Source organism: Candidatus Sodalis endolongispinus, assembly GCF_018777395.1.
In the GTDB taxonomy this organism is placed as follows: Bacteria; Pseudomonadota; Gammaproteobacteria; order Enterobacterales; family Enterobacteriaceae; genus Sodalis_B; species Sodalis_B endolongispinus.
In genome coordinates this window covers 2,650,798-2,691,569 of sequence record NZ_JAFJYC010000001.1, presented here as the reverse complement: position 1 = coordinate 2,691,569, position 40,772 = coordinate 2,650,798, and the positions used below count along the sequence as shown (strand labels likewise).

Here is a 40,772-nt window from a genome sequence, read left to right as displayed (position 1 = left end):
ACCCGCGCCATCACGCTGCAGCCCAGCGCCAAATAGGCCTCCCGGGCCATCTTCCGGAGGGCATCGGCGACGGACGCCGGCAGCGCCGCCGGGATAACCAGTCCCGCCTTGGCGCCTTTGAGATATTTGGTGTCATAGGCGTAAAATTCGTCGTTGGCGAGGATCTCACCGCAAACGCTGACCTCAGGTGAATCATTGCCCAAGACGGCGGTTTCGATTTCCCGCCCGCTTATCCCCTGTTCCACCAACACTTTGGCATCATAACGGAAAGCCAGCGTCAGCGCGGCCTCAAAGCCGGCGCGGTCGGTCACCTTGCTCACGCCGACGGAAGATCCTTGGCTGGCGGGTTTAATGAACAGCGGCAGCCCCAGCCGGCCGATAATAGCGTCGACATCCGGCACGGCACTGCCCGAACGCAGCAGCGTTACCGACGGCGTCACCGGCACCCCCGCGTCGCGCAAGACGCGCTTGGTCATGTCCTTGTCCATACACACCGCCGAGCCCAGCACGTCCGGCCCGGCGTAAGGAATATTCAGCACCCGCAGCAGACCCTGCACCGACCCGTCCTCACCGCCGGCGCCGTGCAACACCGAGAAAGCGACATCTATCGACGGCAACGGCTGGCCATTGGCGGCATCAATCAGTTGCGCACCCGACTGACCGGGCACCACCGCCAGGTAACACCGCGCCGGCGCCAGGCGGATGGCGGCGGGATCGTCAGCATTAAGCAGATAGTCCTGCTCGTCGCATAGAGTCCAGCGTCCGTGTTTATCCACCCCGATGAGCGTCAAATCGTATTTTTGCCGGTCGATGGCGCGAATGACGTTCATCGATGAGCGCAACGACACTTCATGCTCGGTGGACTGGCCGCCGAACAGCACCGCGACCCGTTGTTTGCCGCTTTCCCGTGGTTCCATTACATCCTCATTAATGACTAAAACACTTATTAAACGCCCACAGAGTATGCGTCAAGGGCGGGTGTGTAAAGCCCCGGCATGGGCTGATACCCGAAGACGGTGATTATAGCGGCGAAACGGACGAAAAAATGAGGAGCGGATACGAACGCCGCGTGAGAAACGCGCACGGTGTGACGGGGGACACGGGTCAGCGCGGCCGGTGAAAACGGCCGCTTGCTCCTGACAGACCTTGCCCTTCAGCGGCGCACGTTGACCGGCGCGGAGGGACACGCACGCCGGACGTCAACTTATTGGCGAGAAGCCGGCCTCACATCATCTCTCGGCTGACGGCGCTGTTTTGGCTGACCAAACTTGGAGATGATATTAAACAGCTCTCCCAGAAGGTAAATAAGACCCAGGATAATCGCCATGACGACAGGCACCATTAAAATGACAATGGCCAGGCTTTCTATTAGTTCAAGCATTATTACCTCATAGCGTAGAGTTGGCGCATAATGGCTATCTTCCTTGCCTTTATTCCAGTTTCTGGCTGCAGCGATTAGGCCTTTTATGTTATCGCGACCGGCATTATTTGCCGCTTCCCGTTGGATAAGCGAAAATTTTCCTTTTAACGCCACGAGGTTTCCTCATGCAGGCAGAGATTCTGTTAACATTGAAACTCCGGCAGCACTTGTTTGCCGACCCGCGCCGCATTGAACTGCTTAAGCAGATCCGCGCCACCGGCTCCATCATGCAGGGGGCAAAACTGGCGGGCGTCAGCTACAAAAGCGCCTGGGATGCGATCAATGCCATGAACACGCTTGCGGAACAGACGCTGGTGGAGCGAGCGACCGGCGGCAAAGGCGGCGGCACCACCACCCTGACCCGTTATGCTGAAAGGCTGTTGCAGCTTTATGACCTGCTGGGCCAGATCCAGCAAAAAGCCTTCGATGTCTTGCAAGACGATACGCTGCCGTTAGACAGCCTGCTGGCGGCAATCTCGCGTTTCTCGCTACAAACCAGCGCCCGCAATCAGTTTTTTGGCACCATCGTCAGCCGCAATCGCCGGCCGGTGCAGCAGCAGGTAACGGTCGAACTGGCCGACGGCCACAGTCAATTGAACGTCGCGCTAACCGAAAATAGCTCCGAACGCCTGCAGCTTGAGATAGGCAAAGAAGTGCTGGTATTAATCAAGGCGCCCTGGATCTCCCTTGCCGCGACCGGCACGCCCGCGCCGCAGGCGGATAATGTGCTGCACGGTACCCTCACTCATCTGGAGCGCGGCGACGAAAACGACGAAGCGCTCATCGCCCTGCCCGGCGGCCAACAACTGTGCGCCACGGTACCAACGGCGGTAACCGATAAGCAAAAGTTATCGCCGCCCCAGCCCATAGCAGCCTATTTTAATTCTGACCAAGTGATCATCGCCACGCTGTGCTAAAGGCGGACGCCCACCATTGACATCCCCGCGCAAATTTTCCATGCTGAACTCACCGTTGCACTTAAAGGAACAATCAATGACTTCATTGCAAATTTCGCAAGGTTCATTTCGCCTCAATGATACCCGTGCGCTTACGCTTGATGACGTCCATATCCACACCGGAGAGAGCTTGTCCTTTGTTGGCGCCAACGGTAGCGGCAAATCCGCTCTGGCGCGCGCTGGCCGGCGAACTGACTTTATTGACCGGCGGGCGACACACGGATTATCGGCGCATAGCCCGCCTGTCGCTGGAACAGGTGCAGCGCTTGGTAGAAGAAGAGTGGCAGCGGGCCAATACCGACTTGCTCAGTCCCGGCGAGGACGACACCGGCAGCACTGCGGCAGAAATTATCCAGCAGCAGGACGCTGACGATGAACGGTGTCAACAGTTGGCGAGTCAGTTCGGCATCCGCCCTTTGCTGACGCGACGCTTCAAATACCTCTCCACCGGTGAATCCCGCAAGGTGCTGCTGTGTCAGGCGTTGATGGCGCGCCAGGATTTACTGATCCTGGACGAGCAGTTCGATGGCCTGGACGTCACCTCGCGTCAACAGTTAAGCGAACGATTAGCCGGGCTGGCGGGCAGCGCCTGCACGCTGGTGTTGATCCTCAACCGGTTTGAAGATATTCCGAATTATATCGATCGGGTGGGTATTTTGGTGGATTGTGCCCTGACCCGCACCGGCTCCCGCCAGAGCCTGCTGGCGGAGGCGCTGGTGGCACAATTGGCCCATTTGGAATCCCTGCAGGATCTGACGCTGCCGGAAGCCGACCCGCCGCAGCAGGCCTCGCTGCCGGCGGGCGAGCCGCTTATTACCTTGCGCGACGGCGTGGTGTCTTACCAGGACCAACCTATTTTGCATCATCTGAATTGGCAGGTCGTACCGGGCCAGCACTGGCAGATCGTCGGCCCGAACGGCGCCGGCAAATCCACCCTGCTCAGTTTGGTCACCGGCGATCATCCGCAGGGTTACAGCAATGATCTTACCCTTTTCGGACGTCGGCGCGGCAGCGGCGAAACCATTTGGGATATCAAACGGCATATCGGCTATGTCAGCAGCAGCCTGCATTTGGACTACCGCGTCAGCGCCAGCCCGCGCAGCGTTATTTTGTCGGGTTTTTTTGATTCTATCGGCGTGTATCAGGCGGCCTCGGAGCGCCAGCAGCAGTTGACCCGCCAGTGGCTGCGGTTACTCGGGCTCGACAGTCAGGCCGACGACGCGTTTCACGGCCTCTCCTGGGGGCAGCAACGTCCGACGTTAATTGCCCGCGCGCTGGTCAAACATCCGGCGTTGCTTATCCTTGATGAGCCGCTGCAGGGATTGGATCCGCTCAACCGCCAATTGGTGCGGCGCTGGATTGATGTCTTGATTGGACAGGGCAGCACGCAATTGCTGTTCGTCTCCCATCATGCCGAAGATGCGCCGGAATGTATTACCCACCGGCTGACCTTCGTCCCCGACGCCGATCGCTACCGGTATCAAGTGGAAACGCTCAACGCCTGAGGCGGCGGCTCCCCGGCGGGCAGGTTCACCGCCCTCGCCGGTTGTCGCTCGCGTCATGGCGCCATCGCACGGCGCCCCCCGCTCAGCTCCGGCGCAAAGGCTCTAACGATTCTGGTCAACGTCTTAACCTGATGTAAGCCTTACCTAGTCCGCGATGTAATCGCTACCACGCTTAATCCCTATCCCCGCAGCCCGCAGCGGCAGGCCTGCGCCGAGGGACGCAGAGGCACTGGCGCACGCGCCTATTCCTGCGCTACTATGAATGTAATCTATTTCATAAATCGCGGTATGATCACTCTTTCTGTGACGTGCTCATGCTACGGTAATGCAGTAAAAACGGAGGGAGTTGAACTATGTCAATCCTGGTTACAGGTGGTAGCGGTTACATCGGCAGTCACACCTGTTTACAGCTCATCGCTGCAGGCATAACACCGGTCATTATCGACAATTTATCGAATAGCAAGCGATCCGTCATGTCGGCTATTGCTCAGCTGAGCGGCCACACGCCGGCGTTTTATCAGGGCGACATACGCGATCAACGGTTGCTGGCGCAAATCTTCGCCGAGCACGATATTGATGCCGTGATCCATTTCGCCGGTCTGAAGGCGGTAGGGGAATCGGTCAGCCAGCCGATAGACTATTATGACAATAACGTTTACGGCACCCTCGCGCTGGTGGAAGCCATGCGGGAAGCCGGTATCTTTAATCTGATTTTCAGTTCCTCGGCCACCGTCTACGGTGATCAGCCGGTGGTCCCTTACGACGAAAGTCTGCCCACCGGCCGCCCTGCCAGCCCCTACGGCCGCAGCAAATTGATGGTGGAAGAGATTTTGCAGGATCTGCAACATGCCGATCCCCGCTGGAGCGTCAGTCTGCTGCGCTATTTTAATCCGGTCGGCGCCCATCACTCGGGCGAGATGGGTGAAGATCCCCAAGGCCCGCCAAATAACCTGATGCCATTTATTGCCCAGGTCGCGGTGGGACGTCGCCCGTCGCTGGCCATTTTTGGCAATGATTTTCCAACGCCGGACGGCACCGGCGGGCGCGACTATATTCATGTGTTGGATCTGGCCGACGGCCATCTTGCGGCGCTGACCACCTTACGCGACCGACCCGGCGTGCATATTTATAATCTGGGCACAGGCAAAGGCCATAGCGTGCTCGACGTGGTAGCGGCGTTCAGCCAGGCTTGCGGCAAGCCTTTAGCGTACCATTTCGCCCCCAGCCGCGATGGCGATCTGGCCGCCTATTGGGCTGCGCCGGAAAAGGCCGCGCGGGAATTGCACTGGCGGGTCAGCCGGACGCTGGACGACATGGTCAGCGACACCTGGCACTGGCAATCCCGGCACCCAAACGGCTATCCGGATTAAGGAGACAGCATGCAGCCATTTAACCCCGCCGATCACCCGCACCGGCGTTACAACCCCTTAACCGGCCAATGGATCTTGGTTTCGCCTCACCGGGCAAAGCGCCCCTGGCAAGGGCAGCAGGAAGAAACGCCCTCGGTGCAAACGCTACCGGCCCATGATCCGGACTGTTATCTTTGTCCGAGTAATACCCGTATCACCGGTGATCGCAACCCAGATTACCTTACCACGCACGTGTTTACCAATGATTTCGCCGCGCTAATGCCGGATACGCCTGACGCACCGGCCAGCGACGATCCGCTGTTTCGTCGCCAAAGCGCCCGCGGCACCAGCCGGGTTATCTGTTTCTCGCCGGATCACAGTAAAACCCTGCCCGAACTGTCGCTGCCGGCGCTGGAAGCGGTGGTCAATACCTGGCGCGAGCAAAGCGCGGAGCTGGGCAAAACCTATCCCTGGGTGCAAGTATTCGAGAACAAAGGCGCCGCCATGGGCTGTTCCAACCCCCATCCCCATGGCCAGATCTGGGCCAACAGTTTCCTGCCGAATGAAGCCGAACGCGAAGACCGTTTGCAGCGGGAATACTACCGGCAGCAGGGTTCATCGATGTTGGTGGACTATGCCGCCCGCGAGGCTGGCGGACGGCGCGCGTACCGTGGTTGATACGCGCCACTGGCTGGCGGTGGTCCCCTACTGGTCCGCCTGGCCGTTTGAAACGCTGCTGCTGCCCAAACGTCCCATCCAGCGCTTGCCCGAACTCGACGTTGAAACCAGCGCCGATCTGGCGCTAGCGCTGAAAAATCTCACCAGCCGCTACGACAACTTGTTTCAATGCTCTTTCCCTTACTCTATGGGTTGGCACGGCGCCCCGTTTACCCATGACGACCCCGCCCATTGGCAATTGCACGCGCATTTTTATCCGCTGCTGCTGCGCTCCGCCACGGTGCGCAAATTTATGGTGGGCTATGAAATGCTGGCGGAAACCCAGCGCGACCTGACCGCGGAACAAGCCGCCGAACGCCTGCGGGCGGTCAGCGAGGATCATTTTCGGCAATCTGGAGCCCCATTATGAGCTTACAAATCACCACTGAAACCGTTTTTCGCGACGCCTTTGGCTATGACGCCACCCTGACGGTTAAAGCACCCGGCCTGGTCAATCTGATTGGCGAACATACCGATTACAACGACGGGTTTGTGCTGCCCTGCGCCATTGATTACGAGACGGTGATAAGTTGCGCCCGCCGCGACGATGGCAAAATTCGGGTTATTGCCGTGGACTATGGACCGCCAGCACGATATTTTTTATCTGGATGAGTCAATTTTATCCCATGCCGATCAGCAATGGTCCAATTATGTGCGTGGAGTGGTGAAACATTTACAGCGCCGGGACGCAAGTTTTGGCGGCGCCGACCTGGTTATCAGCGGCAACGTTCCCCAAGGGGCGGGCCTGAGTTCGTCTGCCGCGCTGGAAGTGGCGGTGGGCAAAGCGTTGCAATCACTCTATCACCTGTCGGTGGATAATGTGGCGCTGGCGCTTAATGGTCAGGAAGCGGAGAATCAGTTCGTCGGCTGTAATTGCGGCATTATGGATCAGCTGATTTCGGCGCTGGGCAAAGACAACCACGCCCTGTTAATCGACTGTCGCACGCTGGGCACCCGCGCGGTACCGATGCCGGACAATATCGCGGTAGTTATCGTCAACTCCAACGTCAAACGCGGCCTGGTGGACAGCGAATACAACGCCCGCCGCGAACAATGTGAAACCGGCGCGCGCTTCTTCGCGGTGGAAAAACTGCGCGACGTGGCGCTGGAACAATTTGAGGCGGTGGCCCGGGAGCTTGACAGTACGGTTGCCAAGCGGGTGCGCCATGTATTAAGCGAAAACGCGCGCACGCTGGCGGCAGCCGATGCGCTAGCGGCCGGGGATCCTGGCGCTAATGGGCCGTTTGATGGCACAATCTCACGCCTCGATGCGCGATGATTTTGAAATAACCGTGCCGGCTATCGATACCCTGGTCACGATTATTAAGGAGGAAATCGGCGAGACGGGCGGCGTGCGGATGACCGGCGGTGGATTCGGCGGCTGCGTCGTGGCGCTGGTCCCTTCCGACCGCGTGGAAGACGTTAGAGCGGCAGTGGCAAAACACTACGAGCAACAAACCGGATTGAAAGCAACAGTTTATGTCTGTCACGCCAGCGAAGGAGCAGGGGTATGCTGAAAGAGTATGAATCAGGCCAGGCGCCCGATGGTCAGCCGTTCCGGCTGGTCACACTCGGCAATGATCAGGGGTTTCAGGTCACTCTGATGGACTGGGGCGCCACCTGGCTCTCCTGTCAGGTCCCGCTGCAGGCGGGAGGAACGCGGGAGGTTCTGCTGGGCTGCCCGACGCCAATGGATTATCTGCGCCAAAACGCCTATCTCGGCGCCACCGTTGGCCGCTACGCCAACCGCATTCGACTGGCGACGCTGAACCACGACGGCCAGCGCTTTGCGCTTGCCGCCAATCAGGGCGAGCATCAGCTGCACGGCGGTCCGGAGGGTTTTCACAACCGGCGCTGGCAGCAGGTAGAGCACGACCAGAACTCGGTGCTATACCGACTGCATTCCGCCGATGGCGATCAGGGCTATCCCGGCAATCTGGTGGCGGACGTGCGTTATACCGTCACCGACGATAATGCGTTGCAAATCGATTATCACGCCACGGTGGATAAACCCTGCCCGGTTAACATCACCAATCACGGCTATTTTCATCTCGACGGCGCCAACAGCGCCTGCAGATCATGGCCAATGACTATCTGCCGGTGGACAGTGAGGGGATCCCCTGCGCCGATCCGACCGATGTCGGCAATACCGGTATGGATTTCCGCCAGCCGAAAACTATCGCCGCCGACTTCCTGCGCGATCGCGACCAGCAACGCATGAAGGGTTACGATCACGGCTATCTGCTGTATCCGAGCCTCTCCAGCGCGGAAGATCCCGCAGCACGCCTCTGGTCCGCCGACGGCAAGGTGCAAATGGAGATGTATACCACCGCGCCGGCGATACAATTTTACACCGGCAACTTTCTCGCCGGCACGTCAGGGCGGGGAGTATCTCAACTACAGTGGACTGGCGCTGGAAAGTGAGTTCCTGCCGGACAGCCCGAACCATCCGGAATGGCCTCAGCCCGCCTGCTGGCTCCAGCCGTCAGGATCCTACGATTCGCAAACCCGTTACCGGTTCCAGGCATTGTAAACGGTTAACCGATGAGATTTATTGCCGCTGTTGGCATACTGGCGGTTGCCGCCTGATATAAGCAGGCCATATAATGCGGGGAGTTATCATGAAATCTTAGGACTTTGAGGAGTCGCGTAATGGCTGTAACTAAACTGGTTCTGATACGTCACGGCGAAAGCCAGTGGAACAATGAAAACCGTTTCACCGGCTGGACCGATGTTGACCTGTCTGACAAGGGCCGCACCGAAGCGAAGCAAGCGGGCCAGGTACTGAAGGCGGAAGGCTATATCTTTGATTTCGCCTACACCTCGGTACTGAAGCGCGCTATTCATACCCTATGGGGCGTCCTGGACGAACTGGACCAGGCCTGGCTGCCGGTGGAAAAATCCTGGCGTTTGAATGAGCGTTATTACGGTGCGCTGCAAGGGCTTAATAAAGCCGAGACGGCGGAAAAATACGGTGACGATCAGGTGAAACAATGGCGTCGCGGTTTCGCGATTACGCCGCCGGAACTGACCCGTGATGACGAGCGTTTCCCGGGCCATGATGCCCGCTATGCTAACCTCACCGCCGCCGAACTGCCGACGACCGAGAGCTTGGCGTTAACCATTGATCGCGTGATCCCTTACTGGAACGAAACAATCCTGCCGCGCATGAAGAGCGGTGAACGGATCATTATCGCCGCCCACGGTAACTCTATTCGTGCCATGGTGAAATTCCTCGATAATCTGAGCGAAGAAGAGATCCTGGAACTGAATATTCCGACCGGCGTACCGCTGGTGTATGAATTTGATGACAATATGAAGCCGATTAAGCACTACTACCTCGGCAATGCTGACGAGATCGCCGCCAAAGCCGCCGCGGTTGCCAATCAGGGTAAAGCGAAATAACCGACGCGCCCCTCAGGGCGCTGAAACGCCGCCGCGCCGACGCTATCCTGCACCCAGGGGCGCCGGTGCGTTTTTTATTTTTGCCGACGCGCGCGCACCGCTTGCGCCAGTTGAGTCAGCAAGCGTTCGGTATCATCCCAACCGATGCAGGCGTCCGTCACGCTCTGGCCATACACCAGCGCGCCAGACTCGGCGGCCTGATTTCCCTCCACCAGATGGCTTTCCACCATGACACCGATAATACTGGTTTCACCCGCCGCCAGCTGCTGGCAGACATCCTCCGCCACCGTCATTTGCTTTTTGAACTGCTTACTGCTGTTAGCATGGCTGCAATCGATCATCACCTGCGCCGGCAGCCCGTCCTTGGTCAGCCCTTCTTTCACGGCCTGCACGTGATGAGCGCTGTAGTTGGGCACGCGGCCGCCGCGCAAAATGATATGGCAATCGGCGTTGCCGCTGGTGTTGACGATAGCGGAATGGCCCCACTTGGTCACCGATAAGAAGCAGTGCGGCGCACCGGCGGCGTTGATGGCGTCAATAGCAACTTTGATGGTACCGTCGGTGCCGTTTTTGAATCCCACCGGGCAGGAAAGACCGGAAGCCAGCTCGCGGTGAACCTGAGATTCAGTCGTGCGGGCGCCGATAGCCACCCAACTCATCAAATCAGCCAGATATTGCGGGGTGATCATATCGAGGAACTCGCCCGCCGCGGGCAGACCGCTGTCGTTAATCGTCAGCAATAAACGACGCGCGATACGCAGCCCATCGTTAATGTGGAAACTGCCGTCCATTTGGGGATCATTGATAAGCCCCTTCCAGCCGACGGTGGTGCGCGGCTTTTCAAAATAGACTCTCATCACCACTTCCAGCTCGCCGCTCAGGCTGTCGCGCAGTTTGCACAGGCGCCCGGCATACTCCAGCGCGGCCTCGGGGTCGTGAATCGAGCACGGACCCACCACCACCAGCAGACGATCATCATTACCTTTGAGGATCTTGTGTATCGCCGAGAGTGCGGCGGAAACGGTGCTGGCTGCGCGGTCCGTCGCCGGATATTTTTCCAATAATGCTACCGGCGGCAGCAATTCGTTAATCTCGGTAATGCGTAAATCATCATTTAGGTAATTCATGTGAAATCTGCTTAGCTCCCGGCACGACATGTTTAAAAAAAGGCGATCCAATCTATCCCTTGTGGCCCAGACTGTAAATCCATAAAGCGTTATTAAAAGCTATTAAATTTGATATTGGCTAATTCTTTACTATGCTTAATTTATGATAAGCCAAAGATAACCGGCACTTAACTCCGGTCAGCGCCGGATTTCATTTTTTCGTAATGGGATGCTTTTGGTCTCGATATTCTCTCTCCAGCGGGCTTTCCGCCTGCGGAGCTTTACCAAAAACGGGTTAAGAGGAAAAACTATGCAGACGAACATCAGTAAAAAATGGCAATGCTTTTTCTTACCACGGCAATGACGCTGGGTAGTGGTGCAGCCTTAGCAGCACCCGGCACGGGTTCTAACGCGGGCGGTACCGATAACGGTGTGACCGAACTGCAAAAAAATGCCCCCAACAGCGTAGATAATAAGGATATCAATAACAGCAGCACGAACACCAATACCACTGGCACCACGACCGGTACCGATGCCGGGGGTCTGAATAAAGCCGAGCAACATAAAAATACCATGTGTAAAGACGGTCGCTGCCCGGACGTCAATAAGAAAGTTGAAACCGGTACCACCGGCACCGGAGCGCCGGAAGGCACCAAAACCGATGGCACCACGCAGTAAAGCTCATCCGGTAACTCACACAGGTCCATGGCCCGGCCTTTCTCTGGCAAGCACAAATCAGGCTTAGGCCTGATTTTTTTGTCCCATCCTGCCGGCCCCTGCGCTATCAGGCAGCCCGGATGCCGCTGGCGGCAGGCGGCATGCGCGCAACCGTCAAACAACGAAGCCACGGCCGAGAGTTAAAGGGCAATAGCATAGGTAAACTGATAGAGCAGCACGGCCAATAACCGATATACTCTATTGGCTACCCGGGCCGCGCCAGACCCAGACAACGCGGCCAGCGGCCATTTCGCGACAGACAGGAATCCGTATGTCGGCAGATCCTATGCATTCACACGCCTCGGCAACGCGGGCGCACCACGGGCATGATCACCCCTCGTCGCCTGAGGCGGATACGGGCGCCCATCAACGCCTGCTGGCGGTGTTTATCGTCACCGCGCTGTTCATAATCGGCGGCTAGCTATCCGGGTCGCTGGCGTTACTGGCGGATGCCGGGCATATGCTTACCGATACCGCCGCACTGCTGATGGCCTTGCTGGCGGTGCGGTTCGCCGCGCGACGGCCGAACAGCCGCCACACTTTCGGCTATTTGCGCCTGACCACGCTGGCGGCGTTTCTCAACGCTCTGGCGCTGCTGTTTATCACGGTGATGATTGTTTGGGAAGCCGCGCATCGTTTTCTTGCCCCGCAGCCCATCGCCGGTTGGACCATGATGTCTATTGCCGTGGCCGGGCTGGTGGCGAATATCGTCTCGTTCTGGCTGCTGCACGGCGGCGGCGGCGAAAAAAATATCAACCTGCGCGCTGCGGCGCTGCATGTGCTGGGAGATTTACTCGGCTCGGTGGGCGCCATTATCGCCGCGCTGGTGATCCTCTACACGGGCTGGCTACCGATTGACCCGTTGCTGTCGATTTTGGTTTCCTGCCTGGTACTGCGCAGCGGCTGGCGGCGGCTGCGCGAAAGCCTGAATGAGTTACTCGAAGGCACCCCATTGCAGTTTGATATTGAGAAACTCAAGCGCGAGATGACGCGCAATATTCCTGAAGTGCGCAATATCCATCATGTTCATCTTTAGCAGGTCGGCGAGCGGCCACTGATGACACTGCACGTGCAGGTGATCCCGCCGCATTACCACGATGGTCTGCTGCATCGCATTCAAGACTATTTGCTAGAGCATTACCAGATCGGGCACGCTACCATCCAAATGGAATACCAGCACTGTGAGGAAGATCATTGCGCCATTCACCAGGGCGCGGTGAACCTGCACGCCCATCACCATCATTAACACTGCCGCCCCTCAAACGTTGACACCCCGGGCGGCTGCGCACAGTCCGAGTGCCATAAACCCGCCGCTCGTTCGCGCAGCCGGCGCGTCCGGTGGCCCAACGCCTTCAGCGGCCCGGCGCGTTTAGCGACCCGGCGCCTTCGATGGCCCGGCGCCTTCGGTGACCCGGCGCCTTCGATGACCCGACGCGTTCGGCGGCCCGACGCCTTCGGTGACCCGGCGCCTTCGGCGGCCTTAAACGGAGACAAAGTGGCTCGACAGGGCGCCGTTGACGAAACGATGAATCATCAGAGCCGGAGGATCGGCCGCGGGGGGAGTACGGTCGCCTGTCCCAACCACAACGGGTTGGCGGGGCAAATGGAACCGCAGAGAAAGGCGGGAATACCTGCCAGCGTGCCTGCCGCCGGCCGGTGCGCATGGCCCATCGCCAGCGCGAGCGGACGTCGTGGATGCTGGCGCAACAGCGCGGCCAGCGCCGTTGCACCATCGCACATCGTTTGATCCAACGGCGCAATGCCTATTGGGAAGACAGGGTGATGCAAAAACACTATCGACGCCGCGGGGCCGGCAGCGGACAACGCGCTTTGTAGCCACGGCAGATGCACCTCCACCTGACCAGCAGCGCGCCACGGTACGGTAGTGTCAAGACCGATAACACGCAATTCGTTGATATCCACCCTAAAATGCAGCGCTCCACGCCCCCCATCGGTCCAGTAAGGCGCGTCAAACGCGGTGCGCATGGCCGCCGTGTTATCGGCATTACCCGGCAGAATAAAGGCAGGGTAAGGCCGACTTGCCAGCCGGGCCGCTATCGCCGGATAGCCCTCAATTTCGTCGTTATCAATCAAATCACCGGAGAGGACGAGCGCGTCTGGCGCCAGGCTATCCAGCCATGCCAAGGCACGGTCCAACCGTGACAGATTATCATTAGCGGCCGCCGCATGAATGTCCGAGATTTGAGCGATAATCACGTCTTGCTCCCATTGTCGTCACCTGCCGCGGCGTTGACGCCACGCCTTGGCCTTAACGGCGCTTGAGGTCGGCCGCGAATGACAGCATGCGATCTAACGGCACCAGCGCCCGCTGACGCACCGCTTCATCAACCTGTATCTCATGCTCCACCCCGCCCCGTTCCAGCCCGGCAGCGATAGCCTTAAGGCCGTTCATCGCCATCCACGGGCAATGGGCGCAGCTGCGGCAAGTGGCGCCCTCCCCGGCGGTCGGTGCTTCCAACAGGGTTTTTTCCGGGCACGCCTGCTGCATTTTGTAAAAAATACCGCGATCGGTGGCGACAATCATCTGCTGCTGCTCGAGCGATTTGGCCGCCTGGATCAGCTGGCTGGTGGAACCGACCGCATCGGCCAGAGAGACTACCGCATGCGGCGATTCGGGATGCACCAACACCGCGGCGTCAGGATAGAGTCTTTTCATGCGGCGCAGGGCCTGGGTCTTAAATTCATCATGCACAATACAGGCACTCTGCCAGCACAGCATATCCGCGCCGGTCTGTTTTTGCACATAGCGGCCAAGGTGACGATCCGGCGCCCAGATGATTTTCTCTCCCAGACTGTCGAGATGATCGATAAGTTCCACCGCGATACTTGAGGTCACCACCCAATCGGCGCGCGCTTTGACCGCCGCGGAGGTATTAGCATAGACCACCACCGTCCGATCGGGGTGAGCGTCGCAAAACGCGCTGAACTCCGCCTCCGGGCAGCCTAAATCAAGCGAGCATTCCGCGTGCAGCGTCGGCATCAGCACGGTTTTTTCCGGGCTAAGAATTTTGGCGGTTTCGCCCATGAAACGCACGCCTGCCACCAGCAGCGTGGTGGCAAGATGACTGCTGCCGAAACGCGCCATCTCCAGCGAATCCGCCACACAGCCGCCGGTGGCTTCCGCCAGCGCCTGTATCTCAGGATCGGTATAATAATGGGCTACAATGACCGCGTTGCGCGCCTTAATCAGACGCGCAATGTTGGCGCGCAGATCGGCCTTCTCCCCCTCTGTCAGCGCCGCAGGTTTGGGCGGGAAGGGGTAAATGGCGGCAAAATCGTCTACAAGTTCACTCATCACTGCTCTCGGGCAATGCGCTATCGCCGCACCCGACTGTGAAGGCACAGTCGCCGGCCAGCGAAGGCTAGGTTTGGTATGCTAAACAAAATACGGAATTTTTCGCGCATTGTCGCGCCTAATTTGTGCGTTTTGACGAAAAAATGTTTAGTGGGTAACACAGAATACGAATAAATCTTTTATTTGAGGCGCCTGACGCGAGCAATCGCCATTAATGGACATGATAGCCCACCCGTGAGGAAAATTTTGCCGGTCAAAATCACTACACCCTAGGTGCGAAAGAGGAGTGAAACGTCAATGTTTGACGATGTCATAAAGAAGATTCGCTTGGAGCCGTTGGCTTCAGGCAGTAATGAGCAGATTGCCGATATATGGGGGATAGCCGTTAGCCGATAGCCGATAGCCGATAGCCGATAGCCGATAGCCGATAGCCGATAGGAGTAAAAGCGGGAACGGGCAAAGAAGTCAAGCGGCGGAAGATGGTGGGTCGTGCAGGGCTCGAACCTGCGACCAATTGATTAAAAGATAGTTGGTATGTTTTTAAGTTATTGAAAATACTGGCATAATCTGCATTCACAAATGGCAAAAGTGGCAAGTTGTGACACTCTAATGACACTATTGTGGCACTCCAGTGACGTCACTAATCTGGCACTATGAGAAATCAGCAAGCAGCTAGCTTGCTGATTTCTCATAGGCTAATTTTTAAATAAAATAGTAGCTTATTAATTTTTATAGCATCATCCCTTATCCGTTTCAACATCCAATAAATTTCAGCAAGAACTCCCAGAAACTATCTTGATTAGCTAACCAATTATCAAACTCACCTTGTATATTTATCCAGTTTTCTGGGCGTAGTGGGATGATCTTACATCCGAGTCCTCGCCCGTTTTTCTTGTCTGCTTTTGTGCTTCCTCTCCATCGGCTCCACAGTGTGTGAGAACCGGAGCTATTTGACCGGCTGATGGTGAGATTTCATCTGTCATTAACCACATGGTGTATTTAGAAAATACTGGATGTTTTGTGTACTTCAGTAAAGCGTTTCCACCAGGTTCAAATAATCCGCTTTCATACTTAGAAAGAGTACTTCTAGGCAATCCAATAAGTTCGCATAACTGATTTTGACTCAACCCCTCAGCTATACGCATCGCTTTAATTTTATCACTTAACTTCATTTGACTTGCTCCTAATTAGGTACTATTATATGATCCTATATAGGATATTTTGTGTGATGCCGCCAAACACGACCAAAACCTGGTAAATCGCGGCAAATGCATCCAGTGTTAAGCATACCAGAAATTGGGTTTTTAAGCGGTTAGAAGCGGCATGAAGCGGTTGGAAAGGATTAATTAGGGGGCGAAGTGAGCAACGACGACTACGAGATCAGATATCCGATAAACGCAGTGAACATAAAAAAATTTGCTGAATTGCTCGGTAAAACGCCTAGTGCAGTCAATGACATGGTTGAAAACCAAAAGTTACCCGTCATTAACTTGCGCGATCCAAACAAACCCAACGCTAGAGTTGGCGAAAGGTGGATATACCTGCCTGAATTCAACCGCATGGTACGAGAAGCCTACTTTAACCGTCCCGCAGAAGAACGTGATGCTTGGCTTAAATGGATTGGGTTGTGAACCAAGCAAAAATTTGAATAAAAGTCCATAGCCAGCGTTTCCCGCGGAACTGCTCTTTAACAATACGGTATCAGCAAAAAAGTCTGTGAAACGGATGGCAGGGAAGTTGCGCATGTAATTTGCTGATAGCTGAGCATGAAGTTTATGTGAAGCGAAGTTTAGCCTACTTTCGTAGGGACTTTCCGAACGGGGTATGCCGATACAGGTGTACACAAACACTGAATAACCAATAGGTGGATTTGTAGTAAGTACGTTTCGTGCTTAGCATAAATCTTTTTATGGATGAGATATTCATCAATGAATGCTCGCCAACGTTGCCGTGAACGGCGTCAAATGCATTATCGCGACCAATCTCGAATACGCACAATAAGATTAAGTTTACTAAGAAAACGCTCAACCGAAGAAATCATTAATAACATATGGCGTGAACCCGCCGAACATCACACACAAGAACACGATGTCGTAAATCTCCTTGCGTCATTTAAAAATCAAGTAGACAGATACCCTACTGACAGCATCAATAATCGATTCCTACCCAAAGCTTATCTCTATACGGTCAAGAACCGCTATCGCCGAAGAAGGAAGCCACATGAACATTCAAACTGAAAATGAAATTCTTCGAGCGCTAAAAAATTAACGATTGAAGAAGCGGAATTCTGTCATCCGGGCGGGGAATATTTATACGAAAGTTTAAACAACGCTTATCTTGCTCAAAAACTCTCCGATGCAGATAAGGGCGATGAATACGACGCATGGTTACTGGCACTCGAAACTACCGACGGATTCGATGAAGTCTTGTACGATGTAACCCAAAAAGTCGAACAAATTTTGTATTTGATGCGATGCCGTGATACTTACTACGAGGTGTCCGCTTAATGACTGAAAAAACGCATTATAGAAAGGCGTTCGATTCCCCTTATTTGAGCAGCGCTGATATTGTTGAGCCGATAGTATTAACTATCTCTCATGTTGTGCTTGAATCAGATAAAACCAAGAAAACTCAAGACAGGTTCAATACAGCTTATTTCAAAGATAAACAGATTAGACCAAACGAAAAACTTAAGCCAATGATTCTTAATGCAACCAATAGCAAGGTCATTAAAAAAATATCAGGCTCGTCATTTATCGAAGACTGGCAGAATTTAACCGTGATAATTGAGGTTGAGCATGTCGAGTTTGGACGTGAATATGTCGAAAGATTAAGAGTCTATCCTGCCATTACTCAGAAAAAAACACTAACACCCACTCAGGTTGAAATGTGGGAAAAGGCCAAACAGAGCTACGTCAATAATGGGTCGCTCGATAAAGTATTAGCGCATGTTGAGATGTCGCAGGAAGACCAAGAACGCCTTAAGAAGGAGTGCGTTAATGCGATGGCATGACGTGCAGCAAAATACAGAAGCGTGGGATGAGCTTCGTTTAGGAAAGGTGACAGCATAGCAATTTAACTGTTTTATGGCCAACCAGTGAAAAGCTTTCGGCGAACCAGCCAAGCGATATGCGTTACAGATTGCCCTGGAAATTATTACAGGGAAAAATCAGAATTTAGTTTTACTAATGACCACATGTTACGCGGACACGAGCAGGAGCCAATAGCCAGAAGGCTATATGAAGAAACAAACTTTGTTGATGTAACCAATGGCGGATTTTTTGATTGCTGTAATTATGGCGATAGTCCAGACGGATTAGTTGGAAATGATGGTGTTATTGAAATTAAATCCGTTACCGCTGCTGTGCATTTTGAAACATTGAAACGTAGAACGTTTTACCCGGTGTATAAATGGCAACTCATAGGCCATCTTGATTGCACGGGAAGGTATTGGGTCGATTTTGTCAGCTATTGCAGCGACTTTCCTGAGCATCGGCTATTAATCTCTCATAGATTGTATCGCAAAGATTACAAAGAAGAGATTAATCAACTTAGAGCAAGAAGAAAAGCGTTTCTTCATCTGGTTGTCACTACCTGTGATGTTATAGAAAAAAGTTGATTGAAATCATCAATCATAAGCGAGACAACATAATGACAATAAACACTGTGATATTTTCCGGCAATCTTGGCGGTGACTGTACGACACGCAGCACTACAAACGGCAAGCTGATTGCCACATTCTCCTTACCTGTCAAGCAAGGATACGGCGAGCATGAGAAAACCTCTTGGGTGCAGTGTCGAATGTTTGGTGCCAAAGCTGAAAAGTTACCCATTTATCTGACACGAGGAACCAAGGTTACTGTTATCGGGCGATTTTTACTCGAAAGTTGGACGGGCAAAGATGGTACAGAAAAAACAAGCGCTGTTGTTCTAGTTAAAGAGATTGATTTTTCCAGCAAGACTGACAACAAACCTCAGCAGAATAAACCGTTAGCAAGTCAATCTGGAAATGTAACGTTAGACCCATTTTATGACACCGATATCCCCTTTTGATGGAAATAGTTTAGAAAAATTTCATGATTGCCGTAGCGATGCCGATGATAGCAGCCATCATACCCGCCATTTTTATGAGTAACCAAGTTGATATACTTTCAACATCTTTACGAAGTAAAGCAATTTGAGCGGCTGTATCTTTACGGGAATCGACGATTTGCGCTTCAACTTTTTCAAAGCGATGTTCAATATCCTTACGAACATTGGCAATCTCAGCGGATAAATCTTTGCGGACATCGTCAATTTTGATGTTGGTTTTCTCGAACTGAGCCGCTGTATCTTTCCGAACATCAGCAATGTTGCGGTTCACTTCGGCGATATCCGCCTTGGTTGCTACATCTGCCACTTCGTGTGACTTGCGAACAGCGATAGAAATTGCTCTGGCCTGATTTTTCGGCAACCCTGCGTTTTCTAGTGTTTCGACGAATTCTTGAGTATCAAATGCAACTTGACCCATTAGGGAATCTCCTGTTTTTTCTTTAGTTTAAACCCTTTTAGGGTCAACAAGCAAAATTTTACCCCGTCAACACTTTTCAAAAAAATTCATTTAACAATGAAGAAATTATTATGACTAAATTAATTGTAATTGAAAATACCGTCGTCCGTCAGGACGCATTCGGGCGTTACAGTTTGAATGATTTACATCGTGCGGCAGTGGTGCAAGGTAAAGCGACAGATTCTCAGCGTCCTTCAAAATTTATGCGTTCTGATGGTATTGCCGCATTTGTACAATCTTTGAGCGAAGCCCAAAAAAGGGCTTCGGTTAACGTCATTAAAGGTGGCCTAGAATCTGGTACTTGGGCAGACGAACTTGTTGCTATTCGCTATGCTGCATGGATTGAAACTACCTTTGAAGTTCAAGTATATGAACAATTTCGTAATTCAGTAAAAGACAGCAACGGCGTACTGGTTGAAAAAGTTCAAGCTGGATTGGCAATGCTCGCTTTTTACAAGCAGGAGCTACGTATGATCTTGCCCCGCCATCTCCGTACAGCTTTTGTATCTTAAGTTAACGAAGCCCGCTGCCGCCGGTATTCTCTCGGAGAGTGATATCCCAGCGCGCTGTGCGGATGGTTTTCATTGTAATGCGTGAACGCTGCTGCAAGGTTTCGCAGGGCTGTTCTCGCATCCGGTTTTGGCATGAACGCGATATAGTCTTCCTTCATCGTCTTCACGAACCGTTCGGCCATGCCATTTCTCTGCGGGCTGCTCACCGCTGTTGTGCAGGGCTCCAGATCCAGTTCTCTGGCGAACCTCTGCGTTTCATGCACGGTATACGCTGAACCGTTGTCCGTCAACCACTGCACCGCTGTATCGGGTAACCTGTCGCCGAAGCGCTTTTCTACCGACATCAGCATCACATCCTGCACGGTCGAACTGTCGTAGCCTCCAGTGCTCGCAGCCCAGTCTATGGCCTCTCTGTCGCAGCAGTCCAGTGCGAACGTGACCCGCAGTTTTTCACCGTTGTCGCAGCCGAACTCGAAGCCATCTGAACACCAGCGAATATCGCTTTCTGCCACCGCGATCCTGCACTTATGCTCACGCCTCGGCCGCTCTGGTTTTCAATGTAATAACAGCAGGTTATGCTCACACATGATCCTGTAAAGTCGTTTCGCATTTACCGGCGGCAGTCCCTCTGCGCGACGTTGTTTACACAGGATGCCCCACACCCGCCGATAGCCGTAGCTGGGCATATCGCTGGTGATGTCGAGGATGTCCGACAGTATTTCAGCGTCTGCTTCGTCATTACGCCGGTTACAGCGCCTGTCCTGCCAGTCGGCAGAACGCTTAATCCGCAGTGACAGCGGCGCACGCGACACGCTCATGGCGCGGCTGACCTGTGCTATTCCCCGGCCTTTGGCAACAAGGGCGCGTGCGCTATCCATTTTCGTGACTGGCCGTACTCCACGGCTTCTTTTAGGATCTCAACCTCCATCGTCTTCTTACCCAGAAGGCGCTGGAGCTCCCGGACCTGCTTCAATGCAGCTGCAAGCTCAGAGGCAGGAACAACGTCCTCCCCGGCGGTGAGGCTTCCTTCCTGATATTGCTTTTTCCACTTAAACAGCAGGCTGGGCTGGATACCGTGCAGTCGTGCGAGATGGGAGACATTCATGCCGGGCTCCATCCTCTGCTGAATAATGGCCATTTTTTCCTGAGGAGTTTTACGTTTACGGACTTCTTGACCTAACAGGATCCCGGTCATATCAAGATTGGCGTTAGTGTTAGACATATATTCAAGCCTATCTCTTATCTGGAGATACAGCTACTGTCTGGTGTTTCAGGGGGATAAATCAAGCAGGAGCTACGTATAGCATCTTCTGCCATGTTGGGAGCAATGAAAAAACCCCAATCGTCGCTCGGCATGCCAGATATTCTACCAGCCTATGCTATAGACGCGCCAGCAAGCAGTGTAACCGGCTCAAGTGAAGTCACACATTCGCTTACTGAGCTTTTGATGCTGCACGGCAAACCCTATACAGCCCAATCTGGCTATCGGCGGCTACAATTGCTCGGACTCGCTGAACGTAAATCGCGCCCTAGCAGCAAGCATCCTGATAAAGAAAAACTATTCTGGTCGCTAACGGAGAAAGGTTTGCAGTTCGGTAAGAATCTGACCGATCCGAATAACCCGCGCCAGACGCAGCCACACTTCTACGATAGCCTGTTTCCTAGGCTCTTAAGCGTCATGATGAACGGAATTGCGGCATAAACTCATGTACGCATTGACGAAAGAGCAAAACGTGAGCTATATTGTACCCAGCACCTTAACAAAACGGGTGCCGGGTTTAGCATCCCGAGTGCTAGAGCGGGCATACGCCGCTATAAGCAGTTTTTTTGTGTCCGTTAAACCAACGTTGCGCCCCTAAATTATGGTGGGACGTAGCGGGGGAGCCGAAAGGCTCGCCGGGTTCTCTAGTGCCGGTGTGCTAACCCTGTTACGTCTCGCCACCCCCGTTTAGCATCGGGATGCGAGGTTTGAAAGAACCTACTAGAGAGGCCTCCACTATGGTTGCTACCACCCAAACTCGCCCTGAGTTCATTGATACTTACTGGATTATCCCAGAATACTCCACTACCCCCCTTACGGCAAAGTATCGTTTACACGCCAAGATCGCCGTACCTTCAACTCCATGTTCAAAGATAGCAGCCTCATCTGGGCTGGTCGTCAACCTGTACGTACTGGTATGGGGGTAAATTAACATGAGAATTGTTGATATCTCCAGTGCTCAGCAGGAAAAAATAAAACTATAAATCACTCTCGAAAGTCATAACCGACTTATCAGAGCAAGAGAAGTCGCCGCTAACATCTATAAGTATCTTGAAGCTGGAGAAGCTGAATTTAAGCCTATTCCGTGGCTCCCTGAAATTCTGGATTATCTGTGCAAAGACATTGATGTCATTTTGCATGAAATCGATAAATGGGAATTAAAAAATAGCTTATCAAACGCCTATTTATTTAAAGAAAATAATTTACAGGAGCCACGTCATGACTAACGTTACCTATGCTGACTTTGAAGCTCAGAAAGAAGAAAATAAAATTAATGTTATTGAGCTAGAAGAAGGATACACCAGAATCGCCAATGGACTTCTTGAGGTGATTCTGACCGCGGGTTTAACACAACACCAACTTTTGGTTGTTATGGCAATTATCAGAAAAACCTATGGCTATAACAAAAAAATAGACTGGGTAAATAATTGGCAGATATCGTAATTAACAGGACTCTTTCCGCATAAATGCTCAGCCGCTAAAAGTGCATTACTTAAAAGAAAAATCCTTGTCTCATCAGGACGGTTTGTAGGAATAAATCAATGCCTGAGTGAATGGAAAGATAAGACTTGTTTGAATGAAATGTTACATGGATCAGGTAATCAACCGAACGATTACCCAAATGAGGTACAGTTATCCAAATTAAGTCATGACAAATTACCTAAATCAGGTAATAACATAAAACCTTACCCGAATCAGGTAAGTTTACCTCAATCGGGTAACAACAACATACCCAAATCAGGTAAAGCAAGTTTACCCGAATTAGGTAAGAAAACGACATACCCAAATCAAGTAAAATTACCCGAATCGGGAAAAAGAGTTTACCCGAATCAGGTAAACACAAAAGACAAACTACAAAAGACAATATATTAAAACAAAATAAACCCCCTATAGTCCCTCTTGCGGCAAAATCAAAATCGTTTGACCTAAGCTCGGTAGAACTTCCTGATTGGCTACCAAAACCAACCTGGGATTCTTGGGTGCAGTACCGCAAGGAAATCAATAAACCGATTAAATCGCAGCAGACGGTGATTCAGGCTATAAATCTGCTAGGCAAGTGCCGAGACAACGGACATCAGCCGGAAGAAATTATCAACGCCAGTATTGCCAACGGTTGGCAAGGACTCTTCGCGCCTAATCAACCCGGAAGAACTCAGCAGACGAAACCCCGCTCTGTCGCAGATAGCTTTGCTGACAAGGACTATGGGGAACCGCAGCTACCTGATTGGGCGAGGGAGTGTCTATCGAGGGAGGGTCTATGAACTACAGCGCAGAAATTACTACCGTGCGTCAAAAACTGGCAGACCTGAATGCGCCACCCAAGCCACTAGAGCACACGGTTTACGAGGATAAGGAGGCCATCTGTGACAGGCACGGCTTATTCAAACAACGTTGCCGCAGGATGGCACTTCACGGCAAAGGAATTGAAACAAGAAGCGAATGCCCTGTTTGCCTAACCGAAAAATTAACCCAGTTGGAGCACGCCGAAGCAGAGCAGGAAAAACACCGCAAGCGCAGCAAAATTAAAATGCTCATGGATAACCTGAACCTGCCGGAACGCTTTGCCGATGTTACCTTGGATAATTACGAACGAGTGAACACCGATGCGGCACGTTGTTTAAAACTTTGTAACGACTATGCCACCCATTGGCCTGAACGTCTTAAGCGGGGTGGCGGCTTGGTGATGTGTGGCAAGCCCGGGACAGGCAAGAATCATCTGGCACTGTCAATTGCGAAAAACGTTATCAACGAACATCAAAGTTCAGCGCTATTCACGACAGTTTTGCGAATTGCCAGCGAATTTAAATCAACCTGGAGCAAAAGCGCAGAATGTTCAGAAGCTGACGTTATCAAGCGCTATACGCAACCTGACTTGCTCATCATCGACGAGGTAGGCGTTCAGTTTGGTAGTGAGGCGGAAAAAATGATTTTATTCGAGGTTATCAACACGCGCTACGAGAGCATGAAGCCGACGATAATCATCAGCAATCTGGCATTGAACGAACTGGCGGGATTTATCGGAGAGCGCGTTATCGACCGGATGAACGACGGTGGCGGTTGCACACTGACGTTCACGTGGAACAGTTACCGTTCACGCATGGCTGCATAAACTCAGACATCAGCCAGAAATCAATTTTAACCACGCTAAAACGCCCGTAGAGGCGTTTTCATTCTCTACAATGCCCAGCCCCCCTACCACCTCATCGATAAAAGCGCTCATAGTGGCGTAAGTGTGGGATTTGTTAAATTTTCAAGAGTAGTAAAATAATATGCTCAAAAAAAGCTGGTTTCGACATGAAGCCATTAGCACACAACAAGCCAATAGGCTGGTTCAGCAATACACGGAGAAGGGCTATCATGTTGAGAAAACACTTAACACTGATCCCCTGCTTTGGGATGTGGCGGTCAAACTGGAAGAAAGCCGAAATAAACAACCTACACCACGCTTTATGATTAACAAAGTCTGGGACTCTCCATTATACAAAAATCCTACAGTGGTTTAAATATGCTAATCAGAAATACACCAAAGTCGTTCAAAGACAGGTGGCGAACGCCTATTGACATTTTTAAAACACTGGATGCCGAATTTGGTTTTAAGCTAGATGCTGCCGCCGATGAAAGCAACGCGCTATGCAAAACGTTTTTAACTGAACAACAAGACGCACTGACATGTGATTGGAATAGTGAAGGGGCCATTTTCTGCAATCCACCATACAGCAAGATTATGCCTTGGGTTAATAAAGCCTCTGAACAATACAGAAAGCAGAATCAAACGATAGTGATGTTACTCCCTTCCGATACGTCTACAGCATGGTTTTATGAGGCATTAAAAACATCTGATAAAGTGCGTTTTATCACTGAGGGTCGCCTGTTATTTATCTCCGCTGAAACAGGCAAAAGAGGAAAGGCAGGCAACAGCAAAGGAAGCGTGTTATTCATCTGGCGACCGTGGAGAAGACTTGGGTGCAGGATGACGTATGTACAAAGAAAAGAATTATTAAAAAGAGCGTGAATCGTGATAATCGAACTCCCATTCCCGCCCAGCGTTAATATTTATTGGCGACGTAACTCAAAACGAACTTACCTCAGTGATAAAGCAAAAGAATTCAAAGCAACAACCGCAAAAATTGTCAACGAAATGCGCCAGAAATCCGGTCTTCAAAAATTTGAAGGTGAGGTCTCTGTATCGATGCGGCTATATCTACCCAACAAGATAAAGCGTGATGTGGACAATTATTCCAAAGGTGTACTTGATTCTTTAACTGGGGCGGATATTTGGCACGATGATAGACAAGTTCGCGTGATGACCGTTGAGAAGATGGATAACAACGGTGGTGTAAAAGGCGTCAAGTGTATCGTCATTATTGATGAATATTGTTAACCATTGACATCCTACCAAACTAAATAAAACTATCTATAAATAACATTGAAAAATACACAACGGGCACTGCCTATGGTGCCAGTGCAACGACATTTCTGTGTGGAGTCCTATCGCTTAGTGATTGGGCGTTGATTACCGGTATTATCTGTTCAGTGCTGACCGTTGGGCTCAACTGGTACTACCGGCACAAGGAATACTGTTTTAAGACGAAACATGAAAAATAATAACAATAAAGAGGACGTGATGATGAGTAAGAAATTAATACTTAACTTACATCCTCCAAACGAAAACCCCGGCAAGTCATCAAAGGCTGAGCAGTATCTTATTACCAATAATGCAGCCTATTACAATGTCGTGGTCAGTGTTGTTGCGGAAAGTGGGGATTTTCTCTACTTTCAGGGTTGGGATAACGGTCAGTATGAAACGTTCACACCCGATAGGTACCAATACTGGGCTGAACTACCGATCGGATTACTATAATGTCTCCCGAACTTCGTAAACGATTGATAACAGTGACGGCAGGCGGCGCATTAGCACTTGCTGCCGTCTTGGTGCAGTGGCACGAAGGTAAACGCTATAAGCCATATCGTGATGGCGGCGGCGTGCTCACTGTCTGTCACGGTCATACCGGCAAGGACGTTACGCTAGGGGAAATTTATAGCGAAGAAGAATGTAACGCTTTGATGAAGCAGGATTTGCATGTAGCACGTACTACAGTTGAACGTTATGTCACTGTTCCGCTTACCGATTTGCAGAAAGCCGCCTTGACTTCATTTGTTTACAATATCGGCAGTGGGGCATTTGCCAATTCAACGCTACTCAAAAAATTGAACGCCGGAGATATTCAGGGCGCTTGTGACCAGATGCGCCGTTGGAAATACGATGAAGGAAAGCTATCAAACGGGCTGATTAACCGCAGGGAGGTAGAGCGGGAAATTTGTTTAAATCCAAATGCACTAATCAATCCAACTCACCATGAGCAGTATTGAAATGGTTGATTACATTAACGCTGACCGTGCATCAAAAGCAAAAAATGAAGGATTGGCGTTCCCTTGCAAGAAGTATCGTAAGTTACGTCACGACAGCTTTATGCTTAAAGTGCCAAAGGTCTTAGGATAGACCACATCTCCAAAAAATTTTGGAGATGATATTTTCACCGCTGGAAACGGCGCTCAAGCCACACGCAAGATTTACCGCTTCCCCAAGCGTGAAGCTTGCCTAATGGCAATGAGCTACAGTTACGAACTACAGGCAACCGTGTTCGACAGGATGACTGAGTTAGAAGGTAGTCAAGATATTAACCTTCTCGACTTGTCCGGTTTAACAGAACTCATCATTAAGCAGATGCAAGATCGGGTGGCACTGGCTGAAAAGTATTCTTTCATAGAGCACGGTCAAAAAGGTAGTAGCCTAATGGCGTTACGCAGAAGAGAAAAAAACAATTAAAATAGTTGAAGAACAGGTGAAAAAACTCTCTCAACTTCTTCTATGCGATCTTGGCGATTTTCCCGATACCAGGAATTTAAAGCAAGATGAACAACCTAGAATTCATTGAAAAACATGTAATAACTGAATTGATGAAGCAAGGATATGACCAATCTGTGGCACGGATCAGTGCAGACATAGCGAAAGATCATTATCGCCGTAATGCAGCCAGCACAAAGGGTAAGATCTTTGCGAATTGCCTACATGTTGCCAAAGTCTGGGCTGGAAAGTACCAGCCTCAAATCAAAAGATAATTAGCCGTTTTTTTACGCATTATGCCTGATGCATATTCAACCATGAGCTTTTTGGGATAGAGCCTTGAGGGTAGTCGGTGGCAAACATCGCGCCTACTCATGGGCTGACTATTCCTAGGCACGAGGCTCTATCACCAAAAGGAAATAGTGATGCAATTAGTGGAAATAAAGAAATTTGATCTTGTAGCGAATACTATGGCGATTGCTGAGGGTGTTGAGAAAGATCATGACACCATTATCAAGCTTGTTGACCGTAACAAAGCTGATCTGGAAGAGTTTGGGCCACTCGGATTTGAAATCCGTATGGTTGAGAGAAGCCAAGGCGGTGGCAAGCCTCTTCGTGTTGCATTTCTCAACGAGCAGCAAACTACACTCTTAATTACCTACATGCGCAACAATGATGCTGTTCGTGTATTCAAGAAGAAGCTGGTTTCCGAGTTCTTCCGTATGCGCAAGGCATTGGCGGGCAAGAAGATGGATCGCAGTACCGCCAGGATTGAGTACCGTCCAATGACCGATGCCATCAAACACGAACGCGAAGCACAGGGAAAAACCATCGCGCCACACCATTTCAGTAACGAGGCTGATTTAATAAACCGCATTGCACTTGGTATGACATCTGCAAAATTTCGTGTCCACCATGAAATAGGCAAGAAAGAATCTATCCGAGACTATCTGACGCCGGAGCAGATCCATTGCATTACCGAATTGCAACGCGCCAATAAAATATTCATTGGCATGGACTGGGACTTCGAGCAACGCAAGGCTACGCTGATGGGGATATTCAATAAAAACCATCGCGAGCCATTGATTGAAGAACAGCACCGACTGGCAGAATGATGCGCTGGAAACTCCTCACGCTTGCCGCTCTGCTGCTGGCATCGATGACCGGGGCGGCGCTTTACTATCGCGCCTTGTATCAGGAAGCGGAACAATCCCGGCAGCGCGTTGAGACACAGGCCGAATCCCGGCAGGCGGAGATTGAGCAGTTAAGTCGTCAGATACAAACTATCGCTGCTCTGGATTTGCAACACACGCGAGAGCTTGAGAATGATAAAAAACGGATTGCGCAGCTTGAGCGCGATCTGGCTGACGGTCGTCGTCGGTTGCAAATCAACGCTATCTGTCCAGCAGTGCCAACCGGTAGCACCGCCGCCCGCATGGATGATGCAACCCGCGCCAGACTTACAGACACCGCTCAACGAAATTATTTCACCCTCCGACATAGAATTGAAATCACCGAGCAGCAAATAAATGGCTTACAGGATTATATCCGGCAGGTTGTTTTTGCAGGGGGGTCGCCATATCAGCAAAGTAAGGAAACAAAAAAGTGAAAAGCAATTTTTCAGGATTCACTAAATCTCAAGTTGTTATATTTTTAGTTGCTTGATTATATTTATTTTCATGTTGGGATTAGGTTTTACATGGCTACTATTGTTCGCCTGGAACCTGTTAGCTTCTTCAGCAGGTTTTTCGGTGATTCCTGTTACTTGGTTAACGGTGATTGCCACTATGATTTTAATCGGCTTTGTGCGGATCATATGTATGTGGATAAAATATTAAAATGAAGAAAACCACACTCTACGATTCTCGATGGGATAAAGCGCGCCGGGCATTTCTTGCCAGAAATCCCTTATGCGTGATGTGCCTCGAAAGTGATTTAATTAATCCTGCTACTGTCGTTGACCATATTTTACCGCACCGTCTTCACTTTGCCCAGACACCAGAAGAATTGAAGATAGCCCAAAAACGTTTCTGGGATGAAAAAACTGGCAGCCACTCTGTGTTCAGCATCACAACACAACAAAGCAACTGATGGAAAAAGGGAATAAAGGCTATGGTTGTGACGAAAACGGCATACCGAATAATCAAAATAGTCATTGGAATACCACAATATAATGGGGAGGGCGGGTTAAAAGTTCCCGTAAAAATGGCTTCCTGACCCATGTGCCCCCTCTGTACGCACAGTCGCGAAATGAAATACCATTTCACAAAATATCACATATTATTGAAATATAAATACTTTTATAAAAAATAACAAAATGGATACATTTATGGCAGGAAGACGCCCAAAACCCACAGCCTTAAAATTAGTGACCGGCAATCCAGGAAGAAGACCACTCAATAGCGCAGAGCCTACCACACCACCCTATTTATCCCCTGTCCCAAAACACTTATCCAATACGGCAAAAGAAACCTGGGAGCGGCTAACGCTGCTGTTAAATAGCATGGGCGTATTAACGATTGCCGATGCTTTTGCGCTGGAAAGGCTGTGTGATATTTACGCTGAGATCCTGCGGTACCGCGCCTTGATAGCGAGAAACGGTGAAACGTTTGAGGTACATTCTCAAAACGGCGTATTAATCAAGTCGAATCCCGCTGTTTCGATGCTGTCTGATGCGGATAAGCGCTTTAAGAGCTATCTGGTGAAATTTGGCTTAACACCCGCAGCAAGAACCAAGGTGAGGACGCATGACAAAGAAAAAAACCGGACTAACTCGACGAGTTCTTCGCTCACTGATTTTGCCACCCACTATGCCACTCAAGTTGTTTCAGGCGTGGAGCTTGCCGGGCCTGATATTCGTCATGCCTGTCAACGTCACTTGCGGGATTTATCGACGGGTAATACGCGGGGTCTGTTGTGGGATCTCGGATCCGCACAGCGTGCCATCCGTTTTTCTTACAATGTATTGAAATTAAACGGCGGTATCTATGAAGGCAAGCCGTTTAATTTACTCCCTTGGCAGTGTTTTATCGTTGGCTCCCTTTTTGGATGGCGAAACAACGAAGGACAGCGCCGTTTTCGCATGGCCTACGCTGAAGCTGGAAAAGGTCGCCACTGGCGGCGGGGATAGGGCTATATTGCCTGGTTGCCGATAATGAAGCGCGAGCCGAAGTCTACGCCGCTGCCACCAAAAAAGACCAGGCGATGATCCTGTTTCGTGACGCCGTCGCGATGGTAGACCAATCGCCAAAGCTGGCCGAACGTATCCAGAAATCCGGTGGGGCGGGTAAGGAGTGGAATCTGGCATTTTTACAAGCCCGTGCTTTTTTCGGCCTATCAGTGCCGATGATGGGCAATCCGGTCCGCGTCCTCGCTGTGCCTTGATTGACGAAATTCACGAACACAAAAGTAATCAGGTCGTTGAAATGATGCGTGCGGGCACAAAAGGCCGCCAACAGGCATTGATTTTCATGATCACCAATAGCGGCCATAACAAAACCAGTGTGTGTTACGACTATCACGAATACGGACGTAAAGTGGCAGAGGGCAGCATTGAAGATGATAGCTTTTTCGCATTTATCTGTTCGCTGAACGAAGGCGATGATCCCTTTAAAGATAGCGGTTGTTGGAAAAAAGCGAATCCCTCATTAGGGCATACCTTCAGCGACCGCTATCTACAGGAGCAAGTCACGCAAGCCCGCGGGATGCCTGCCAAAGAGAGCATGGTTCGTCGTCTTAATTTCTGTCAGTGGGTCGATGCCGAGAATCCCTGGATTAATAGTGATAGCTGGATGGCGTGTGAGAAAACCTCACTGGATTTAGCGGCGCTGGCAAACTCACCCTGCTACGGTGGCCTGGATTTATCCGGCAAGCAGGATTTAACGGCGCTGGCGCTTTATTGGCCGGAAGAAAAAGCGGCTTATGTCGAGTTCTGGACACCGAAAGACACCTTACTGGAGCGTGCCAGGGTCGACAGAGTGCCTTACGATGCCTGGTTGCGAGCGGGTTATCTTAACGCCCCGCCAGGGAATGCGATTAATCTGGGCTTTGTTGCCAAACGGATAGCGGAATTATCCGCACGATATACCATCAACCGTATTGCCTACGATGCGTATCATATTGATTATTTACGGCCAGAACTGGAAAACGAAGGGGTGAATACGGTATTAACACCGCACGGACAAGGCTTTGGCAAATCGAAACAATCCGGACTTTGGATGCCAAGATCCATTGAATTGTTTGAGCAGCGTCTTCTCGGTGGCGAATTACCGCATTGATTTTAATCCCTGCCTACGCTTGAACGCCGCAAATACGGTTATTGAAGAAGATAAAAACGGCAATCGTGTTTTTAGCAAACGCCGCAGTAACGGGCGCATTGACGGTGTGGTCGCACTGGCGATGGCAATCGGGGCCGCCGAAGTGCTTGAGGAAGAAACCGGCGATCTGGATGGCTTTTTAACCAATCCGATTATGGTAGGGGTATAGTGAAAAAACATAAATCTCCCAGCAAAATTAAAAGCGCGGTGCTCAACTGGTTAGGGGTACCACAGAATTTAACCGATACGCAGTCATCGTTTCATGACTATAGCCAGAGTAAGAGCGGACAGGTGGTGACAACGGATAAAGCCCTGCAACTTTCTGCGGTCTGGGCGTGCGTCTGTTGAGTGAATCAATATCCACGTTACCGCTCAAACTGTATCACCGTGAGTCGGATGGTTCACGCCGCCTCGCACAGCAACACCCTGCTTATCCTGTCTTATGTCGTCGTCCTAACCTAGAAATGACCCCTTCGCGTTTTATCCAAATGATTGTTGCCAGCTTGTGTTTACGCGGTAATGCCTTTGTTGAAAAAAGAAGGTCGGTCAGCGTCTGGTCTCCCTCGTCCCACTATTACCGCAAAACATCACCGTTAAACGACGTGATAACGGGCGACTGGAATACCACTATACCAACGACACCGAACCGGGTTATTCCTCATTAAAACAGAGAGTTATTGCAGATAATGACATGATGCACATACGGGGGTTCGGATTAGACGGCATTTGCGGCATGATGCCGTTGAAAACGGGTCGTGAGGTGTTTGGTTCCGCGATGTCGCTCGAAACAACGGCAGCGCGGTATTTCCAGAAAGGCATGTCGGCATCCGGTTTTATCTCGTTCGATAAGTTGTTGTCAGAAGAACAACGTGAAAGATTTAATAAGCATCTTGAAAACTTTGCTGGCTCAGAAAATACCGGAAAAGTGATGTTGCTAGAAGCCGGAATGAAATTTAATGGTATCACCCTCGATCCGCAAACCTCACAAATGCTGGAAAGCCGCGATCATAGCGTCGAAGAAATCTGCCGTTGGTATCGCGTTCCGCCGTTTATGGTCGGTCATATTACGAAACAAAGCAGTTGGGCTTCTAGCGTGGAAGGGATGAACCTGATTTTCTTGACCAATACCTTACGGCCCTTACTGGTCAATATTGAACAGGAAATCGCTCGCTGTCTGCTGGATAATGACGAGGATTATTTTGCGGAATTTTCTGTTGAAGGACTGCTCAGAACCGATAGCACGGGTCGAGCAGCCTATTACACGACTGCGCTACAAAATGGCTGGATGAGTCGCAATGATGTGAGGAGACTGGAAAATCTGCCGCCGATTGATGGCGGAGACCTGTATACCGTTCAGTTGAACCTGACGCCCCTCGATCAACTGGGGCAGGAGAATGACGGCGAAAAAGCACGAGCTGCGCTAAATGCCTGGTTATTTCCTGAAAAATCCTCATCTCATCACCCGACTGGCACCCAGCAAGAAACAGAATAACTGGAGTTTTTCCCGATGAAAAAAAATGCACTTCCGGTATTACCGGCGGTTTTTCCCTGTCCGAAAATGACCAGTGAAATTTCACCGTCAGCATTAGCAAAATGGAACAGCAGCATCAGGGCATCAAGCCAGGATGATAATACGCTATCGATATTTGAGACGATTAGACAGGATTGGGCAGGCGAAGGGATCAGCGCTAAACGAATTGGCGCAATCTTGCGTTCACTGGAAGGTAAAGATATTACCGTCAATATCAATTCGCCAGGGGGCGATCTGTTTGAAGGTCTGACTATCTACAATCAACTCCGTGAATATGCGGGTAAAGTGACCGTGAAAATATTATGGTTAGCGGCCTCAGCCGCTTCAATCATTGCCATGTCTGGTGATGAGATACAAATCGGGCGCAGTGCTTTCCTGATGATCCACAACACCTGGGGTATGGCCGTCGGTAATCGCCATGACTTTGCCGAGATTGCTGAAAAAATGATGCCTTTTGATTTTGCCATGCGCGATGTTTACGTTGCCAGAACCGGCATGGATGAAAAGATGATCACCGCAATGATGGATAATGAAACCTGGATTAATGGCGGTGAAGCGGTAGAAAAAAGGTTTGCTGATGCCTTCCTTCCCGCTGATAGCACACAACAGGATAACGATTCGCCTACCGCCGCACTGCGAAAACTGGATGCTCTGTTGGCGAAAACCAATACACCTCGCGCTGAACGCAGACGATTATTTAAAGCTTTACTGGGTGATATGCCGAGCGCTATCACGCCCTCTCACGGTACGCTGCGCGCTACCCCTGATATTTCCTCAGAGATTGTGACACAACTGGATAATGCTTTGCGTCGTCTGGTGTCGATACCCCATTAAACTGGAGACAATATGTCTGATATTAATGAAATGTTCAAGAAAGTAACCGCTTCTATTGAAGAAGCCAGCAGCAAATATAGCGCCCAGGCAGAAAAAGCCCTGAAGGAAGCGCAAAAATCCGGTGAGCTTTCCGCAAAAACCAAAGTGGCCGTTGATAAAATGGCGGTTGAACTGAACGCCTTACGCGAAGCAGAAAAAACCCTGAAAGCCCAGGTCGGCGAAGTGGAACAACATATTGCCCAAATGCCCGTCGCCAATGCGTTGAACGTGGTGAGTTCTATCGGTCAACAGGTGGTTGGCATGGAGGTAGTACAGGCTTTAGGCTCGGGCATGGAATCCAGTAAACGGGTAATAGCCACAATTAACGCCGCACTTATTTCATCGGATGTCACCGGAACGATTGTCGCCCCCGACCGTCAATCAGACATCTTGACCAAGCCGAAGCAACGGTTGTTTATTCGTGATTTGATTGCCAGTGGAAAGACGCAAAGTAACACGATTTATTACGTGAAGCAGAAAGGATTTACCAATAATGCCAAGACTGTCGCGGAAAATACCGCCAAGCCATATAGCACGATTTAATTTGAAGAGGCCACAGTCCCTGTTCGCACGATTGCTCATATGTTTAAGGCCTCCAAGCAAATTCTGGATGATTTCTCGCAACTGGCCTCGATTATCGATATGGAACTGCGTTATGGCCTGAAATACGTTGAAGAGCAACAAATTCTCTTCGGTGACGTTACCGGTTCAAACCTGAACGGGATCTTTACTCAAGCCACTGCATTCAAAGCAGAATTAAAACCAGCACATCGAACTGCGATCGATGATCTGCGGCTTGCCATGCTACAAGCGCAACTCGCACGGATCCCCGCGACAGGCCATGTGTTGCACTTTACCAACTGGGCACAGATTGAACTTATCAAGGATACGCTGGGGCGTTATCTCCTTTCCAATCCGGCAGCCCTGACTACGCCAATGTTGTGGGGCTTACCCGTTGTCGTCACCGAAGCCACTGAGTTTAAATATAAATTCCTGGTGGGGCTTTCAATTTAGGTGCGCAACTGTTTGACCGTGAAGAAGCAAACGTGGTGATCAGTACCGAGAATACCGATGATTTTGAAAATAATATGATTTCGATTCGTTGCGAAGAGCGTCTGGCGCTCGCGGTTTACCGCCCTGAAGCGTTTATCAAAGGTGACTTAACCAAGATAGAGGTTTCAGGTAGCGCGGGAAAGGCGGGAATAACGGAGAGTAATCAACGTTAAACACAATGGCCTATCAATGTAGGCCATTGTTTACTGGAAATAAACAACCATGTTTATTAACAAAGAACAGGTCAAACGACAATGCAGGATTGAATTAGACGATAACAGTGAAGATGTACTGCTTGATAGTTATATCGCCGCCGTAGAGCAAAAAACCATCGCACACCTTAACCGTAATCTCTACAAAGCCTCCGTGCCTAAAACTGACCCTCGCGGCCTGGTTATCAATGCGGCGATTATTCAGGGTATGTTGCTATTGGTGACGGGGTTATATGAGCATCGTGGGGGGGATATCCGATATGGAACAGTTGTCTATTTTTCCGTTTTTTAAGTTTTTAGTTGATGACTACAGGCTTAGCGGACTATGAAACCGCATTATAGCAGACCGTATTCCCGTTTCCCCGATCCCGGGGGGTTAAATAAGCGCGTTTTGTTTTATACGCGACAGGATGAACCGATAGGCGGCAGCGGGATACAGGCAGCAAATCAAGACGAACATACCGTCTGGGGAAAATTGATCCCCGTGAGTGACACACTTCGCCTCCACTCTTTTCAAATCAACAAAACCATCACGCATAAAATCATTGTGAGATACAGACAATCGCTTTACTCCAGTGATCAAGCACGGATTAACGGTGTCGTCTACCTCATACGAGGCGTTACTGATATCCACAGTGCGGGTCGTTTTCTGTCTTTTTCCTGTGAAGAAATGAGCAGTCAACCAGAAAGAGGAAATGATTTTGGATAATCTCCATATTGATTTTCATCAACCCAAAGAATTTGTCTTTAATCGCGCAAGGATCCGTCGTGCTTTTGTGAAAGTCGGTCAAATGCATCTGAAAGCAGCACGTCGTCAACTGATGAAGCGGGGTGGCCGTTCACGACCCGGTGAAACCCCACTGTGGCAAACCGGACGATTAGCCCGATCTATCGGTTATTACGTCCCTCGCGCTTCCTCACGGCGACCTGGGTTAATGGTTAAGATCGCCCCCAATCAGAAACGCGGTGTCGGCAGTAAACCGATTGAAGGCGATTTTTATCCTGTTTTTCTGTATTATGGGGTACGTAGCGCTTCTCGCGGTATGTCTAAACAGCACAAACGACAAAAACGTCACCACCAACGCGGGGGTTGGCGTATTGAGAAACGTCAAAATTACATGGTTGCCACGTTAACGCGGCTGAAAAGTTGGGCGAGCTACACGCTAAAGATAGCACTGCGTCAATCACTGCGGGCAGAGAGAAGAAAAGGAAAGGATCATGAAACTTAGTCCGATTATTGCGGCATTACGAACCTTGTGCCCTCGTTTTGAAAACAGAGTAGGCAGTGTCTCTCAATATGAGGATTTACCGGATTGCGGCAAACTTGCTTTACCCTCTGCTTACGTTATTCCGGGAGAAGATGTTGTCGGTGAACAACGGTCACAAAAGGATTATTGGCAATCATTAACAGAAAGTTTTTATGTTGTGGTAATTTTAAATAATGCACGCAATCAAAAGTGACACTATCCCTCTGTCGACGCATTAAATGAAGTCAGGTCTGAAATCTGGCGGGCATTACTGGGTTGGCAGCCAGAGCCGGGTTGTGGTGCAATTAATTATGCCGGCGCGGAGGAAGCCGATTCAAACCGCGCTGAATACCATTACCTGTTTAAATTTAATACTGAAACAGACATTAACGCCGAAGATACCCGCCACGATGCTGACCTGAACAATTTACCCGATTTGCATACCGTTGCTATTGATCTAAACGAACAAGCAAGCAGTGTAAACTCGCATTTGGAGATGAAGATAAAATGATAGGTACACAACCTGAAATTGTTTTTATTAAGCCTAAGCACTGGCGAAAAGTGCCCATCCATCAATATATGCACGACACCAAAGAGTATTTTGGTGACTATCTGCCAGAGGAAGGATTGCAGGTTCAAAAAACGCTTTTTTGGATCAGAAGAAAACAGGACGATGATATCGAAGACGTAAGTGAATCCGATAATTCCCCAATTGTGCAAGAGTCGACTGATACTACAAGAACAAAATTAAAAAAAGCTAAAGAGGAGACGCCGGAATGACCATTAGCTTTAATACCGTGAACGCTAATTTTCGGGTGCCTGGTTTCTATCCCGAAATGGATAACAGTGCCGCCAATACGATGCAAGCCAGCGGCCCCGCACTGCTCATTGGTCATGCACTCCCTGATGCAAAAATGACCTTGAATTCCCCGATGATGCCCTCAGCAGAAATGATGCAACAATTAGCCGGTAGTGGCAGTCAGTTACACCGCATGGTGCAAGCGTATCGCCGGATTGATGCTATCGGTGAACTGTTTGTCATTGCTGTACCTGAAACGACGGGCACTGAAGCAAAAGGAGAGATTGCGATAAGTGGCACTGCAACCGATGCCGGTGTCGTCACACTCTATATCAGCAATCAACGTATTTTAGCTGCCGTCAAGAAATCGGATACCGCGAATACGGTTGCCGCCGCGCTTGGCAAGGCGATTAACGATAACGAGGACTTACCCGTCACCGCGACGATTAGTGCTGAAAAAATCAGCTTGACGGCAAAACATAAATGGTTAACCGGCAACGATATTCCGTTGATGCTGAACTATTATTCACCGACAGGCGGTGAGAATACCCCTCACGGTCTTAATGTTACCATTACTGCCATGAGTGGCGGTGCTGGTTCGCCAGATATGGACAGCGTTATCAGTGCGATGGGTGACTTGTTATTTGATTTTATTGGCTTGCCTTTCGGCGATTCTTCCTCATTACAAACGATGAGTGCGGAGATGAACGACACGAACGGACGCTGGAGTCCTTATCAACAGTTATACGGCCATGTTTATACGGCGAAAAAAGGGACAATCGGCGAACTGGTCGCTTTTGGCGACACTTTCAATGATCCGCATCTCAGCATCGCCGGATACGAACCCGCCATCCAAACCGCGATTGATGAACTGGTCGCGGCACGACTGGCGCGGTGTGCGATATTTTTGCGCAATGATCCGGCGAGACCGACCCACACTGGCGAATTAAACGGGGTATTACCCGCACCGTCTGGCAAGCGCTTTACGTTGACAGAGCAGCAGTCCCTCCTTTCACACGGTATCGCCACCGCTAATGTCGAAGGTGGCGTATTACGCATTCAGCGCGATGTGACGACCTACCAGAAAAACAGTTACGGCGTGGCCGATAACAGCTATCTGGACAGTGAAACACTCTATACCAGCGCTTATATTTTGCGGCGATTAAAATCAGTGATTACCAGTAAATACGGACGGCAAAAACTGGCCAGTGACGGTACCCGATTCGGTGCAGGTCAAGCGATTGTTACGCCAGCCGTAATCAAAGGCGAACTCTGTGCGATTTATCGCCAGTTGGAAAATGAATGGATTGTCAAAAATTTTGACGCTTTTCGTCAACATCTTATCGTTGAGCACAACGCCAATGATCCTAATCGGATTGATGTCGTTTTTCCTGCGGATTATATCAATCAATTACGTGTATTTGCGTTGGCGAATAAATTCAGGCTGCAATACAACCAGGGTGAGGTGGTGTGATGACGGGAAAAAGAAAAATAGGTGGCACCTGCTATTTTAAGGTGGACGGCCAACAACTCTCACTGAATGGCAGTGTAGAAGTGCCGATGAATACGGTTATTCGAGAAGACATTGTGGGTATTGATGGCAGTGTGAATTACAAGGAAACGCATCGTGCGCCTTATATCAAGGCAGAATTTAAAGTTGAGCGACGTTTTCCGATAGGAAAACTCACTACAGCAGATGAAATGACCATTACCGCTGAATTAGCTAACGGTATGGTCTATGTGTTGTCAGGCGCGTGGCTATCCGGCGAATCTTCACATAATGCTGACGAAGGCACGGTCGAGATGGAATTTCACGGAGACGAGGGATTTTATCAATGAAATCAATAGCACTGAGTAAGCCTATTCAGGTACACAATAACAAAGTCACCGTCCTGGAAATTCAGGAACCCACGTTTGATCAGGTTGAAAAATACGGCATTCCTTTTAGTTATTCTGAACGAGGCGATATGCGGTTGGATACGCGTTCAGCTCTGTCTTATCTGCCTGAACTGACGGGGATACCTCGCTCCTCTGCACAACAACTAGCGCTACATGATGTATTTGTCGCTTCGATGATCATCGTGGTTTTTTTTACCGGTGCCCAGAACCTGGCAATCTCAGACGACGATTCTATAACGTTGCCTGGTTCTGGCGACTAAATCCCCTTGAATTACGCCAGCATCCGCTAAGCCAGTTCTTTGATCTGGAAGCGGAGGCTGTTCGCATCAACGAGGAGCGACAGGGTGGCTAATAGTTTTGAGTTAAAAGCAATCATCACTGCCGTTGATAAACTCTCCGCCCCGCTAAAGGGGATGCGGCGTGAAATGAAGGCCTTCAAGAAAGAGTTTAGCGCGGGAATGGCAGGCGCGGCAGCATTAGGTGCGGGGATTGTTACCGCAATGGCTGGGCCTATCAAGCAGGCGATAGACTTTGAGTCGACGATGGCCGATGTTCGCAAGGTAGTTGATTTTGATACGCCTGAGCAGTTTAAACAGATGTCGGAAGATATTCTTAAGCTATCGACAGCATTGCCGATGGCCGCAGATGGCATTGGTCAGATTGTGGCCGCAGGTGGCCAGGCGGGGATAGCGAAAGAAGAATTAATGTCCTTCGCCCAATCCGCTTGATTTATCCCCCTGAAACACCAGACAGTAGCTGTATCTCCAGTTGAGATCCTAAAAGAAGCCGTGGAGTACGGCCAGTCACGAAAATGGATAGCGCACGCGCCCTTGTTGCCAAAGGCCGGGGAATAGCACAGGTCAGCCGCACCATGAGCGTGTCGCGTGCGCCGCTGTCACTGCGGATTAAGCGTTCTGCCGACTGGCAGGACAGGCGCTGTAACCGGCGTAATGACGAAGCAGACGCTGAAATACTGTCGGACATCCACATCATCAGCGATATGCCCAGCTACGGCTATCGGCGGGTGTGGGGAATCCTGCGTAAACAACGTCGCGCAGAGGGACTGCCGCCGGTAAATGCGAAACGACTTTACAGGATCATGTGTGAGCATAACCTGCTGTTATTACATTGAAAACCAGAGCGGCCGAGGCGTGAGCATAAGGGCAGGATCGCGGTGGCAGAAAGCGATATGCGCTGGTGTTCAGATGGCTTCGAGTTCGGCTGCGACAACGGTGAAAAACTGCGGGTCACCTTCGCACTGGACTGCTGCGACAGAGAGGCCATAGACTGGGCTGCGAGCACTGGAGGCTACGACAGTTCGACCGTGCAGGATGTGATGCTGATGTCGGTAGAAAAGCGCTTCGGCGGCAGGTTACCCGATACAGCGGTGCAGTGGTTGACGGACAACGGTTCAGCGTATACCGCGCATGAAACGCAGAGGTTCGCCAGAGAACTGGATCTGGAGCCCTGCACAACAGCGGTGAGCAGCCCGCAGAGCAATGGCATGGCCGAACGGTTCGTGAAGACGATGAAGGAAGACTATATCGAGTTCATGCCAAAACCGGATGCGAGAACAGCCCTGCGAAACCTTGCAGCAGCGTTCACGCATTACAATGAAAACCATCCGCACAGCGCGCTGGGATATCACTCTCCGAGAGAATACCGGCGGCAGCGGGCTTTGTTAACTTAAGATACAAAAGCTGTACGGAGATGGCGGGGCAAGATCACAACAGATGACCGCTAAAAGAATGATTCACCAATAAATTGATAGTGATAAACGAAAGCAACAGCACCGGCCAATGCCGCATGGAATAGCGCAGAAACGCCGCTGTTGATACGCCAGCCGGGAACCAGATAAGCGCGACGTGTAACTCGGGATTATCAAACTGCATCGATATTATCCCGGAAAGGTAATAAACCAATAACCATATTCCCAGCACCGGTATATTGGGTAGAAAGGACACTGCCGCCGGTTTCATGGATCTCTCTCGTTGTTGAGTTAATTCATTAGATGATCGTTAAACCGAATGCAATTCCAATTGCACCGTTCCATCGTTTTTATCATAGAAGGTATGGCCTGTTTTGTGTGCACTTTGCCAATAAGTTTTATCGCCAATCATAAATGTGAGTTCAGTCAATAAACTGCCTTGGATTGTCTGCATCGTGTTTGCCCTTCAGAAAAAA

At 50.7% G+C, this 40,772-nt stretch carries 36 protein-coding genes and 15 pseudogenes; 42 read left to right on the top strand and 9 right to left on the bottom strand.

The window, feature by feature from the left end; genetic code table 11:
- On the bottom strand, nt 1–917 hold a 917-nt coding region (locus tag JZM24_RS13125), incomplete at its 3' end, for a D-alanine--D-alanine ligase family protein (protein ID WP_215669936.1).
- Nucleotides 918–1,204: 287 nt separating this feature from the next.
- Nucleotides 1,205–1,381, bottom strand: a complete 177-nt coding sequence (locus JZM24_RS13120; RefSeq protein ID WP_215670170.1) for an AcrZ family multidrug efflux pump-associated protein — start codon at nt 1,379–1,381, stop codon at nt 1,205–1,207.
- Nucleotides 1,382–1,545: 164 nt separating this feature from the next.
- Between JZM24_RS13120 and modE the strand changes: the two genes are divergently transcribed.
- The 7 genes and pseudogenes from modE (at nt 1,546) to gpmA (ending at nt 9,352) form a co-directional block, all read left to right on the top strand.
- Nucleotides 1,546–2,337, top strand: coding sequence for a molybdenum-dependent transcriptional regulator (gene modE / locus JZM24_RS13115; protein ID WP_215669935.1), 792 nt, complete (start codon nt 1,546–1,548; stop codon nt 2,335–2,337).
- A 76-nt stretch (nt 2,338–2,413) separates the two neighbouring features.
- A pseudogene (modF, locus tag JZM24_RS13110) lies at nt 2,414–3,881 on the top strand (molybdate ABC transporter ATP-binding protein ModF).
- Between the two features lie 353 nt (nt 3,882–4,234).
- Nucleotides 4,235–5,251: a UDP-glucose 4-epimerase GalE gene (galE, locus tag JZM24_RS13105; RefSeq protein WP_215669934.1), complete on the top strand. Its 1,017-nt coding sequence runs from the start codon at nt 4,235–4,237 to the stop codon at nt 5,249–5,251.
- Nucleotides 5,252–5,260: 9 nt separating this feature from the next.
- Nucleotides 5,261–6,317, top strand: a pseudogene (galT, locus tag JZM24_RS13100) (galactose-1-phosphate uridylyltransferase).
- A pseudogene (galK, locus tag JZM24_RS13095) lies at nt 6,314–7,464 on the top strand (galactokinase). The pseudogenes galT and galK overlap by 4 nt, the downstream one beginning before the upstream one ends.
- Nucleotides 7,458–8,480: pseudogene (gene galM / locus JZM24_RS13090) on the top strand (galactose-1-epimerase). The pseudogenes galK and galM overlap by 7 nt, the downstream one beginning before the upstream one ends.
- Before the next feature lie 119 nt (nt 8,481–8,599).
- Nucleotides 8,600–9,352, top strand: a complete 753-nt coding sequence (gene gpmA / locus JZM24_RS13085) for a 2,3-diphosphoglycerate-dependent phosphoglycerate mutase (protein WP_215669933.1) — start codon at nt 8,600–8,602, stop codon at nt 9,350–9,352.
- A gap of 74 nt (nt 9,353–9,426) precedes the next feature.
- On the opposite strand, the gene aroG is transcribed toward gpmA, so the two are convergent.
- Nucleotides 9,427–10,479: a 3-deoxy-7-phosphoheptulonate synthase AroG gene (aroG, locus tag JZM24_RS13080; RefSeq protein WP_215669932.1), complete on the bottom strand. Its 1,053-nt coding sequence runs from the start codon at nt 10,477–10,479 to the stop codon at nt 9,427–9,429.
- 312 nt (nt 10,480–10,791) lie between these two features.
- Here aroG and JZM24_RS13075 point away from each other — a divergent pair, with 312 nt between their 5' ends.
- Both JZM24_RS13075 and zitB read left to right on the top strand, forming a co-directional pair.
- Nucleotides 10,792–11,136, top strand: a complete 345-nt coding sequence (locus JZM24_RS13075; protein WP_215669931.1) for a YbgS-like family protein — start codon at nt 10,792–10,794, stop codon at nt 11,134–11,136.
- A gap of 325 nt (nt 11,137–11,461) precedes the next feature.
- A pseudogene (gene zitB / locus JZM24_RS13070) lies at nt 11,462–12,421 on the top strand (CDF family zinc transporter ZitB).
- Between the two features lie 287 nt (nt 12,422–12,708).
- Here the strand turns inward: zitB and JZM24_RS13065 are convergent.
- From JZM24_RS13065 to JZM24_RS13055, 3 genes are all read right to left on the bottom strand, one after another.
- The gene (locus JZM24_RS13065; protein WP_312884985.1) at nt 12,709–13,392 is read right to left on the bottom strand and encodes a metallophosphoesterase; all 684 of its coding nucleotides are present in this window, start codon (nt 13,390–13,392) and stop codon (nt 12,709–12,711) included.
- A 52-nt stretch (nt 13,393–13,444) separates the two neighbouring features.
- Nucleotides 13,445–14,491 carry a quinolinate synthase NadA gene (gene nadA / locus JZM24_RS13060; protein ID WP_215669930.1) on the bottom strand — a complete coding sequence of 349 codons (1,047 nt, stop codon included), beginning with the start codon at nt 14,489–14,491 and terminating at the stop codon, nt 13,445–13,447.
- Between the two features lie 833 nt (nt 14,492–15,324).
- Nucleotides 15,325–15,663 carry a helix-turn-helix domain-containing protein gene (locus tag JZM24_RS13055; protein ID WP_215669399.1) on the bottom strand — a complete coding sequence of 113 codons (339 nt, stop codon included), beginning with the start codon at nt 15,661–15,663 and terminating at the stop codon, nt 15,325–15,327.
- 186 nt (nt 15,664–15,849) lie between these two features.
- Between JZM24_RS13055 and JZM24_RS13050 the strand changes: the two genes are divergently transcribed.
- From JZM24_RS13050 to JZM24_RS13030, 4 genes are all read left to right on the top strand, one after another.
- Nucleotides 15,850–16,122 carry a Cox family DNA-binding protein gene (locus JZM24_RS13050; RefSeq protein WP_215669400.1) on the top strand — a complete coding sequence of 91 codons (273 nt, stop codon included), beginning with the start codon at nt 15,850–15,852 and terminating at the stop codon, nt 16,120–16,122.
- Nucleotides 16,123–16,997: 875 nt separating this feature from the next.
- Nucleotides 16,998–17,504 carry a hypothetical protein gene (locus JZM24_RS19770; protein ID WP_376775520.1) on the top strand — a complete coding sequence of 169 codons (507 nt, stop codon included), beginning with the start codon at nt 16,998–17,000 and terminating at the stop codon, nt 17,502–17,504.
- Nucleotides 17,505–17,588: 84 nt separating this feature from the next.
- Entirely contained in the window at nt 17,589–18,110 is a 522-nt protein-coding gene (locus JZM24_RS13035; RefSeq protein ID WP_215669929.1) for a YqaJ viral recombinase family protein, read from the top strand.
- Entirely contained in the window at nt 18,107–18,544 is a 438-nt protein-coding gene (locus JZM24_RS13030) for a single-stranded DNA-binding protein (RefSeq protein ID WP_215669404.1), read from the top strand. Before JZM24_RS13035 ends, JZM24_RS13030 begins: the two co-directional genes overlap by 4 nt.
- A gap of 10 nt (nt 18,545–18,554) precedes the next feature.
- On the opposite strand, the gene JZM24_RS13025 is transcribed toward JZM24_RS13030, so the two are convergent.
- Complete coding sequence (locus tag JZM24_RS13025; protein WP_215669405.1) at nt 18,555–19,001, bottom strand: hypothetical protein; 447 nt, start codon at nt 18,999–19,001, stop codon at nt 18,555–18,557.
- A gap of 110 nt (nt 19,002–19,111) precedes the next feature.
- Between JZM24_RS13025 and JZM24_RS13020 the strand changes: the two genes are divergently transcribed.
- Nucleotides 19,112–19,552, top strand: a complete 441-nt coding sequence (locus tag JZM24_RS13020) for a KilA-N domain-containing protein (RefSeq protein WP_246579954.1) — start codon at nt 19,112–19,114, stop codon at nt 19,550–19,552.
- Here JZM24_RS13020 and JZM24_RS13015 read toward each other — a convergent pair.
- Nucleotides 19,549–20,747: pseudogene (locus JZM24_RS13015) on the bottom strand (IS3 family transposase). The gene JZM24_RS13020 and the pseudogene JZM24_RS13015 overlap by 4 nt on opposite strands.
- A 132-nt stretch (nt 20,748–20,879) precedes the next feature.
- Here JZM24_RS13015 and JZM24_RS13010 point away from each other — a divergent pair.
- The 28 genes and pseudogenes from JZM24_RS13010 to JZM24_RS12875 all read left to right on the top strand — a co-directional run.
- Entirely contained in the window at nt 20,880–21,254 is a 375-nt protein-coding gene (locus JZM24_RS13010) for a hypothetical protein (RefSeq protein ID WP_246579953.1), read from the top strand.
- A gap of 777 nt (nt 21,255–22,031) precedes the next feature.
- A pseudogene (locus JZM24_RS20000) lies at nt 22,032–22,370 on the top strand (replication protein); the annotation flags it as partial.
- A gap of 15 nt (nt 22,371–22,385) precedes the next feature.
- Nucleotides 22,386–22,685, top strand: coding sequence for a hypothetical protein (locus JZM24_RS19995; protein ID WP_215669927.1), 300 nt, complete (start codon nt 22,386–22,388; stop codon nt 22,683–22,685).
- A 107-nt stretch (nt 22,686–22,792) separates the two neighbouring features.
- Nucleotides 22,793–23,074, top strand: a complete 282-nt coding sequence (locus JZM24_RS20080; RefSeq protein ID WP_512699065.1) for a phage replication initiator YdaU family protein — start codon at nt 22,793–22,795, stop codon at nt 23,072–23,074.
- On the top strand, nt 23,071–23,922 hold the full coding sequence (locus JZM24_RS12995; RefSeq protein ID WP_215669926.1) for an ATP-binding protein: 852 nt from the start codon (nt 23,071–23,073) through the stop codon (nt 23,920–23,922). The genes JZM24_RS20080 and JZM24_RS12995 overlap by 4 nt, the downstream gene beginning before the upstream one ends.
- 396 nt (nt 23,923–24,318) lie before the next feature.
- Nucleotides 24,319–24,825 carry a phage N-6-adenine-methyltransferase gene (locus JZM24_RS12990; RefSeq protein ID WP_215669925.1) on the top strand — a complete coding sequence of 169 codons (507 nt, stop codon included), beginning with the start codon at nt 24,319–24,321 and terminating at the stop codon, nt 24,823–24,825.
- A gap of 3 nt (nt 24,826–24,828) precedes the next feature.
- Nucleotides 24,829–25,194: a RusA family crossover junction endodeoxyribonuclease gene (locus JZM24_RS12985; RefSeq protein WP_215669924.1), complete on the top strand. Its 366-nt coding sequence runs from the start codon at nt 24,829–24,831 to the stop codon at nt 25,192–25,194.
- A gap of 23 nt (nt 25,195–25,217) precedes the next feature.
- Nucleotides 25,218–25,418: a phage holin family protein gene (locus JZM24_RS12980; protein ID WP_312885009.1), complete on the top strand. Its 201-nt coding sequence runs from the start codon at nt 25,218–25,220 to the stop codon at nt 25,416–25,418.
- Nucleotides 25,408–25,674, top strand: coding sequence for a hypothetical protein (locus JZM24_RS12975; RefSeq protein WP_215669923.1), 267 nt, complete (start codon nt 25,408–25,410; stop codon nt 25,672–25,674). Before JZM24_RS12980 ends, JZM24_RS12975 begins: the two co-directional genes overlap by 11 nt.
- Nucleotides 25,674–26,183 (top strand): lysozyme, encoded by a 510-nt coding sequence (locus JZM24_RS12970; protein WP_215669922.1) that lies wholly within the window; start codon nt 25,674–25,676, stop codon nt 26,181–26,183. Before JZM24_RS12975 ends, JZM24_RS12970 begins: the two co-directional genes overlap by 1 nt.
- Nucleotides 26,170–26,749, top strand: a pseudogene (locus JZM24_RS19765) (Rha family transcriptional regulator). Before JZM24_RS12970 ends, JZM24_RS19765 begins: the two are co-directional and overlap by 14 nt.
- A 334-nt stretch (nt 26,750–27,083) precedes the next feature.
- The gene (locus tag JZM24_RS12960; RefSeq protein WP_215669921.1) at nt 27,084–27,773 is read left to right on the top strand and encodes a Rha family transcriptional regulator; all 690 of its coding nucleotides are present in this window, start codon (nt 27,084–27,086) and stop codon (nt 27,771–27,773) included.
- Entirely contained in the window at nt 27,773–28,267 is a 495-nt protein-coding gene (locus tag JZM24_RS12955) for a lysis protein (protein ID WP_215669920.1), read from the top strand. Before JZM24_RS12960 ends, JZM24_RS12955 begins: the two co-directional genes overlap by 1 nt.
- A gap of 230 nt (nt 28,268–28,497) precedes the next feature.
- Nucleotides 28,498–28,832 (top strand): annotated as a pseudogene (locus tag JZM24_RS12950) (HNH endonuclease signature motif containing protein).
- Nucleotides 28,833–29,146: 314 nt separating this feature from the next.
- Nucleotides 29,147–31,143, top strand: a pseudogene (locus JZM24_RS18730) (phage terminase small subunit P27 family).
- A pseudogene (locus JZM24_RS12935) lies at nt 31,143–32,466 on the top strand (phage portal protein). The pseudogenes JZM24_RS18730 and JZM24_RS12935 overlap by 1 nt, the downstream one beginning before the upstream one ends.
- Before the next feature lie 15 nt (nt 32,467–32,481).
- The gene (locus JZM24_RS12930) at nt 32,482–33,339 is read left to right on the top strand and encodes a head maturation protease, ClpP-related (protein ID WP_215669919.1); all 858 of its coding nucleotides are present in this window, start codon (nt 32,482–32,484) and stop codon (nt 33,337–33,339) included.
- A gap of 12 nt (nt 33,340–33,351) precedes the next feature.
- Nucleotides 33,352–34,604: pseudogene (locus JZM24_RS12925) on the top strand (phage major capsid protein).
- Nucleotides 34,605–34,653: 49 nt separating this feature from the next.
- Nucleotides 34,654–34,935 carry a head-tail connector protein gene (locus JZM24_RS12920; protein WP_215669918.1) on the top strand — a complete coding sequence of 94 codons (282 nt, stop codon included), beginning with the start codon at nt 34,654–34,656 and terminating at the stop codon, nt 34,933–34,935.
- A 33-nt stretch (nt 34,936–34,968) separates the two neighbouring features.
- Nucleotides 34,969–35,352, top strand: a complete 384-nt coding sequence (locus JZM24_RS12915) for a phage head closure protein (protein WP_215669917.1) — start codon at nt 34,969–34,971, stop codon at nt 35,350–35,352.
- Nucleotides 35,339–35,872: a hypothetical protein gene (locus JZM24_RS12910; RefSeq protein ID WP_215669916.1), complete on the top strand. Its 534-nt coding sequence runs from the start codon at nt 35,339–35,341 to the stop codon at nt 35,870–35,872. Before JZM24_RS12915 ends, JZM24_RS12910 begins: the two co-directional genes overlap by 14 nt.
- Nucleotides 35,862–36,401: pseudogene (locus tag JZM24_RS19760) on the top strand (phage tail terminator protein). Before JZM24_RS12910 ends, JZM24_RS19760 begins: the two are co-directional and overlap by 11 nt.
- Entirely contained in the window at nt 36,398–36,670 is a 273-nt protein-coding gene (locus JZM24_RS12900; protein WP_215669915.1) for a DUF2635 domain-containing protein, read from the top strand. The pseudogene JZM24_RS19760 and the gene JZM24_RS12900 overlap by 4 nt, the downstream one beginning before the upstream one ends.
- A complete protein-coding gene (locus JZM24_RS12895) occupies nt 36,667–38,163 on the top strand; it encodes a phage tail sheath subtilisin-like domain-containing protein (protein ID WP_215669914.1) in 1,497 nt (498 codons plus the stop codon). The genes JZM24_RS12900 and JZM24_RS12895 overlap by 4 nt, the downstream gene beginning before the upstream one ends.
- The gene (locus tag JZM24_RS12890; protein WP_215670166.1) at nt 38,163–38,528 is read left to right on the top strand and encodes a phage tail tube protein; all 366 of its coding nucleotides are present in this window, start codon (nt 38,163–38,165) and stop codon (nt 38,526–38,528) included. Before JZM24_RS12895 ends, JZM24_RS12890 begins: the two co-directional genes overlap by 1 nt.
- Complete coding sequence (locus JZM24_RS12885) at nt 38,525–38,848, top strand: phage tail assembly protein (protein WP_215669913.1); 324 nt, start codon at nt 38,525–38,527, stop codon at nt 38,846–38,848. Before JZM24_RS12890 ends, JZM24_RS12885 begins: the two co-directional genes overlap by 4 nt.
- Before the next feature lie 84 nt (nt 38,849–38,932).
- Nucleotides 38,933–39,313 (top strand): annotated as a pseudogene (locus JZM24_RS12880) (phage tail tape measure protein); the annotation flags it as partial.
- Nucleotides 39,314–39,358: 45 nt separating this feature from the next.
- A pseudogene (locus tag JZM24_RS12875) lies at nt 39,359–40,278 on the top strand (IS3 family transposase); the annotation flags it as partial.
- 34 nt (nt 40,279–40,312) lie between these two features.
- On the opposite strand, the gene JZM24_RS12870 reads toward JZM24_RS12875, so the two are convergent.
- Nucleotides 40,313–40,567 (bottom strand): hypothetical protein, encoded by a 255-nt coding sequence (locus JZM24_RS12870; RefSeq protein WP_215669912.1) that lies wholly within the window; start codon nt 40,565–40,567, stop codon nt 40,313–40,315.
- Nucleotides 40,568–40,772: the final 205 nt, after the last annotated feature.

Bases quoted from the DNA above. Each gene is read 5' to 3' on its own strand.
- JZM24_RS13120 (WP_215670170.1), bottom strand. From the start codon at position 1,381: ATGCTTGAACTAATAGAAAGCCTGGCCATTGTCATTTTAATGGTGCCT.
- modE (WP_215669935.1), top strand. From the start codon at position 1,546: ATGCAGGCAGAGATTCTGTTAACATTGAAACTCCGGCAGCACTTGTTT.
- galE (WP_215669934.1), top strand. From the start codon at position 4,235: ATGTCAATCCTGGTTACAGGTGGTAGCGGTTACATCGGCAGTCACACC.
- gpmA (WP_215669933.1), top strand. From the start codon at position 8,600: ATGGCTGTAACTAAACTGGTTCTGATACGTCACGGCGAAAGCCAGTGG.
- aroG (WP_215669932.1), bottom strand. From the start codon at position 10,479: ATGAATTACCTAAATGATGATTTACGCATTACCGAGATTAACGAATTG.
- JZM24_RS13075 (WP_215669931.1), top strand. From the start codon at position 10,792: ATGGCAATGCTTTTTCTTACCACGGCAATGACGCTGGGTAGTGGTGCA.
- nadA (WP_215669930.1), bottom strand. From the start codon at position 14,491: ATGAGTGAACTTGTAGACGATTTTGCCGCCATTTACCCCTTCCCGCCC.
- JZM24_RS13055 (WP_215669399.1), bottom strand. From the start codon at position 15,663: ATGAAGTTAAGTGATAAAATTAAAGCGATGCGTATAGCTGAGGGGTTG.
- JZM24_RS19770 (WP_376775520.1), top strand. From the start codon at position 16,998: ATGACTGAAAAAACGCATTATAGAAAGGCGTTCGATTCCCCTTATTTG.
- JZM24_RS13025 (WP_215669405.1), bottom strand. From the start codon at position 19,001: ATGGGTCAAGTTGCATTTGATACTCAAGAATTCGTCGAAACACTAGAA.
- JZM24_RS13020 (WP_246579954.1), top strand. From the start codon at position 19,112: ATGACTAAATTAATTGTAATTGAAAATACCGTCGTCCGTCAGGACGCA.
- JZM24_RS13010 (WP_246579953.1), top strand. From the start codon at position 20,880: ATGAAAAAACCCCAATCGTCGCTCGGCATGCCAGATATTCTACCAGCC.
- JZM24_RS12995 (WP_215669926.1), top strand. From the start codon at position 23,071: ATGAACTACAGCGCAGAAATTACTACCGTGCGTCAAAAACTGGCAGAC.
- JZM24_RS12990 (WP_215669925.1), top strand. From the start codon at position 24,319: ATGCTAATCAGAAATACACCAAAGTCGTTCAAAGACAGGTGGCGAACG.
- JZM24_RS12975 (WP_215669923.1), top strand. From the start codon at position 25,408: ATGAAAAATAATAACAATAAAGAGGACGTGATGATGAGTAAGAAATTA.
- JZM24_RS12970 (WP_215669922.1), top strand. From the start codon at position 25,674: ATGTCTCCCGAACTTCGTAAACGATTGATAACAGTGACGGCAGGCGGC.
- JZM24_RS12960 (WP_215669921.1), top strand. From the start codon at position 27,084: ATGCAATTAGTGGAAATAAAGAAATTTGATCTTGTAGCGAATACTATG.
- JZM24_RS12955 (WP_215669920.1), top strand. From the start codon at position 27,773: ATGCGCTGGAAACTCCTCACGCTTGCCGCTCTGCTGCTGGCATCGATG.
- JZM24_RS12930 (WP_215669919.1), top strand. From the start codon at position 32,482: ATGAAAAAAAATGCACTTCCGGTATTACCGGCGGTTTTTCCCTGTCCG.
- JZM24_RS12920 (WP_215669918.1), top strand. From the start codon at position 34,654: ATGTTTATTAACAAAGAACAGGTCAAACGACAATGCAGGATTGAATTA.
- JZM24_RS12915 (WP_215669917.1), top strand. From the start codon at position 34,969: ATGAAACCGCATTATAGCAGACCGTATTCCCGTTTCCCCGATCCCGGG.
- JZM24_RS12910 (WP_215669916.1), top strand. From the start codon at position 35,339: ATGATTTTGGATAATCTCCATATTGATTTTCATCAACCCAAAGAATTT.
- JZM24_RS12900 (WP_215669915.1), top strand. From the start codon at position 36,398: ATGATAGGTACACAACCTGAAATTGTTTTTATTAAGCCTAAGCACTGG.
- JZM24_RS12895 (WP_215669914.1), top strand. From the start codon at position 36,667: ATGACCATTAGCTTTAATACCGTGAACGCTAATTTTCGGGTGCCTGGT.
- JZM24_RS12890 (WP_215670166.1), top strand. From the start codon at position 38,163: ATGACGGGAAAAAGAAAAATAGGTGGCACCTGCTATTTTAAGGTGGAC.
- JZM24_RS12885 (WP_215669913.1), top strand. From the start codon at position 38,525: ATGAAATCAATAGCACTGAGTAAGCCTATTCAGGTACACAATAACAAA.
- JZM24_RS12870 (WP_215669912.1), bottom strand. From the start codon at position 40,567: ATGAAACCGGCGGCAGTGTCCTTTCTACCCAATATACCGGTGCTGGGA.